Annotated in this window: 50 protein-coding genes, 1 tRNA gene and 6 pseudogenes (1 of these 57 only partly in view); 32 read left to right on the top strand and 25 right to left on the bottom strand. The window is 58.3% G+C overall.

Translation table 11 applies throughout. From position 1 onward, the window contains the following. Positions 1-884 (top strand): annotated as a pseudogene (locus tag MUN84_RS16225) (hypothetical protein); its annotated part reaches 139 nt to the left of the window's first position; the annotation flags it as partial. A gap of 24 nt (positions 885-908) precedes the next feature. Here the strand turns inward: MUN84_RS16225 and MUN84_RS16220 are convergent. After that, positions 909-1,169, bottom strand: a complete 261-nt coding sequence (locus tag MUN84_RS16220) for a hypothetical protein (RefSeq protein WP_244695069.1) — start codon at positions 1,167-1,169, stop codon at positions 909-911. A gap of 198 nt (positions 1,170-1,367) precedes the next feature. Between MUN84_RS16220 and MUN84_RS16215 the strand changes: the two genes are divergently transcribed. Continuing rightward, on the top strand, positions 1,368-2,918 hold the full coding sequence (locus MUN84_RS16215) for a hypothetical protein (protein WP_244695068.1): 1,551 nt from the start codon (positions 1,368-1,370) through the stop codon (positions 2,916-2,918). 190 nt (positions 2,919-3,108) lie between these two features. Here MUN84_RS16215 and MUN84_RS16210 read toward each other — a convergent pair. Continuing rightward, positions 3,109-4,781: pseudogene (locus MUN84_RS16210) on the bottom strand (catalase). A gap of 263 nt (positions 4,782-5,044) precedes the next feature. On the opposite strand from MUN84_RS16210, the gene MUN84_RS16205 reads away from it, so the two are divergent. From MUN84_RS16205 to MUN84_RS16150, 12 genes are all read left to right on the top strand, one after another. Then, the gene (locus MUN84_RS16205) at positions 5,045-6,190 is read left to right on the top strand and encodes an MFS transporter (RefSeq protein WP_244695066.1); all 1,146 of its coding nucleotides are present in this window, start codon (positions 5,045-5,047) and stop codon (positions 6,188-6,190) included. A gap of 95 nt (positions 6,191-6,285) precedes the next feature. Continuing rightward, positions 6,286-7,650 (top strand): transglutaminase domain-containing protein, encoded by a 1,365-nt coding sequence (locus MUN84_RS16200; RefSeq protein ID WP_244695065.1) that lies wholly within the window; start codon positions 6,286-6,288, stop codon positions 7,648-7,650. Positions 7,651-7,760: 110 nt separating this feature from the next. Further along, positions 7,761-8,321 (top strand): hypothetical protein, encoded by a 561-nt coding sequence (locus tag MUN84_RS16195; RefSeq protein ID WP_244695064.1) that lies wholly within the window; start codon positions 7,761-7,763, stop codon positions 8,319-8,321. A 175-nt stretch (positions 8,322-8,496) separates the two neighbouring features. Beyond that, positions 8,497-9,690, top strand: a complete 1,194-nt coding sequence (locus tag MUN84_RS16190) for a DUF3857 domain-containing protein (RefSeq protein WP_244695063.1) — start codon at positions 8,497-8,499, stop codon at positions 9,688-9,690. Next, positions 9,681-10,544 (top strand): hypothetical protein, encoded by an 864-nt coding sequence (locus tag MUN84_RS16185; RefSeq protein WP_244695062.1) that lies wholly within the window; start codon positions 9,681-9,683, stop codon positions 10,542-10,544. The genes MUN84_RS16190 and MUN84_RS16185 overlap by 10 nt, the downstream gene beginning before the upstream one ends. Beyond that, positions 10,544-12,112 (top strand): DUF3857 domain-containing protein, encoded by a 1,569-nt coding sequence (locus MUN84_RS16180; protein ID WP_244695061.1) that lies wholly within the window; start codon positions 10,544-10,546, stop codon positions 12,110-12,112. Before MUN84_RS16185 ends, MUN84_RS16180 begins: the two co-directional genes overlap by 1 nt. Beyond that, complete coding sequence (locus MUN84_RS16175; protein WP_244695060.1) at positions 12,082-12,315, top strand: hypothetical protein; 234 nt, start codon at positions 12,082-12,084, stop codon at positions 12,313-12,315. The genes MUN84_RS16180 and MUN84_RS16175 overlap by 31 nt, the downstream gene beginning before the upstream one ends. After that, positions 12,306-12,503: a hypothetical protein gene (locus MUN84_RS16170; RefSeq protein ID WP_244695059.1), complete on the top strand. Its 198-nt coding sequence runs from the start codon at positions 12,306-12,308 to the stop codon at positions 12,501-12,503. Before MUN84_RS16175 ends, MUN84_RS16170 begins: the two co-directional genes overlap by 10 nt. Before the next feature lie 251 nt (positions 12,504-12,754). Further along, complete coding sequence (locus tag MUN84_RS16165; protein ID WP_244695058.1) at positions 12,755-15,007, top strand: reprolysin-like metallopeptidase; 2,253 nt, start codon at positions 12,755-12,757, stop codon at positions 15,005-15,007. Next, positions 15,004-15,804, top strand: a complete 801-nt coding sequence (locus tag MUN84_RS16160; protein WP_244695057.1) for a proprotein convertase P-domain-containing protein — start codon at positions 15,004-15,006, stop codon at positions 15,802-15,804. Before MUN84_RS16165 ends, MUN84_RS16160 begins: the two co-directional genes overlap by 4 nt. Further along, on the top strand, positions 15,801-16,241 hold the full coding sequence (locus tag MUN84_RS16155; RefSeq protein WP_244695056.1) for a hypothetical protein: 441 nt from the start codon (positions 15,801-15,803) through the stop codon (positions 16,239-16,241). Before MUN84_RS16160 ends, MUN84_RS16155 begins: the two co-directional genes overlap by 4 nt. Next, positions 16,226-16,321 carry a T9SS type A sorting domain-containing protein gene (locus MUN84_RS16150; protein WP_244695054.1) on the top strand — a complete coding sequence of 32 codons (96 nt, stop codon included), beginning with the start codon at positions 16,226-16,228 and terminating at the stop codon, positions 16,319-16,321. Before MUN84_RS16155 ends, MUN84_RS16150 begins: the two co-directional genes overlap by 16 nt. Positions 16,322-16,443: 122 nt before the next feature. Here the strand turns inward: MUN84_RS16150 and MUN84_RS16145 are convergent, their stop codons facing one another. The 4 genes from MUN84_RS16145 to MUN84_RS16130 form a co-directional block, all read right to left on the bottom strand. After that, positions 16,444-18,555, bottom strand: coding sequence for a helix-hairpin-helix domain-containing protein (locus tag MUN84_RS16145; RefSeq protein ID WP_244695053.1), 2,112 nt, complete (start codon positions 18,553-18,555; stop codon positions 16,444-16,446). Beyond that, positions 18,552-19,109, bottom strand: coding sequence for a hypothetical protein (locus MUN84_RS16140; RefSeq protein ID WP_244695051.1), 558 nt, complete (start codon positions 19,107-19,109; stop codon positions 18,552-18,554). The genes MUN84_RS16145 and MUN84_RS16140 overlap by 4 nt, the downstream gene beginning before the upstream one ends. Beyond that, on the bottom strand, positions 19,109-19,447 hold the full coding sequence (locus tag MUN84_RS16135; protein WP_244695050.1) for a hypothetical protein: 339 nt from the start codon (positions 19,445-19,447) through the stop codon (positions 19,109-19,111). The genes MUN84_RS16140 and MUN84_RS16135 overlap by 1 nt, the downstream gene beginning before the upstream one ends. A 137-nt stretch (positions 19,448-19,584) precedes the next feature. Further along, positions 19,585-21,879 (bottom strand): S46 family peptidase, encoded by a 2,295-nt coding sequence (locus MUN84_RS16130; protein ID WP_244695048.1) that lies wholly within the window; start codon positions 21,877-21,879, stop codon positions 19,585-19,587. Between the two features lie 135 nt (positions 21,880-22,014). Here MUN84_RS16130 and yidD point away from each other — a divergent pair, with 135 nt between their 5' ends. The 3 genes from yidD to fbaA all read left to right on the top strand — a co-directional run bounded on the left by yidD (position 22,015) and on the right by fbaA (position 24,716). Then, positions 22,015-22,236 (top strand): membrane protein insertion efficiency factor YidD, encoded by a 222-nt coding sequence (gene yidD, locus MUN84_RS16125; protein WP_244695047.1) that lies wholly within the window; start codon positions 22,015-22,017, stop codon positions 22,234-22,236. Positions 22,237-22,574: 338 nt separating this feature from the next. Further along, entirely contained in the window at positions 22,575-23,459 is an 885-nt protein-coding gene (locus tag MUN84_RS16120) for an SdiA-regulated domain-containing protein (protein WP_244695046.1), read from the top strand. A gap of 168 nt (positions 23,460-23,627) precedes the next feature. Then, entirely contained in the window at positions 23,628-24,716 is a 1,089-nt protein-coding gene (gene fbaA, locus MUN84_RS16115) for a class II fructose-bisphosphate aldolase (protein ID WP_244695045.1), read from the top strand. Here the strand turns inward: fbaA and lgt are convergent. The 7 genes and pseudogenes from lgt to MUN84_RS16085 all read right to left on the bottom strand — a co-directional run bounded on the left by lgt (position 24,713) and on the right by MUN84_RS16085 (position 31,897). After that, positions 24,713-25,810, bottom strand: coding sequence for a prolipoprotein diacylglyceryl transferase (gene lgt, locus MUN84_RS16110; RefSeq protein WP_244695044.1), 1,098 nt, complete (start codon positions 25,808-25,810; stop codon positions 24,713-24,715). The two genes, fbaA and lgt, sit on opposite strands and share 4 nt — an antisense overlap. Before the next feature lie 65 nt (positions 25,811-25,875). Continuing rightward, positions 25,876-27,030 (bottom strand): hypothetical protein, encoded by a 1,155-nt coding sequence (locus tag MUN84_RS16105; RefSeq protein WP_244695043.1) that lies wholly within the window; start codon positions 27,028-27,030, stop codon positions 25,876-25,878. 320 nt (positions 27,031-27,350) lie between these two features. Then, positions 27,351-28,415 (bottom strand): NAD(+) synthase, encoded by a 1,065-nt coding sequence (nadE, locus tag MUN84_RS24040; protein ID WP_317238979.1) that lies wholly within the window; start codon positions 28,413-28,415, stop codon positions 27,351-27,353. 20 nt (positions 28,416-28,435) lie between these two features. Continuing rightward, positions 28,436-29,284 (bottom strand): nitrilase-related carbon-nitrogen hydrolase, encoded by an 849-nt coding sequence (locus tag MUN84_RS24035; RefSeq protein ID WP_317238978.1) that lies wholly within the window; start codon positions 29,282-29,284, stop codon positions 28,436-28,438. 189 nt (positions 29,285-29,473) lie between these two features. After that, positions 29,474-30,196, bottom strand: coding sequence for a ribonuclease III (gene rnc / locus MUN84_RS16095; protein WP_244698960.1), 723 nt, complete (start codon positions 30,194-30,196; stop codon positions 29,474-29,476). A 26-nt stretch (positions 30,197-30,222) separates the two neighbouring features. Beyond that, positions 30,223-31,475: pseudogene (gene fabF / locus MUN84_RS16090) on the bottom strand (beta-ketoacyl-ACP synthase II). Between the two features lie 185 nt (positions 31,476-31,660). After that, entirely contained in the window at positions 31,661-31,897 is a 237-nt protein-coding gene (locus MUN84_RS16085; RefSeq protein WP_019948606.1) for an acyl carrier protein, read from the bottom strand. A 162-nt stretch (positions 31,898-32,059) separates the two neighbouring features. Between MUN84_RS16085 and MUN84_RS16080 the strand changes: the two genes are divergently transcribed. Beyond that, positions 32,060-32,488: an IPExxxVDY family protein gene (locus MUN84_RS16080; protein WP_244695042.1), complete on the top strand. Its 429-nt coding sequence runs from the start codon at positions 32,060-32,062 to the stop codon at positions 32,486-32,488. 160 nt (positions 32,489-32,648) lie between these two features. Then, positions 32,649-34,086, top strand: a pseudogene (gene pyk / locus MUN84_RS16075) (pyruvate kinase). Between the two features lie 209 nt (positions 34,087-34,295). On the opposite strand, the gene rpsT reads toward pyk, so the two are convergent. Beyond that, complete coding sequence (gene rpsT / locus MUN84_RS16070) at positions 34,296-34,553, bottom strand: 30S ribosomal protein S20 (protein ID WP_073287339.1); 258 nt, start codon at positions 34,551-34,553, stop codon at positions 34,296-34,298. A gap of 212 nt (positions 34,554-34,765) precedes the next feature. After that, a complete protein-coding gene (locus MUN84_RS16065) occupies positions 34,766-35,521 on the bottom strand; it encodes a DUF4142 domain-containing protein (protein WP_244695041.1) in 756 nt (251 codons plus the stop codon). Positions 35,522-35,800: 279 nt separating this feature from the next. On the opposite strand from MUN84_RS16065, the gene MUN84_RS16060 reads away from it, so the two are divergent. Continuing rightward, the gene (locus MUN84_RS16060) at positions 35,801-36,787 is read left to right on the top strand and encodes a YheT family hydrolase (protein WP_244695039.1); all 987 of its coding nucleotides are present in this window, start codon (positions 35,801-35,803) and stop codon (positions 36,785-36,787) included. Between the two features lie 80 nt (positions 36,788-36,867). On the opposite strand, the gene rsmG is transcribed toward MUN84_RS16060, so the two are convergent. From rsmG to MUN84_RS16045, 3 genes are all read right to left on the bottom strand, one after another. After that, positions 36,868-37,503 carry a 16S rRNA (guanine(527)-N(7))-methyltransferase RsmG gene (rsmG, locus tag MUN84_RS16055; protein ID WP_244695038.1) on the bottom strand — a complete coding sequence of 212 codons (636 nt, stop codon included), beginning with the start codon at positions 37,501-37,503 and terminating at the stop codon, positions 36,868-36,870. A 490-nt stretch (positions 37,504-37,993) separates the two neighbouring features. Further along, on the bottom strand, positions 37,994-38,611 hold the full coding sequence (locus MUN84_RS16050) for an RNA polymerase sigma factor (RefSeq protein ID WP_188558823.1): 618 nt from the start codon (positions 38,609-38,611) through the stop codon (positions 37,994-37,996). Further along, on the bottom strand, positions 38,602-39,696 hold the full coding sequence (locus tag MUN84_RS16045; RefSeq protein ID WP_244695036.1) for a glycosyltransferase: 1,095 nt from the start codon (positions 39,694-39,696) through the stop codon (positions 38,602-38,604). The genes MUN84_RS16050 and MUN84_RS16045 overlap by 10 nt, the downstream gene beginning before the upstream one ends. Before the next feature lie 236 nt (positions 39,697-39,932). On the opposite strand from MUN84_RS16045, the gene tgt reads away from it, so the two are divergent. From tgt to MUN84_RS16030, 4 genes and pseudogenes are all read left to right on the top strand, one after another. Further along, entirely contained in the window at positions 39,933-41,063 is a 1,131-nt protein-coding gene (tgt, locus tag MUN84_RS16040) for a tRNA guanosine(34) transglycosylase Tgt (protein ID WP_244695035.1), read from the top strand. A 528-nt stretch (positions 41,064-41,591) separates the two neighbouring features. Continuing rightward, positions 41,592-42,667, top strand: a pseudogene (locus tag MUN84_RS16035) (LptF/LptG family permease). A 119-nt stretch (positions 42,668-42,786) separates the two neighbouring features. Beyond that, positions 42,787-43,143: a hypothetical protein gene (locus tag MUN84_RS24025; protein WP_317238975.1), complete on the top strand. Its 357-nt coding sequence runs from the start codon at positions 42,787-42,789 to the stop codon at positions 43,141-43,143. Continuing rightward, positions 43,056-43,721, top strand: a complete 666-nt coding sequence (locus tag MUN84_RS16030) for a DMT family transporter (RefSeq protein WP_317238974.1) — start codon at positions 43,056-43,058, stop codon at positions 43,719-43,721. The genes MUN84_RS24025 and MUN84_RS16030 overlap by 88 nt, the downstream gene beginning before the upstream one ends. Before the next feature lie 287 nt (positions 43,722-44,008). Here the strand turns inward: MUN84_RS16030 and MUN84_RS16025 are convergent, their stop codons facing one another. Together MUN84_RS16025 and MUN84_RS16020 are read right to left on the bottom strand one after the other, a co-directional pair. Beyond that, on the bottom strand, positions 44,009-44,374 hold the full coding sequence (locus MUN84_RS16025; RefSeq protein WP_244695033.1) for a hypothetical protein: 366 nt from the start codon (positions 44,372-44,374) through the stop codon (positions 44,009-44,011). Beyond that, positions 44,353-44,820, bottom strand: a complete 468-nt coding sequence (locus tag MUN84_RS16020) for a 4-(cytidine 5'-diphospho)-2-C-methyl-D-erythritol kinase (protein ID WP_244695031.1) — start codon at positions 44,818-44,820, stop codon at positions 44,353-44,355. The genes MUN84_RS16025 and MUN84_RS16020 overlap by 22 nt, the downstream gene beginning before the upstream one ends. A gap of 85 nt (positions 44,821-44,905) precedes the next feature. Here MUN84_RS16020 and MUN84_RS16015 point away from each other — a divergent pair, with 85 nt between their 5' ends. The 3 genes and pseudogenes from MUN84_RS16015 to MUN84_RS16005 all read left to right on the top strand — a co-directional run bounded on the left by MUN84_RS16015 (position 44,906) and on the right by MUN84_RS16005 (position 47,506). Next, on the top strand, positions 44,906-45,562 hold the full coding sequence (locus tag MUN84_RS16015; RefSeq protein WP_244695029.1) for a sugar transferase: 657 nt from the start codon (positions 44,906-44,908) through the stop codon (positions 45,560-45,562). Further along, positions 45,559-46,254, top strand: coding sequence for an acetyltransferase (locus MUN84_RS16010; RefSeq protein ID WP_244695028.1), 696 nt, complete (start codon positions 45,559-45,561; stop codon positions 46,252-46,254). The genes MUN84_RS16015 and MUN84_RS16010 overlap by 4 nt, the downstream gene beginning before the upstream one ends. Before the next feature lie 104 nt (positions 46,255-46,358). Further along, positions 46,359-47,506: pseudogene (locus MUN84_RS16005) on the top strand (DegT/DnrJ/EryC1/StrS family aminotransferase). 174 nt (positions 47,507-47,680) lie between these two features. On the opposite strand, the gene MUN84_RS16000 reads toward MUN84_RS16005, so the two are convergent. The 3 genes from MUN84_RS16000 to atpD form a co-directional block, all read right to left on the bottom strand. Next, complete coding sequence (locus MUN84_RS16000; protein ID WP_244695027.1) at positions 47,681-48,802, bottom strand: trans-sulfuration enzyme family protein; 1,122 nt, start codon at positions 48,800-48,802, stop codon at positions 47,681-47,683. Positions 48,803-48,915: 113 nt separating this feature from the next. Further along, complete coding sequence (gene atpC, locus MUN84_RS15995) at positions 48,916-49,155, bottom strand: ATP synthase F1 subunit epsilon (protein WP_188558813.1); 240 nt, start codon at positions 49,153-49,155, stop codon at positions 48,916-48,918. 104 nt (positions 49,156-49,259) lie between these two features. Further along, the gene (gene atpD / locus MUN84_RS15990) at positions 49,260-50,765 is read right to left on the bottom strand and encodes a F0F1 ATP synthase subunit beta (RefSeq protein WP_244695026.1); all 1,506 of its coding nucleotides are present in this window, start codon (positions 50,763-50,765) and stop codon (positions 49,260-49,262) included. A 266-nt stretch (positions 50,766-51,031) separates the two neighbouring features. On the opposite strand from atpD, the gene MUN84_RS15985 reads away from it, so the two are divergent. The 4 genes from MUN84_RS15985 (at position 51,032) to pth (ending at position 53,840) form a co-directional block, all read left to right on the top strand. Next, positions 51,032-51,104, top strand: a tRNA-Gln gene (locus tag MUN84_RS15985). Positions 51,105-51,198: 94 nt separating this feature from the next. Continuing rightward, the gene (locus MUN84_RS15980) at positions 51,199-52,128 is read left to right on the top strand and encodes a ribose-phosphate pyrophosphokinase (protein WP_188558811.1); all 930 of its coding nucleotides are present in this window, start codon (positions 51,199-51,201) and stop codon (positions 52,126-52,128) included. Between the two features lie 373 nt (positions 52,129-52,501). Further along, on the top strand, positions 52,502-53,074 hold the full coding sequence (locus tag MUN84_RS15975; RefSeq protein WP_188558810.1) for a 50S ribosomal protein L25/general stress protein Ctc: 573 nt from the start codon (positions 52,502-52,504) through the stop codon (positions 53,072-53,074). Between the two features lie 196 nt (positions 53,075-53,270). After that, positions 53,271-53,840 (top strand): aminoacyl-tRNA hydrolase, encoded by a 570-nt coding sequence (pth, locus tag MUN84_RS15970; protein WP_244695025.1) that lies wholly within the window; start codon positions 53,271-53,273, stop codon positions 53,838-53,840. A gap of 364 nt (positions 53,841-54,204) precedes the next feature. Here the strand turns inward: pth and metG are convergent, their stop codons facing one another. After that, positions 54,205-56,250, bottom strand: coding sequence for a methionine--tRNA ligase (gene metG, locus MUN84_RS15965; protein ID WP_244695024.1), 2,046 nt, complete (start codon positions 56,248-56,250; stop codon positions 54,205-54,207). 301 nt (positions 56,251-56,551) lie between these two features. Between metG and MUN84_RS15960 the strand changes: the two genes are divergently transcribed. Next, on the top strand, positions 56,552-57,196 hold the full coding sequence (locus MUN84_RS15960) for a hypothetical protein (RefSeq protein WP_244695023.1): 645 nt from the start codon (positions 56,552-56,554) through the stop codon (positions 57,194-57,196). Between the two features lie 91 nt (positions 57,197-57,287). Here MUN84_RS15960 and MUN84_RS15955 read toward each other — a convergent pair whose 3' ends face one another. Beyond that, entirely contained in the window at positions 57,288-57,638 is a 351-nt protein-coding gene (locus MUN84_RS15955; protein WP_244695022.1) for a hypothetical protein, read from the bottom strand. Positions 57,639-57,671: the final 33 nt, after the last annotated feature.

The raw sequence follows: 57,671 nt of genomic DNA, 5'->3' as shown, positions 1-57,671 counted from the left end.
CCTATCTGTACTTCGATGCTACGGGAAAGCCCTTGCACCGCAGCTTAGGCGCTAAGCCCGCGGCCGAGTTTATTGCTGATGGCCAGGCAGCCTTTCACCCGAAACAGGCTTTCTATGCCCTTCAGCGCCGATACAACGCCGGCAACCGCTCGGTCAGAACGCTGTATGCCTATAGCACGGCGCTTACTTCCTCCTCCCAGAAACAGAACCTGCAGGCCCAGGTGATAGACGAATACCTGGCTACCCAATCGGCAAAACAGCTCCGCTCCGAGCGAAACCTGCGCTACATCTATACGCACGCCAGCCCACGAACCGACTTGTTTCTGATCCAGCACCAGGACCTGTTCCAGCCGTGGTACAAGTCGCTTGAAATTCAGAAGAAGGCGGAACGCACACTTACCAACATGGCTTTTACGGCCGGGCGGGCCAATGATACCGCAACACTCCGCCGGGTAAGGCAACTAGTGTTGGCCAGCTTCCCTGACACTGTCCGCGCCAATAGCTTAGCAACCATTAACTTCCTGGAAGGCCAGCGCAATTGGGTGTCTTACGCGCGGGCTACGTTGCGTTTTGCCCAGAGTCCGCACGCCGATTTATACACGCTGCGCAAAACGGCTACCTACGTAAAGTACTTTGGCAAGGAACAGGGCCCAGCACGTGAGCAGGAGTCGTTACAGCTGGTAGCGGAACTACTGCCCTTGCTTCTGCAGCGGCAGAAAGACTACCAAAACACGCTGCTGTACGCCCAGGTTTTGCATTTGCTACACCAGGAAACGCAGGCCCTATCCGTGGCTCAAGAGGCCCTGCGGTTGGCCCAGGCCGAACAGGAGTCAGCGGAAGAAGCCAGTACGTTATTGGTCGAAATACAAGCCGCTCAGAAGTAGCCGGCTGCCGTTCAGGCTCGGGCCTCACGCATTCATGATCTTGCCCTGGTTGTCCCAGTGGCTGTGCTTTACTACCATGCTGCCCGGCTCCCGCTTGATGGTGCGCGTGAACCGCTCGCCTACAATCTTGCCATCGGGGCGGCGCTTGCCGAAGAATAGGGTGACTGGCTCCCCGTTTTCATTGGTTAGAAAGGTGATGTCGTAGCCTTTGAACACGTCGTTGATGGTAGCGGAGGGCTCGTAAATCTTGCTTAGCTTCTTGTCGAGTTGCTCGTGGAGGGGCATGGTCGTGCGTAGGTGGTTTCAGGAAAGTGTACGGGTGGTTTCAGCAAGCGGTATAGTGTTGAGGTAGCCGCCCAGCTCAGCAGGAGCAGCACAAAGCAGGCTAACAGAAGCGGCAGCACGTTACTTTACGGCACAAATCAGCTGCTTTGCGTACCTAGTGGTTCGGCTTGCGTTATCAGCAGCCTAGTTGCATTTCCCATGCTGCATAGCCTTCTACTCTCTTCTTTCGATGATTCAGCGCGCCGAGCGCAATACGAAGCCGTACAGGCTGCCTTGGAAGCGGAACCCACTACCTTCCCTACCATTCTGCTCGGCAACTTCGAGGTAGAAGGCGAGGTAGTGGACGCGCTGGTGGTGCGCCCGCACAGCATTACGGTGCTGCTGTTTGTACCCCAAGGAGGCCTGTTAGATATTGCCCCCTCGCAGGAAGGCGCTTGGCAGCTGGGCCCCTACCTGCTTCAGGGCGACGAGCACGCGGCCAATCCCTTCGAGCAGTTTTTGCGCCAGCAAGAGGCCGTAGCTACCTGGCTGAGTGGGCAGCTTCCCACGCCGGCAGTGCCTGCGGAGCTAATTACTGGGCTGGTATTGTTTGCTGGTCCTGTGCAGTTTGGGCCCGGCGTGGAAACCTACCTGCGTCGCCAGCCCGGAGCCGAGAACTTTCAGCTGCTCAGCGCCCTGGCCCAGCTACCGCGCCGCCTGCGCCAGCTGCACAACCCGGAAATCAGTTTTGCAGCCGACGACCTGCTGGCTTGGATTCAGACGCTGACCATTTCCCCGGCTTCAGCGGAAGCTCCGGAAAACGAGCCGCCCGTGGGCGAGGGCAACTACTGGGAGCAGAAAGCCCGGCAACTGTGGCGCTGGCTTGGGGCCGAGGACATTCCGCACGATGCCCCTTACGGCTCGGCGGCCGAGGCGGTAGCGGCCAGCCAGCAGGAAATGCAGCGCCTGGAGCAACTCAGCCAGCAAGTGCGCACCGAGCTAACCCAGCAGCGCCAGGAAATGGAAGCCCGCGAAGCCGAGCGGGAGCACCGCATTGAGCAGCTCCGGGTCCAGTTGACCCAGCCTCCAAACGCGGCGGCTGAGGTAGCAGCCCTGCAGGCGCGCTTAGCCACCGAAACCCGGGAGAAAAACCTGCTGGAAGATGCCATCCGGGCAGCCCAACTGGAGTCGGCGGCGCGCAACCAGGAGATGGACGCCCGGATTCAGCAACTAAGCCACCTGATTCAGCAGCTGCAAGCGCAGCCCGCGCCAGCCGCGCCGGCAGTGGTGACTGCCACACCTGCGGCGGCACCCGTTACGCCAGCTCGCGCCGCGCCGCGCCCGGCCCCCACCCCAGCTACCCAGCCCCCTAGGCCTACGCCGCATACGGGGCGGAATCTACTGGACCGGCCTTCGTGGCGGGTGCAATGGCCCCGGGTGGCCGTCGTAGCGGCAGTTATTCTGGGCGGGGGCTTGGGCGTGTGGGGTCTGGTTCACGTAGTAAGCCGCCGCTCTGAACCTGAACCCACTACCCAAGCTCGGCCTAACCGCTCCTCCAACGCCGAAGAACCGTTCCAAGCCCAGGCTCCTACCCTTACCGACATTCAACCGGACACGGTGGTGCTGGAGGAAGACACGGAAGACCAGGAAACGCAGATGATGGCCGATTCTCTAGACCAGGTTGCTACCACACCTCCGGCCGAAGAAATCGATTCGACCGACGTCTCCGTACCTACCACTACCGACTCAACAGGGACGCAGACGCCTTAATGTCCTTCCTACTTCACTTAAGCCGCGCCGGCGCTGAACGCAACAAGACTATATTCTTCGCTACCATTCTGTTTATCAGATTTTTATCACATTGCCGCCCGTATATCTCAGGTGTAGCAAAAAGCACAAAAAAAAGGCTCCAACCACAATGGTTGGAGCCTTTCTTATAGCGTCACGGTACTTGTGTTAGTTAGTACGGTTTGGCTTCGTGGCCTACTGCTTCGGCTTGCGCCACGGCGTCGGCTGCTTTGCTTTGGTTGTACTGGTTGCCACCTTCAGGCGTCTTGCCGCTGCGGGCTTTCTGCAGGCCGTCGGCCAGGCGCTGGCCCCAGTCCGGGTCGCAGTTAGTGCACAGCTCCACCATCTTGTCGCTCACCTTGCGGTCAGCGTCGGCCAGGGCACCCACCATGTTGCTGATCAGGTCGTCACGCTCCCAATCCTCGTGCAGGCGGTACCGTTCGCCGGCCTGCTTGAAGTTGTTGGTACGGTCCAAGGTCTGGCGAACCAAGCGGCCAGTATAGAGCGGCGTGTGCTCGGGAGCCGTGCGTGGGGCTTCCTTCAGGCCGTTCAGGCTGCTGGGCTCGTAGTTGATGTGCGCGTTCTGGCCCGGAGCCGTATCAACGTGGTAGGCCATCTGGCCGTCGCGCTGGTTGGTGGCCACGTGCTTTTTGGGCGCGTTAATGGGCAGCTGCAAGTAGTTGGTTCCCACACGGTAACGCTGGGTATCCGAGTACGAGAAGGTGCGGCCCTGCAGCATCTTGTCGTCGGAGAAATCGAGGCCATCGACCAGCACCCCGGTACCAAACGCCGACTGCTCTACCTCGGCGAAGTAGTTTTCGGGGTTCTTGTTCAGGGTCATTTTGCCCACGGGCAGGAAGGGGAACTGATCCTGGGGCCAAATCTTGGTGTCATCCAAGGGGTCGAAGTCCAGCTCAGGGTGCTCATCATCCGACATAATCTGCACACACAGCTCCCACTCGGGGAAGTTGCCGGCCTTGATGTTGTCGAACAGGTCCTGGGTAGCGTGGTTGAAGTTCTTGGCCTGAATGGCTTCGGCTTCCTGCGCTGTCAGGTTTTTGATGCCCTGCAGCGGCTCCCAGTGATATTTCACCAGCACGGCCTGGCCCTGGGCATTAATCCACTTGTAGGTGTTCACCCCGAGCCCTGCATCTGGCGGTAGTTAGCCGGAATGCCCCAAGGCGAGAACAGGAAAGCCACCATGTGCATGGCCTCCGGCGTGTTCGAGATGAAGTCGAAGATCCGCTCGCCGGTCTGGCGGTTGTGCACCGGGTCAGGCTTCTGGGAGTGAATCAGATCCGGAAACTTCATGGCATCCCGGATGAAGAACACCTTCAGGTTGTTGCCTACCAGGTCCCAGTTGCCGTCTTCGGTGTAGAATTTCACCGCGAAGCCGCGCGGGTCGCGCAGGGTTTCGGGCGAGTGGCCGCCGTGGCCTACCGTGCTGAAGCGCACAAATACCGGGGTCTGCTTGCCGGCCATGTTAAACAGCTTGGCGCGGGTATACTTTTCAATGGGCTCGTCGCCTACCTTACCATAGGCTTCAAACACACCGTGGGCACCAGCGCCCCGGGCGTGTACCACCCGCTCCGGCACCCGCTCCCGGTCGAAGTGGCTGATTTTCTCCAGAAACTGGTAGTTCTCCAGCGTAGCCGGACCACGGTTGCCTACGGTGCGCAGGTTTTGGTTGTTGGTGAGTGGGTGACCCTGGCGGGTGGTAAGGGTCTGGGCATTTTCGCCTTCGGCCGTGCGCTGGTCATGCGACGTTCCGGCGCCGGTGACGGCCGTTCCGGTACCGTTGCCGGAGGTGCCGTTCTGGGCTTGATTCTGCTGGTCTTGTGCCATACCTGATAACGTGTAAGTGATGGGTGTACTACAACGAAGGTACACGGTTGGTTGGTGCTAGTGGAGAATTTTTCTCCGAAAGAATTTTGGCCTTTTTGCTTTCGTCCTCACGCGCAGTCCTTGCAAATGCTTGCAACGCGGCGAGTATCAGCATATTTACCCTCTGGTAGGGCCGGGCCGCACTCCTGGGGCTACCTTTGCCTTTCCATGCTTGTACCTTCCGCTACTGCTCCCGCCCGGGTGTACACTCCGGCTTCTGGCTGATGTGCCTTTCGTCGCTGCTCTTTTTCATGAGCTTCAACATGCTGCTGCCCGAGCTGCCCGACTACCTCACGCGCCTGGGCGGGGCCGAGTACAAGGGTTTCATTATTGCTTTGTTCACGCTCACGGCCGGCATTTCGCGCCCCTTTAGCGGCAAGCTGGCTGATACCGTGGGTCGGATTCCGGTAATGGTGTTTGGCTCGTTGGTGTGCTTTGTGTGCGGCTTCTTCTACCCTTTCACGGCCACCGTGGCGGCATTTTTGGGACTGCGCCTGCTGCACGGCTTCAGCACGGGCTTCAAGCCCACGGGCACCGCCGCCTTTATTGCCGACATCATTCCGTACGCTCGCCGTGGCGAGGCCATGGGGTTGCTGGGGGTAGCTGGCTCCCTGGGCATGGCCGCTGGCCCCATGTTAGGGTCCTTCCTGGCCGAGCAGTTTTCCCTAAACACGATGTTCTACTGCTCCTCGGGCCTGGCGTTGCTGAGCTTGGTGGTGCAGGGCACCATGACGGAAACCCTCCCTCCCGACCAGCGCCAGCCTTTCCGCTGGAGCCTACTGCGCCTTGATTGGAGCGAGGTGCTGGAGCCGCGAGTACTCAAACCGGCCCTCGTGACGCTGCTGTGCTTGTTTCCATTTGGGGCTGTGCTCACCGTCATTCCCGACCAAAGCCGCCTGCTAGGCCTCACGCACGGCAGCAAAGGCCTGTTCTATACCTGTTACACCGGCGCTTCCCTGGTGGTGCGGCTGCTGGCCGGCCGGGCCTCCGACCGTTACGGCCGCGTGCCGGTGCTCATTGGCTCCTCGGCCCTAATGGCGGTGTCGCTGGCCCTGATGGCGCTGGCGACCTCAACGCCGGTGTTCCTTGGTTCGGCCATCCTGTTCGGACTAGCCACGGGCCTGAATTCGCCTACCCTCTACGCCTGGACCGTAGACCTGAGCCACCCAGAGCGGCGGGGCCGGGCCGTGGCCACCATGTACATCGCCCTGGAAGCCGGTATTGGCTTGGGGGCCCTGCTGGCCGGTTGGCTGTACGCCAATGAGCCCGCCCATCTGCCCTTCGTGCACGCGCTGAGCGCCCTGGCTGTAACTGCTGCCTTGCTCTACCTGCTTGGGCAGCGGCATACTGCCGCGCCAGTGGAAGAATAGCCACAGTTGGTAGCTCGACGGCTTTTCAATAGTTTTACTACGCTGCCGGGCTACTCGGCCGGTTTATTACTTGGTAATTAGTTATTCATAGTCGAATGATTACTCGTGTTGTGCCTGCCCATTGGTGGGGTGCAGTGGCAAGCCTGCTGCTTTGCTCTCCGGCGCTGGCCTGGGCCCAGGAAGTTCCCGTTCGTTTTGGCAAGCTGGATGCGCAGGAAGCAGCCCAGCTTCTGGCCCGCCCGGCTCCCGATTCGGCTGCGGCCGAAGTGGTCTGCGACTTTGGACAATCAACCATTAAGGGTGGGCAAGATGGGTTTGAGCTACGGTTTGAGCGCACGGCCCGGCTACTGATCCGGCGGCGGCCGGGGTATGAGCACGCTACCGTGCGCGTGGTGCTTTACCACGACCCCAAAAACGGCAATCGGGAGCAGATTCAGCAGCTGAAAGGCATTACCTACAACCTCACGGGCAAGGAGCTGAGCAAGGATTTGCTGCGCACGGAGGCCGTGTTTAGCCGCAAGCTCAACGACCGTCTCGATGAGTATGCTTTTACCTTGCCTAACGTTCGGGAGGGCTCCATTCTGGAATTTACCTACGTCATCCGCTCCCCGTTTCTGTTCAATTTGCAGGACTGGCAGTTTCAGCAGGAAATTCCGGTGCGCTGGAGTGAGTATCGGGTCCAGATTCCGAGCTTCTACCGCTACAAGGAAATGACCCGCTCCTACTGGCCCTTCGCCGTGAATACGAGCGGCGCAGCGCCTTATACCACTACCTACCGCGAGAAAGTACAAGACTCATATGGCGCAATCAGTGCCGGTAGCGCCGACAAGTCTTATCAGATCAGCACCCAGGCCCTTACCCGGCGCTGGGTTCAGCAAGATATTCCGGCGTTCCGGCCCGAGCCTTTCCTGACCACGGAACACGATTATCTGAGCCGCGTTGACTTCGAGCTAGAACGCATTCAGTTCAACCCTGAACGGGACCCGCAATTTGTAGTAAGCTCGTGGGCCCAGATTGAAAAGGAGTTGCTCGAGAAAGAAGACTTCGGGCAGTATCTGCAGCAAAATTCTGCGCTGGCTACGGCGGCAGCCGCCCTGCGTTCCATCCCGGATCCAGGAGCCCGCGCGGCGGCGGCCCGGCAACTGGTGCTACAGGCGGTGGGTTATAGCGGTACGGCTTCGCTTTACGCCCGAGCTACCCCCAAACGGGTGCTGGAAACTCGCCAGGGCAACGCGGCCGAAATCAATTTACTGCTGGTGCGCCTGCTGCGCGAAGCCGGCCTGGAGGCCCAGCCTTTGCTGCTGAGCACCCGCAGCCACGGCCGCATTCAAACGGAGCTACCTGTGCTAAGCCAGTTTAACTACGTAGCCGCCCACGTGATTCTACCCGGCAACAAAGAGCTGGTGCTGGATGCCACCGACCCGACCCTACCCCGGAGCTGCTGCCGGAAAACTGCCTGAACGACCAAGGCCGACTGCTCGGGCCGGCGGGGCGCTGGGTTTCTCTAGCAACGGCGGTTCCGCACTTACGCTACACGCACGCTCGCCTCACGCTCGCTGCCACGGGCGCCTTGCAAGGAACTGTGCGCCAGGAATACGCGGGTTACGCTGCTTCTGAGCACCGCCAACCCGTGGCAGCTCTGCGTCAGCAGTGGCAGCAAGCCCACCCCGACTGGCAAATTGAAAAAGCGGAAGCCGTAGCCGATGACCTAACCCGCCCCGTGGCTCTCACGGTGGCAGCCCGCCTGCCCGGGGCCGAGGCCCCAGCCGCTACGCTCTACGTGCGCCCAGCTGCGCAGCTGGGGCTGCCAGCTAACCCCTTTCGCCACCCCGACCGCCTCTACCCGGTGGACATGGCCAGCACCCAGCGGCTGGAGTACATGGTGGAGCTTACCCTGCCCGAGGGCTACACCGCCGCTGAACTACCGGCTGCTACTAGCCTGGCGTTACCCAATGAAGGTGGCCGCTTTGTTTTTAGCGTAAGCCAGCCCACGGCCCAAACCCTGGCTATTACCAGCCGTCTGCATCTAGCTAAAACCCATTATTCGGCCGAAGAATACCACGCGCTTCGTGAGCTGTACGCCCGGGCACTGGCCAAAATGACCGAGCCTATTGTAGTGCAGCGCCAATAATCTGTACGGGGCCATTTGTTTGGGCAGCGCCGAATAGTGATATTTCGATTCCGTTTCTTTATCCTGTTGCAACTGTAGTATATCTCCCTTCTTGGCGCTGGCTTCGGCCAGGCAGTCCAAAGCTCGGGAATAGCTATTCTCCATTCGTCACGTTACTACACCTACCCCTGTTGGTATGATTCAACCTTTACTCCGCCGGCTGTTTCTGGCCGGTATTTGCTCTGGCGCGTCCGTATCACTGGCCCACGCCCAGGCTGACCCCATTAAATTCGGTAAGATTGACGAGCGGGACCTGACGGACCAAAACTTTGTGGCCGACAGCGCCGCGCCGGCCGTGGTACTCTGCGACTTCGGCCGCTCCCGCTTCGATTACAGTGAGGGCGGATTTCGTGTGATATTTGAACGGGTAGCGCGCATCAAAATCCTGAAGAAAGCCGGTTACGACTACGCCACGGTGAAAGTACCGCTCTATCACCGGGGCACCAACGAGGAAAAACTCACGGCCTTGCGCGGCTTCACTTACAACCTGGTAAATGGGCAGGTAGTCAAGGAAAAACTCAATTCCGAGTCGATATTCCGGGAGGAAAGTACGCCCAACATCACCATCCGCAAATTCACGATGCCCAACGTGCGGGAAGGCTCCATTGTGGAGTTTACTTACTCAGTGGCCTCGGAGTTCACCTTCAATTTTCAGGACTGGACTTTTCAGTCGGACATTCCAGTGCGCTGGAGCGAGTACCGCGCCGCCATTCCGGAGTATTTCGACTACAAGATGCTGATGCAGGGCTACGAGCCCTCAGAAGTGCAGGAGCGCACGGAAGGAACTACCCAGTACACCATTCGGTGGTCATCCACTATTGAGGCGGGTATGCAAGGTGGCCGGCAGCCGGGCGGCTCAGAGACGATTACGCCCCGCGTGACTAATTACCGCTGGGCCATGAAGAACCTGCCCGCCATGCGCGAGGAGCCCTACATGACCACCACCAACGACTACATTGCCAAGATTGACTTCGAACTGGCCGGCACCAAATGGCCCAATGAACCTTATAAAGCAGTAGCCAATTCCTGGGAGAAAATTGACCAGGAATTACTCAACGAGGACAGCTTCGGAGCCCAGCTCAGCCGCGGCAGCTTTCTGAAGGAGCAGCTCGCGCCCCTGGTAGCCCAGCACCCGGACCCCGCTACCCGCGCCGCCGCCGTGCACGATTTAATCCGGCGGGCCGTGAAGCATAACGGCAACAACGGCGTAACTTCCTCGGGGAACATCCGGCGGGTGTACGAGCAGAAATCTGGCTCGGCCGCCGACGTAAACCTGCTGCTGATTGCCGCCCTGCGCGAGGCCGGCCTGAATGCCAACCCGTGGTGCTGAGCACCCGCACCCACGGCCGCATGGAAACCAACGTGCCCCTAATGAGCCGTTTCAATTACGTGGTGGCCCACGTGGCCCTGCCTGAAGGCAAGGAACTGCTGGTAGATGCCACCGAGGAGCTGGCACCTTGCGGCATGCTGCCCTACCGTTGCCTGAATGGTGTAGGTCGCCTGGTGCTGCCCAAAGCTGGTGAGTCGCGGTGGGTGGAGCTCAAGCCCGCTGACCGGCTCGTGACCTACCGGCAGATTAACCTGACGGTGGATGAGAAAGGTAGCCTTAGCGGTAAGGTGCACCAGGAGCACGGCGGCTATCTGGCCCTGAACCAGCGCGAGAAGCTGCGCAAGCTGGGCGAGAAAAAGTACGTGGAGGAAATCGTCACTGACCACGAGGGCTGGAGCATTCCGAAGTATACCTTCAAGGAGCGCGACAATCTGCACAAGCCCCTGATGCTGGACTACGAGTTTGCCACTACGGGCGGAGAAACGCCGGTAGGCACCATTTACCTGAACCCCCTACGCTACTTCGGCACCGACAAAAACCCCTTCCTGCACGAGGATCGGCGCTTTCCCGTGGACTTCGGCACTGCCCTGGATGAGACCATTCTCCTGACCATTTCGCTGCCTGCCGGCTACGTGCTGGAAGAAACCCCCAAGGGTATGTCAGTGGAGCTGCCCGAGGGCGGGGGCCGTTTTCTCTACAACGTGCAGCCCGGCGAAGGCACCATTCAGATTATGAGCCGCATGAGCCTGGCCCGGCCAGTTTACTCGGCCGAAGAATACGCTTACCTGCGGGAGTTCTTCACCCACGTGATGACGAAACAGGGAGAGAAATTGGTGCTCAAGAAGAAGGCCTAATGCGTAGCTACCTCCTCCCCTTTGTAGCCGGTTGCGCGGCCTGGCTGAGCGTGGCGGCCGGTCCGGCCTGGGCCGCCTACGGCCCCGCGCCCAAATACGCGGTGGCTGCCCTGCCCGGCGCCCTGCGCGAAAACGCCCACGCCGTGGTCCGCCGCCACGAGGAAACCCTGCTGGTAAAGTCGGTGGGCCGCACGGTAGAAACAGTACGTCGGGCCGTTACGGTGCTCGATGAGGCTGGGGCCCGTTGGGCCACGGAACTAGTGTACTACAGCCAGCTCAACAGCATTAGCTACTTCCGGGGCAGCGTGTATGACGCCGAGGGCCGGCTGCTGCGCCAGCTCCGCCCGGCTGACATCCACGACATTAGCCTCTCCGACGGCTTTAGCCTGGCTTCCGATGCCCGCGGCCGGGTAGCCGATTTAAGCCAGCCCTCCTACCCCTACACGGTGGAGTTCGAGTACGAAGTCGTATCCGATAACCCACTGTTCTACTCTACCTGGCGGCCCCAGCCCGTGGAACAGCTTAGCGTGGAGCAGGCCTCGTTTCGGGTGCTGATGCCCACGGGCTTGGCCTTGCGCTACCAGGAGCTGCACCTGCCGGCCGGGGCCGCGCAGGCCCGCCGCGCCCAGGGCAGTCAGGAAGTGTACGAGTGGCAGGTGCACGATTTGGCCGCCCGCGAGGAAGAGCCCGACGGGCCCTCCATTGCCGACGTGACGCCAGCCGTGCTAACGGCGCCTACTGAGTTTGAGGTGGAAGGCCACGCCGGCAAACTTACTTCCTGGGCCGACCTGAGCCGCTGGACCTACGAGCTGAACGCCGGCCGCGACGCGCTGCCGCCGGCCTTGCAAGCGCGCATGGCTGCCCTGGTGCAAGGCGAAACCGATGAGCGGGCCCGCATCCGGAAGGTGTACGAGTTTCTGCAAGCCAACACCCGCTACGTTTCCATTCAATTGGGCCTGGGCGGCTGGCAGACGTTCCCGGCGGCCTCCGTGGCTGCCAACGGCTACGGCGACTGTAAAGCCCTGACCAACTACTGCAAAGCCCTGCTGGGCGCGGCCGGCATCACGGCCCACGCCGCCTTGGTGCGCGCCGGCTCCGATGAGCAGGATATTCGTACGGACTTTCCCAGCTCCCAATTTAACCACGTGGTGCTGTGCGTGCCCCTGGTGAAAAGCACCCGGCCCGATACCGTGTGGCTGGAGTGCACTAGCCAAAGCAACCCGTTTGGGTACATGGGTGGTTTCACGGGCAACCGCCACGCCCTGCTGCTACTGCCTCAGGGTGGGCGCCTGATTACTACCCCGCGCTACGGCGCCGCCGAAAACCGGCGCGAGCGGCTAGCCGACGTGTACCTGGACGCCCAGGGCAATGCCACGGCTACCTTGCGTACCCTGCGCACCGGCCTAGAATATGACGCTGTAGCTTCCTTACCGAGCCTGGACTTGGCCGAGCAGAAAAAGCACATCAGCAGCCGGCTACCCCTGCCCAACTTCACCCTGACCAAAGTGGCCCTGCGGCCTACGCCCCCGGCGCGGCGGTGCCCGGCCTCACGGAAAGCCTCGCCCTGACCCTGCCGGCCCTGGCCCCGCCCAGTGGCAAGCGTGTGTTCCTGACGCCCAATCTGCTCAGCCGGCTTTCGGCCCCGGCCGCCAGCGTGGGCGAGCGGCAAACCGACCTCTGGCTGGACCATGCCCTCACCCAAACCGACACGGTGCGCCTGCACGTATCGGCCAGCTTGCGGCCCGAGCAGCTGCCCGCCCCGTGCAACTGAGCACCCCGTTCGGCACCTACTCCAGCCAGCTGCAAACCCTGCCCGATGGCACCATCCAGTACATCCGCCGGCTGCAGCTGCCGCGCACCCGCTTTGCCCGCACCGATTACCCCGCCTACCTAGAGTTTCGGCGCAAGATTAGCGCGGCAGATAAAGCCCAGCTGGTGTTGCTGAAAACAGACGCATAAGGGTCCCTGGCTTATGCAGTAGCGCGCCTACCCCGGCTGGGGTAGGCGCGCTTTTTTAGTGCTGTGGCCCCTGGCCGGGCGCGGGTTGCAATTCCTGGCGAAAAAGTACTTAGGGTCACATTTCACGCTCATGTTCCGGGCTGGCGGAGTCCACAATTATATGCTCTTTGGTGAAGAGCTTCGGTAGGAAAACTGCCTACCTTAGGGCTTCGCCTTTTTGCATTTCCTCGACTTTACTTTGCCTGTCTGCTATGCCTGAACCCTCTACTACGCGCCGGCCGTGGCACTGCTTTCTGACCGGTGGCCTCTTGGCGGCGGCCTTGGGCGCTACCATTCCCACGGCTGAGGCGCAGCGGGTCCTGTGGGCCGATGCTCCCGCGCTGTCGGCAGCGGCCCGGCCCGCGGCGCAGCCCCTGGCCCACTTCCGGTCGGTGAGCTTTCAGCTGACTACCCTGCGGAGCGTGTTGCAGAGCGCACCGGTGGGGCGGGGCGGGGCCGCGGCCACGTCGGCTACCGTCATATCCTTGCCCCTGCCCGATGGCAGCTCCCAACGGTTTCGGGTGGTGCAGGCGCCCGTCATGGCCCCGGAACTGGCCGCCAAATACCCGGCTATTCAGACCTACGCCGCCCAGGGCATCGATGACCCCACGGCCACGGCCCGCCTGGATATTAGCCCCGATGGCTTTCACGCCCTGATTCTGGCTGCTGATAAGACGGTGTACATTGATCCGGCCGTGCGTGGTACGGAGGCGCATTTGGTATTTGAGCGCCGGGCCATGAACCGGGCGGCGTTTCCCTTCGTGTGCGCTACCCCTTCGGCCGAGGCAATAACAACGCTGGCCCGCGCAAGCCTCGTCGCCCGGCCGGCAGTAGCCAATGGCACCACCCTGCGCACCTACCGGCTGGCCCTGGCCTGCACCGGCGAGTACGCAGCCTTCCACGGCGGAACCAGGGCGGGCGCGCTGGCTGGTATGGTGGCTTCCATCAACCGGGTTAATGCCATTTGTGAGCGGGAACTGGCCGTGCGGCTCGTGCTGGTGCCCAACAACGACCGGCTGATTTTCCTCAACCCAACCACCGACCCGTACTCCAATACCGATGGGGAGGCCATGCTCGAAGAAAACCAGACGGTGGCTGACTCCCTGATCGGGCCCAGCAACTACGACATCGGGCACGTGTTTAGCACGGGCGGCGGCGGCATTGCCCAGCGGCCCTCCGTGTGCATCGACGGCAAAGCCCGCGGCGTTACCGGCTCCCCTTCCCCAATTAACGATGCTTTTGATGTGGATTACGTGGCTCACGAAATGGGCCACCAGTTTGGGGCTGACCACACCTTCAACAGCACGGCGGATTTCTGCAGCGGCAACCGGGAGGCTTCCTCGGCTTACGAGCCGGGCTCGGGCTCTACCATCATGGCCTACGCGGGCATCTGTGGGGCCGATAACCTGCAGCCGAACTCCGACCCCTACTTTCACTCCCACAGCTTCGACCAGATTGTGGACCACATTACGGGTCAGGGCAACTGCTCCGTGAACACCGCCACCGGTAACACCCCGCCCGTAGTGAATGCCGGCCCGAGCTACGCCATTCCTGTTCGCACGCCTTTCGTGCTGACTGGCTCGGCCACTGATGCCAATGCCGACGCGCTTACCTACGTGTGGGAAGAGTACAACCTGGGGCCCAACGGGGCCCTGAACGCGCCCACCGGTGATGCCCCCATCTTTCGGTCCTTTGCGCCTACCCCCAACTCCAGCCGCACGTTTCCGCGGCTGTCGGACCTGCTCAACAACACCCAGACGCCCGGCGAATTGCTGCCTACCTACGGGCGCCGCCTGATCTTCCGGCTGGTAGCCCGCGACAACCGCGCTGGGGGCGGGGGCGTCGATTACGACTCCATGCAGGTGGTGGTGGTGCCCACGGCCGGGCCCTTTGTGGTGCGCAGCCCTAACAGTGCTACCTCCTGGCTGGTAGGCGCTCCGCAGCAAGTTATTTGGGATGTGGCCAACACCACCCAGGCGCCCATCAACGCGGCCACGGTTAACATTCTGCTGTCCACCGATGGGGGCCTGACCTACCCTACGGTGCTGGCAGCCAACACTCCCAACGACGGGTTTGAGGCCGTGACGGTGCCTGCCAGTGTAGCGGCAACCTCCTCGGCCCGGGTACGGGTGCAGGCCAGCGCTGGCATCTTCTTCGATATTTCCAACCAAAACCTAACATTAACCGCCCCCTCCGGCCCCACTTTTTTCCTGCAAATGGCTGACGCGGCCACGCTGGCTTTTTGCCCGGGCAACTCAGCTACGATTCCCGTCAGCCTGGGCCAGCTGCAAGGGTTCAGCGGCAACGTAACGCTTTCCGCCACCAACCTTCCGGCCGGAGTTACTGTCACGTACGCGGCCAACCCCATAGCGGCGGGCGGGGCTACTACGGCTACCATTGCGGCCGATGCTAGCACAACGGCCGGCACCTACACCCTGCAACTGACGGGCACCAGCGGGGCGTGACGCGGGTACTGGATGTGTTACTGACCATTCGGCCCTCCGCTACGCAGGCCGCTACGGTTACTACCCCCGCCGCAGGCGGAATATCTACGCTGCGGCCCCGCATTACCTGGACTGCCGTGCCAAATGCCATTTCCTACGAGGTGCAGGTAGCCACGGATGCGACGTTCACCAACCTGGTCGTCAACCAGGCGGGCATTACGGGTACTACCTTTACTACCCTGCTGCTGCAGCCCACTACCACCTACTACGTGCGCGTGCGCGGAGTAAGCGCCTGTGCAACGGCGCCTTACTCGGCCACCCGGCAGTTACTGACGGGCACCCATACCTTGCGCACAGCCACGGCTACTCAAGTGCCCCGCCCCATTGGCAACACGGCCGGCGCTACCACTACGTCCACCATCGTTATTGGGAATACGGAGCGGGTATCTGACCTTCGCATCCGGGACCTCACCCTCACGCATCCGGATATAAGTGAGCTGGAAATCACGCTTACCAACCCTGTCCGTCGCCAAACGGTGCTGCTGGCCCAGGCTTGCCCCGGTACCAACGGCCTGAACCTGAGCTTCGCCGATGACGGCATAGCCCTTGCCTGTCCGCCCGCCGCGGCGGGCACAGTGCGCCCGGCGGGCTACCTGGGTGATTTGTTGAACGACCCGGCTTTTGGCAACTGGACGCTGAGCATTCGCGACACGAGGGCGGGTAACGGTGGAACCCTAACGGGCTGGAAACTGGAGCTTTATACCCTGAACGAACCACCAGCAGCCCCCACGGGCCTGAGTGTACTGGCCCCGTCGTGACCAACAATATGGCCAGCCTGGATTTGGTATGGCTAGACAATTCGGGCACTGAAACCGGCTTCGAGATTGAGCGCGCTCAGTTCGGAAGCCCTTTCACCCGCATTGCCACGGTAGGCGCCAACGTCACGGGGTATACGGATCAGGTTCGCCTTAACGGCACGTATTGCTACCGGGTGCGGGCCATCAACGCCTTTGGGGCTTCGGGCTACTCCAATGAAGGCTGCCAGACAGTTTCTACGGTTACTGGCCTGGCTAGCGCGGCGTTGCTGCAGGGCGTAGAAGTGTACCCCAACCCCAGCACCGGACTGTTCAACGTGAAAATCGACAACGCCCACCGTGGCCCCATCACGCTGCGGGTGACGGATGGGCTTGGCCGCAACCTGTCAACCCAAACGCTTAAGAAATCCGCCGCCCTGCTTCAGTGCCCCTCGACGTAAGCCTGCTGGCCCCCGGCGTCTACACGTTACACCTGGACATGCCCGATGGTTCGGCTGTGGTGCGCTTGTTGAAACAATAACCCCTGCCCAATTAGGTAGCCTCGAAAGGCGGCTCTCATAATAGAGAGCCGCCTTTCTTTTACCATAACTTATTATTTATCAGCCAACTATACTGAATAAGCCTTGAATAAGCGAGCCATGATTAGAACCGGTAGCGCAGTTGCGCTTTTACCTCGGAGCGGGTGGCGCCCTGAATTTCTTCGAGGCCGGAGCCGATGGTGCGCTGGTGGCGGTAGTGGGTGGTGGCGTAGCGCAGCCACAGGGTAAGGTGGCGGTTGATGTCGAATTGGGTTAAGAGGTAGGCCCGGGTGCCCTGGCCCGCCAAGGCCGGCACGGAAAAGGCGTACAGCACATCCTGCTCGAACACGTACTGGCGCGTGTCATAATCATCGGTGTCAAAGAGGGCGTAGCGGGCCGAAAGGCGCAGGCGACGCAGGGGCTGCACTGTCACGTCCTGGGCCAGCACATACCCGCGGCGGGTGGGGCGGCCGTCATCTTCCCGGTAGCTGGTACCCTGCACGCGGGTACGCAGGCTGAGCGCCGGAGTGGGGCTGGCATCGTAAAACAGTAAGATGCTCTGCCGCCGGGTGGGTACGGGCAAGGGCGCCGGGCGCACTGTGTCGGCGTCGTAGGCTTTGGTGCGCTGGCGCAGCTGGGCGTAGAGCAGGCTGGTTTTGGTGGGGCTGAAGGTGACGCGCACCAGCCAATCGTGGCCGGGGCTGGGGGCGCCGGCTTGGTAGCGCAGCCACGGAAACCGGAACCGATCGTAATACGCCGACACCTCCCAGCGGGCTACTGGCCGCACTTCCAACCCCAGGTACATCCCGTTTTCGTTGATGTTGCGGGTGTTTTCGCCCAGCGCATTGCCGTACAGCGTATGGAAATTCCGGTCGTAGTGGCGGTACAGCAGGGCCGCGTCTACCGTCGGGGCCAGGCTGGCCAGTAGGCCGTTGACGGTGCCCAGGCCCCCGCTGCTGCTGCGCGCCGTTTCGCCGAACAGCAATACGTTGTGCCATACGTAGCTGTAGTGCGCGCCCACGGCCAAGTTGCGCCGGCCCCGCAGTTCAAAGGCGTTGTAGGGCTCGTCGCGCCGCTGCAGGGGTTTGTCGAACTGAGTGTGCACGGCGGTAGCGCCTACCTGCAGGTCGCCGCCGGAACTATTGTAGCTGACGTTGCCGCCCAGCACGGTTTCGCCCAGGGCCTGGCGGTTGGCCAGTTCGGTGGGGGTGCGGTGAAAACCCGTCAGGAGCAGACCGGAGGAAAACTCGCTGAAATCCGCCAGTGAATCCGAGGCCTGCTGCACGGAGGCATCAATGCGTTTGCGTGACCCGAACGCCGTGGCCCGGACTGTTGTGGTAAGAGCCACAGTGGCGGCAACTCCGCGAAAAAACGTGTTTTCCAGCACCGAGGAGTAGGGCCGCACGCCCACCGAACTGCGGCGCAGGGTGGTAATCGTTTCGGCCCCCTTCCCCACGGCCAGCCCCGAGGATAGCAGCAAGCCTTGCCCGAACTGCAACTGGTAGTCGCCCAGAGCTAAGGTTTTCAGCCGGCCTCGCTCCTGCACTACCAGGTGGGCCGAGTAGAAGTCGGCGCCGTAGCGGCGGGTAGTGGGGTCCCAGCGGAACTGCTCGCCGGCATCTTTTTCGGCCGTAAAGCCCAGGCTAAAATCCTTGCTGTGGCTGACCCGGTAGCGCACCAGCAGCTTGTTAGGCGAGCCCAGGTAGCGCGTAGCGGGCCCACCGGTGCGGGTAGTATCGGGCGGGGCGTAGCCGGGTCGGTCCTGCAGTACCCGTTCGTAGCGCAGGAACAGGGCGTTGTTTTCCTCGTGAGTAATGCGTTGCCAGAGGTTGCCGCGGCCGGCGTTGGGGTTGGCGGTAGTCGCCGCCACGAAAGGCGCGGCGCGGTAAATTGTGCGTAGGTCGAAGCCCTCAACGCTTTGCAGCTCATACAAACTCAGCAGTGGGCCATTGCGCTGGCGGTGTTCCAGCAGGCTGGTTATCTGGGTTTCCGAAAGCAAGAGCAGGCCCCGCAGCTCCTCGCGGGAAGCGGTATTGAGGTTGAGCGGCGTTTGGTAATACTGCAGCAGCGTTTCGTAGAGGTCCTCGTAGGGCACCTGGTCGCTTTGAATCTCGGCGAACAACTCCTGGGTTAGCCGGTCGAGGTCGGGCACGGCGGGGCGCGGGTACTCCTGAGCCCGGGCCGACAGGGCTGCCGCCAGCCCAACCACTACCCCCAACAAATACTTCAGCTTCATGGCTGCTTGGCTTCCCAGTGCCAGGCCACGCTCAGCTGCTGGCTTAGCCCCAGCGCCTCGTGCCAGGCGGCGGCATAGTCCAGCTGAAACTGTCCGGCCCGAAACCCGGCTCCACCCGTGAGCTGGCTGGTCAGGGAGGACAGCCCAATTCGTAACGCTAGCACGGATATAGGCTGGTATTCCAAGCCCGCCTTGAAGTCGGCAGCCTGCTCCACATCCTTTTCGGTTTCGGCTAGTAGGAGCACTTTCTCGGCGGCCCGCCACGCCAGCCCGGCCCGTAACACAGTAGGAATTCGCTCATCCTGGTAACGGGCCAGGCGGGCTTGGTTGAGATTGTAAAGAGTAGCGCCGAAGGTGAGCTTGCGCGGAATAATATCGGCCTGCCCTCCCAGGGAAGCTGCTACCACCCGCCGGCTCCCCAAGCCTTCCAGGCTGGTTTGCAGCACTTCTACCCGGGCCCCTACTCGCACCGTGCCCAGCCGGTAGCCGTACCCCAGCCCCAGCCGCTGCTCTGAGTAAAGCCTCCCTCCAAAGCGTTGCGCCGTGAGGCCCACTACCCATAGCGCGGCGCATCGGGGGCGGCTACCGCGGCCGGCACATTCGGCACGGGAGCCACCGAAGCCCGGTACCCCAGCGGCACGGCAGCCGCTACCGATACCGTATTTAGGGTGGGCAGCAGGTAGCGGTTTTCGGCCCCGAACCCAACCGTAGGCTGTTGCAAGCTACCCAGAGCCGCGGCGTTGTTGGCCCCGGCCCATACGCCGTCTTCCAGCACGCTCCCAATTTGCCCCAGGCCGGCGCTACGGGCTCCCCATAAGCTCGGACCGTTGCCCTGGGCACACACGCTTTTACTACCCAATAAAACAGCCAACCAGAAGTATATTTTCATCATACGCAGGATATATCACATGTATACTATCGAAAGATAGGGCGCCCCTTGCAGCGCGCCAAATTTCCTGGTGTATGCTCACGAAAAAGCCCCGGCACCATATGGTACCGGGGCTTTCAATAGGCGCTACAGGTCAGTTCTTACAGCATGGCCGCGTCCTTCTTTTTCTTGATTTTGACTTTGCCGCTTTGCTCGGTTTTAACTTTCATCTTCTCCACGTCACTCATACCGGTGCCGGAGGAGGCGGCCGCGGCGGGGCCCACGCCGGGGTTCGGGCCGTTGTTGACGATGGTCATTTCATCGACGAGGTGCTTGGCGCCGCCCAGCTTCTCCACGCACCAGAGCACGTAGCGAATGTCGGCGTTGATGCAGCGCTTCAGCTCGGGGTCGTAGGCCAGGTCACCGGTCATAGCTTCCCAGTTGCCGTCGAAGGCCAGGCCAATCAGCTCCCCGCGGCCATTAATGACGGGCGAGCCGGAGTTGCCGCCGGTAATGTCGTTGTCAGTGATGAAGGCCACGGGCAGGTTGCCCTGCTTATCGGCGAAGCGTCCGTAGTCCTTCATCTTCAGCAAGTCTAGCTCTTTCTGGGGCACCACAAACTCGGGGTTGGTGGCGTCCTCTTTTTCCAGAATGCCCTGGGCCGTGGTTTTGTAGTCGTAAGCTACCGCGTCACGCCCCTTGTAAGGTCGTACTGTGCCGTAGCTCAGGCGGATGGTGGAGTTGGCGTCGGGCGAGTACACCTTCTGGGAGTTCTTCTCGCGCAGGGCGGCCACGTACAGGCGGTTAGCACGACCCAGGCCCGCCTGCAGGCCTTGCAGCTTGGGCACAATGTTCTGCACGTAGTTCTGGTACACCGACTGGTAGGTTTTGTAGCCGGGGTCAGCCTCCAGCTTGGCCAAGGTAGGCGCGGCTAGGAAGGCGTTCAGTTTGGCTTCGGAGGCCAGAAAGGAGTTGCTGAACACGTAGTCGGCGTACTTTGGCATGGAGCCGCCGTACTGTTTCCGCACCGTCTGGAACACGTCGGGCTGCTGGTCTTTGGGCACATCCTGCATGTAGAGCGCCATCAGGGCCGCGAATACCTTCTTGTCGGTGGGGGCGCTGTAGTCCTTGAAGTGGTCAGCCAGCGGGCCTTTTAAGTCAGCTACTGCTTTATCAACGGCGGCTTTGTCATTGGCTTTCAGAGCCGTAGCCAGGGGCATCAGGCGGGCAGCCAACGGAACGATTTCGGTGCCGAAAGCGGCCTCGTTCACGTACTGGGTGCTCAGGTTGTACTGTCGGATGCCGGCGTACGACTGGTTGATGACGTTGAGCGCGTCGCCGTACTGCTGGGCGCGGGCGGGGTCTTGGGCAATCCACTGCAGCAGGGCGTTTTCCTCGGCCTTCTTGGCGTCCACAGTTTTCAGGCGCTTCATGCCTTCGTTCTGCCCGATGTAGTACTTCCAATAGTTGGCAATGCCGGCGTACTTGGAGGCGTACTTCAGCCGTAGGGCCGCGTCCTGGTCCATGTCCTCTTTCCAGAGTTTCAGGCGGGTGTCGCGCAGCTTAATGCGGGCGGGGTTGGTTTGGTCGAGGGTGAGCTGGAGGCCAGCGGCGGGCAGGAAGCGTTGGGTGCGGCCGGGAAAGCCGAACACCATGGCAAAGTCGCCCTCACTCACGCCCTGCAAGCTCACGGGCAAGTGCTTTTTGGGTACGTAGGGTACGTTGCCGGGCTGCGGGGTAGCGGTGGGCTGGTTGTTTTTGTCGGCGTAGACGCGGAACATGCTAAAGTCGCCGGTGTGGCGGGGCCACATCCAGTTGTCGGTGTCGCCGCCAAACTTGCCCACAGCTTCCGGCGGCGCGCCTACTAGGCGCACGTCGCCAAAGCGCTGGTAGATAAAGAGGTAGTACTCGTTGCCCCCGAACATGTCGCGCACGTAGGCCACGTACTTGCCGTTTTCCTTGGCGTTATCGGCTAGCTCGCGCTGGCGCTTTTGCACGGTAGCGGTACGCTCCTGCTCGGGCGTGGTGGGCGTAATGCCCTCCAGCACTTTGCCGGTTACGTCCTCCATGCGCACCAGAATATCCACGAACAGGCCCGGATTCTGCTTTTCTTCCTGGCGGGTAGCGGCAAAGAAGCCGTTCTGCAGAATGTTGTTCTGGGGCGTGCTGTGGCTCTGAATGGCGTCGTAGCCGCAGTGGTGGTTGGTTAGCAGCAGGCCCTGGCTGCTCACGAACTCGCCGGTGCAAAAGCCGCCGAGCTGCACCACGGCATCCTTCAGGGAGGCATTATTGACGTCGTAAATTTCTTCGGCCGTGAGCTTGAGGCCTTTCTTCTGCATGTCGGCCTGGTTGAGGCGCTTCACGAAGAGGGGCAGCCACATGCCTTCGTCGGCGCGGGCTGCCAGGGGTAGGAGCAGCGTCAGCAGCAGGGCCTTGGCCCAGTGGGTAGTACGCATAAGGAGGGTGGAATTAAGGAAAGAAAACACGCCGATGGAATCGGTTGGCGAATTTACTAAATGCCGTGCAGGGTAGCGCTGTCAGGCTTTTTCCCGGCGCAACCATTCCGCCGGCTTTTGCGGTTCTTTGCAGGTATGTCGTACCTGTTTCGCCAGTTGCTGCTGGGTTTGCTCTGGGTGTACCGCCACCTGATTTCGCCGCTTACGCCGGCCAGCTGCCGCTACACCCCTACCTGCTCCGCCTACGCCGTAGAAGCCGTCACGAAATACGGCCCCTGGCGCGGCGGCCAGCTGGCCCTGCGCCGCATCAGCCGCTGCCACCCCTGGGGCGGCCATGGCCACGACCCCGTACCGTGACGGTGACTCAGCGAGTTCGTGGAATGTGTCGATGTGTCATTGCGAGGAGGCACGACGAAGCCATCCTTCCTGGCCAACGTGCTACCTATAGAAATGTGACAAGCCCTTACCTCCGTGCTGGAAGTAAAGGCTTGTCAGCATTAATAGACTTGTCACGGATGAGAGGAAGGATGGCTTCGTCCTGCGTCCTCGCCATGACAGAACGGCCAACTCACTGAATCACTCAATCACTCATTCACCATTTCACCACCTCACCATCTCACCTTCCGTATAAGCCCAGGTATTGCTGCGGTGGCCCTTGGCTGCGGCAGTTTTTTTTTCAGCTAGTTACTGCCTGTATGCGCACGTTATCCTTTGCCGCCGCCGTGGTTGGCTTGCTGCTTAGCAGCTGTTCGGAAGCCCAAACCAAGGAATCGGCGGGTGAGCCCAAACAAGAGAAATCGGGGAAGAAAAAAGGAAAGAAGGGCAAAGGGGCCGCCGATATTGCCAACCTCACTCGCCTGGGTTCTATGAACGATGTGCCGGAAAGCTCCGGCTTGGCCCTGGCTGAACAAGCCGGCACCTTTTACACCCACGGCGACGAGGGCGCGCGCCCTACCCTATATAAGGTTGACGCTACCGGCCGCACCCTCGCGGAACTGGAAGTACCCGTGCAAGGCGACGACTGGGAAAGCATTACCCGCGACACCCAAGGCAACCTCTACATCGGCGACGTTGGTAACAACAACAACAACCGCCGCGACCTGGTCATCTACCGCCTCAACCCACGCAACGTGCAGCAAGTGCAGGAAATCAAGTTGAAGTACTCCGACCAGCAGGATTTTCCGCCCGCCAAACAAGACCAGAACTTCGACTGCGAGGCTACCCTCTGGCACGCCGGCAAAGTGTACCTTTTCACCAAAGACCGGGGCCAGGGCCAGACCAGCAAAGTGTACACCGTGCCCGACCAGCCCGGCACTTATACTGCGCAGCTCCTCACCAAACTGGCCATTCCGGGCGAAGTAACCGACGCCGCCCTCAGCCCCGACGGGCGCCGGCTGGTGCTGCTGGCCCGGCAGGAAATGTTTGTGTTGGAAGGCGGCAGCCTAGCCGAAGCCCTAAAAGCAACGCCCCGGCAAATTTCCTTAAAAGGAGCCGGCCAGACGGAAGGAGCTACCTTCACCGATAACGGCACGCTCTATATCAGCAGCGAGCAGGGCGCCCTGTACAAATACACTTTCTGATCTAGCTACAAAAAGACGTCTGTGAGGTGCGGTGCCGAGCCGTATGCAGCGAATTTTCGCCAGGATAAAACTTACCTGTGGGTAGGCCCTGTTCTTTTCCTTAAGTTTGGCCTACGATTCCGAAACCCGGCGCGGCCTTTCCCTAACCACGTCATTACTACCCAGCAAATGGCTGAACAAACCACTCTCACCGGCCTGCGCGCCGGCGTGCTGCACGGCGACGAAGTGCAGCAGCTCTTCGACCACGCCAAAGCCAATGGCTACGCCCTACCTGCCGTGAACGTAACGGGCACCGACACGGTAAACGCCGTACTGGAAGCCGCCCGCGACCTGAACTCGCCGGTTATTATTCAATTCTCGAACGGTGGTGCTCAGTTTTTTGCTGGCAAGGGCCTGCCTAACGATAAGCAGCAGGCCAGCATTGCCGGTGGTATTTCGGGGGCTCAGCACGTGCACCTGATGGCCGAGGCTTACGGCGTACCCGTCATTCTGCACACCGACCACGCCGCCAAAAAGCTGTTGCCCTGGATTGATGGTTTGCTGGAAGCCGGCGAGAAGCACTTCGCCCAGTACGGCCAGCCCCTGTACTCTTCTCACATGCTGGACCTCTCGGAGGAGCCGATTGAGGAGAACATTGAAATCTGCAAGCAGTACCTGGAGCGCATGGCCAAAATGGGCATGACCCTGGAAATTGAGCTAGGCGTAACGGGCGGCGAGGAAGACGGCGTAGATAACTCCGACGTGGATTCTAGTAAGCTCTACACTCAGCCTTCGGAAGTGGCCTACGCCTACGAGGAACTGAGCAAGGTAAGCCCGCGCTTCACGGTGGCCGCTGCATTCGGCAACGTGCACGGCGTGTACAAGCCCGGCAACGTGAAGCTGCAGCCCGTTATTCTGAAAAACTCCCAGGATTTCGTGAAGCAAAAGTACGCGCTGCAGGCCGAGCGGCCCATCAACTTCGTGTTCCACGGGGGCTCGGGCTCCTCGCAGGAGGAAATCCGTGAGGCCATCAGCTACGGCGCCATCAAGATGAACATCGACACGGACTTGCAGTGGGCGTTTTGGGACGGTATCCGCGGGTACTACCAGAAAAACGAAGGCTTCCTGCAAAGCCAGATCGGTAACCCCACCGGCGAGGATTCACCCAACAAAAAGTACTACGACCCGCGCGTGTGGTTGCGCAAGGGCGAGGAAAGCTTTATCACCCGTTTGAAGTCCGCTTTCGAGGATTTGAACGCCGTAAACCGCCGCTACTAGCCGCCCGGGTTACTTAAGCTTAAAAAAAGCCCCGCTCTCGGCTGAGAGCGGGGCTTTTTCATGTCATTCCTCGCTCGGCTCGGAATGATGCAGCATCTACTTGCGGGGGCTAAGGGTAGCAGCGGCTGCGGCCGGAGTTTCTTCCAAGTCGCGGGGGCATAGCCGTAGGGATTCTGGGGGTCCTTGCCGGCGCGCCACACTACCCACAGGCCCACAAAAATCAGCGGGACGCTAAGCCACTGGCCCATGTTCAGGCTCATGTTCTGCTCAAAGGCTACCTGATCTTCCTTCAGAAACTCCACCAGAAAGCGGAACGAGAACAGCAGCACTACAAACAAGCCGAATAGCTGCCCGCGCGGGGTGCGCTCTTTGGTGCGGTTCCACATGCCATAGAGCAGCACAAACAGCACCACACAAAACAACGACTCGTAAATCTGGGTGGGGTGGCGGGGCACGGCTATTTCGGTGCCGGGCACGATGGTAGCGCCAACGGGCTGGCTATCAAACCGAACCTGGCCATCAGACTCCCGGGTGCGCTGCACGGCTACGGACCCGGCCGGCACCAGGCTAGTGGTGGCTTCCTGCAGGTGCTCTACGTCGCGCGGGAACACGAAGGCCCAGGGCACGTCGGTGGGGCGACCCACAATTTCGGAGTTCATCAGGTTACCGATGCGGATCAGGGCTCCGCCCACGGCCACTACCAGCACAATCCGGTCGAGGGTCCAAAGCCAGTCGAACTTATTATTGCGGCTGAACAGCCACACGGCGAAGATGATACCAATGGTGGCACCGTGCGAGGCCAAACCACCATGCCAGATTTTCAGGATTTCCCAAGGCTGGTCCTTGTAAGAAGCCCAGTCGTAGAAGAACACGTGCCCCAGGCGCGCGCCCAACACCGTGCCTAGCAGCACATAAATCGTAATAACGTCGACCCAGCGCGGCGACACCTTCTCGGATTTATAAACGTGGCCCAGGATAAAAGTACCCACCACGAAGCCCGACATAAACAACAGCCCGTACCAGCGCAGGGTAAGCGGCCCAATTTCCGCCAGGATGGGATTGGCAGTCCACAGTATAGCGCTCAGCAAACTCATAAGCAGAAGAAAAAAATGAGAGCCCGAAAGTACGGAAAGCCGCGGGACTACACCGCTATACTGAGTTAGTCCACCAGCAGGGCATAATACGCCGGCCAATCCCAGGCGTGCGTACCATAGAAGCACCGGTCAAACCGCAACGACAAGCGCATATTATAGACCAAGCACACCAGCACACATGCAGCGGCAGCCCCTTGCATCCACCGGGGGCGCTTGAGCAGATACGCCAGCAGGGCGGCCATGGGCCAGGCCAGAGGTGCGTACAGCTCCACAAAGCCCCGACCAGCATAGCCGCAGCCCAAGGCATAATCCCACCAGGCAGCATACAGGTATGAAGCCACTGCCCACATTCCAAAAACTAACACGGCCTGACGAGGGGCTGTCCGGAATAGCACCAGCGTACCAGGCAGCAGCAACAGCAGCACCGGATTATATAAGAAACTACCGTTTTTTGGTGCCGCCCACAACTCAGCCAGCTTAGGCGTGAGCAGGTTAGGGAAGCCCTCTTGCCCGTAACTATACGCAAGCCAGCTACCATGCAGGTAGTGATAATAAGCCAACTGCGGCAGCCAGAGCACTATCCCCGCCACCACCAACAGCCCTACTACCCGCACCTGGAACAGGCCTTTCAGCTGCGCTGGCCACTGCTGGTCGTTAGTGGGCCAAAGTAGCAGAGGCAAAGCCAGCACTGCATTTAGGGGCCGCAATACCGAAATAAGGGCAATGGTAGCGGCTATAGCAGCTATGCTGCCCAGTGAAGCACTCGGCTTGTACCATGCAAGCGCTTGCCGGCGAGTGAGCAAGTAAAGTAGCAGGGCAAAAGCGAAAAAAGAATACACGTGCGACATCCCGGTTTCAATGATGCCATAGTACCAGAGGTTGGTACCCAGCACCAGGATAGCAACCGTTAGCCAGGTAGCAGTACCGGTAAATTGTCGTCGAAGGGCGGTGCTCAGCAGCCAAAGTCCGAGCACAAAGTATGTAGCCGATGCCACATTAATGGCTTTGTGCTCTGCTTTCGAGAAGCCGGTTGTGTCCGTTGTTAGACTGCGCGCAACAACCCAAAAGGGAAATTCCAGCAGGGCAACCCCGTAGGAATATTTGGTTTCTACCTTGCCTGTGGCCCGGTTTAGCCGAAACCCGTTGCCAGTGGCTTTGTCCACGGAGTCGGGAAAGGCACGGGCGTTGAAGTGGTACACAAAGGCGGCGGGCAGATACACGTAGTACCCAGCTTTGTCGCCTGAAATTTCGCTGTGGTATGTAAATCGAGCGGATCGGGAATGTCGATTCAGACTTAAAAAGATTACTAAGCCGTAGAATAATACCCAGAGTAATTGCTTCATGAATAACTAGTGTACCTGCGACAAAGGTACACCACGACTGCGGCACGGCTTTCCTTAGCGCTTAAAAGCGACGACTTATTACACTTTCGCGGACCTACGCCTTGTACACTGCGCATACAAGTACAAGTGGTCCATTTCGTTCTTACCTCGAGGCAAGAACGAAATGGGCCACTTGTACTTGTGTTGTAAAGTGCTTTTTACAGGCTATTGAGCTCTTCCGTAAAACCGCCGCTCAGAATGGGAAAGCGCAGCCAGGAGCGAGGATCTACGTTGTAATCATCGAGGTGAAAGGCCGGAGCAAACCGTTCCCGCTTCCACTGGTTGCGGCTCCAGAGGCTGTAGAAACGCTTCACGTAGGTTTTCAACTGTTCGGCATCAATGGTAGTTTCTTCTTGTGTTAGAGCGGCTAGCACTGCCTTCGGGCTGAGGCGGTTGTAGAAGGCCAGGCGCTCAATGCGGTTCAGCAAGGGGTAGGGCATCAGGTCCCGCTCGTCGGTTTGCTTGTCTTCCAGGGGGCGCAGTTCGGCGGTGGGCTGCAGGTTGTTCACGTGGCGCAGCGCAGGGTAGTTCAGTTCTGTTTCGGCCCAGCGCAACCACTCTTTCACAAACGCCTTATCCACGCCGGCAATAGGCGAGATAGAGCCGGCCGTGTCGCCATCCATGGTACAGTAACCCACGCTGGCTTCCGAGCGGTTAGAGGTCGTTAGTAGCAGGCAGTTCTGCACGTTGGCCAGCATCCAGATGGCCGGGGCGCGCACCCGCGCCTGAATGTTCTGCAAGGTCAAATCGTCCGTTTTCCAGGTTAGCTCCCGGCCCAGCGCGTGTTCGATCTTACCCACGTAGCCGGTCACCTCGTCGTCAATAGTCCAGCTGTAAAATACGGCGCCAATGGAATCGGCTAGCTCCTTGGCCGAGTTGAATGTGTCGTCGGAGGAGTTGACGGTACCCTGGTAGGCGCAAGTTAACAGGCGCCCCGTCAACTCTTTATTGATGGCCACTTGCTCGGGGCTGGGTTCCGTGTTCGACGCATCTTTCGGGCCGGGTGTAGCTTGGTCGGGGGTTGGCACTGCCGGACCGGCGAGGCGTTCAATGTCGTCCGTAGTGAAGCAGCCGGCCCGCCGCATAAACTCGGCCGTACCAATTTCGGTGGTACCCAGGCGCACTAATTCTGCCACGGCCACGGCACACATCACCGAGTCGGCCCCGCCGCTGAGGCTGAGCACGAAGCCCCGGCTGCGGGCCTTGCGCAAGTAGTCAAACAAGGCCAGGCTTAAGGCTTGGTTTAGTTCCCGGTACTCGTCGGGGTAGGCAGGGGCTGAATTTCTTCGGCGCGGACCTGCTCCGTAGTGAAATCCACATCCACACATTCCATGTCTACTTCCTTGAAGCTCATGAGCTGGTTGCGCAGCAGCAGGTGGCCGTTGCGCGCCACCAGAATCTCGCCGTCGTACACAATGCGGCCGGCTTCATTGCCCAGCAGATTGGCGTAGAGGTAAGTGCAGTTGAAGTTGCGCGAGGCGTTAAGCACCAGCTTGTAACGTAAGTCCGTTTTGCTCATGGCAAAGTGGCTGGCCGAAGGATTTACAATTAAATCTACCCGACCGGCCAGCCGGGCCGCGGGCCGCAGGTCATCGGGTCGCCAAGCATCCTCACAGATTTCAAAGCCGAACTTTACACCGTTGTGCTCAAAAATCATGTCGCCCAGAGGCCACTCCTCCCCTTCCCACTGCACGGTAGTAGTTTTGCCGGCAGGCCAAGGCGTAAAGAAGCGCGGCTCGTAGTGCACACCGTCGTTGGCCAGAAACTGCTTGGCCGCGAAACCCAGAATCTGTCCGTCGCGGAGCACAGCGGCGGTGTTGTAAGTGCTGTGATTCAGCCGTACTGGCAGGCCCACGGCCACGCAGATTCCCTCGGTCCAGGGCCGAATTTGCTGCAGGTGGGTCAGCGCCGACTCGGGCATCCAGTCACTTAAAAACAAATCTTCGCAGCCGTAGCCCGTGAGGCAGAGCTCGGGCAGGCAGAGCAGCTCCACGCCGGCTGCTTTGGCCTGTTCAATGGCCTCGCGGATGGTGCGCAGATTATGGGTCCAGTCAATGGGTATTTGGTTGAGGGCGGCGCCGGCTATTCGCATGAGTCAGGAAGGAAGTTTGTTTCGCAAATCAACTCCATTTCTCTGGTTCAGGTTGCCCTTTTGTTGTAGCTATTACTGAAGTCCCATCCCCTTCACGGGGGTAGCCTGTGCCCTAGAATGCCGCAAGCTCCTAACACCACAATGGGCATCAGAAGCTTGACAACTACATTAACTTAGGTAAGCGGCGGCCTATACTCCCAGCACTTCTAGTGCCCGCTCAGCAGCGAGCTGCTCCGCTTGTTTTTTGGAGAGGCCCATACCCGTAGCCACCGGACTTTCATCGACGATGACCGTGGCCGAAAACTCCATGACGCCGCCCGGCCGAGGCTCCCCGGTCAGGTCGTAGCGCATGATTTTGCCGTTACGTTGGGCCCATTCGATCAACTTGCTCTTGAAGTTGGTAGTCGTTTGGGTCATGGCCTTCACATCCACGTAGGGTTTGATCAGGCGGTGCAGCACAAACTTGCGGGCCGTTTTGTAGCCTTGGTCCAGGTACACGGCGCCCACCAGGGCCTCCAGGGCGTTGCCGTTCACGGAGCGGGAACGGGCGGCACGGCCCTGGCCGGCATCCAGCTGCACCAGCTTATCGAGGCCGATTTTCAGGGCAATGGCGTTGAGGCTTTCCCGGTTCACGATGCGGCTGCGCATCTCAGTAAGAAAACCTTCCTGCTCGTACGGAAACTTACGGAATAGGTATTCCGCTACCACCGTGCCCAGCACGGCGTCGCCGAGAAACTCCAACCGCTCATTACTTTGGTGACGGGCCTGCTCACCCTGCTGGCGCACCACGGAGGAGTGGGTAAACGCTAGCTGGTAGAGCCGCACGTTATCGGGCGTGTGGCCGGTAAGCGTGGCAATGGCTTGCCGGAAGGCCCGGTCACGACCCAGCAGTCGGCGGAAAAAGCCGAACAACGGCAGGGGCTGACCGGGCCTGGGCATTAGTCGCGAAGTTTACGGAAGATGACCGACGTGTTGTGACCCCAAACCCGAAGGTGTTGCTCATGGCTACGTTCACCTCGCGGGCCTGGGCCTTGTTGAAGGTGAAGTTTAGCTTGGGGTCCAGCTCAGGGTCGTCGGTGAAGTGGTTGATGGTAGGCGGCACGATGTTGTGCTGCATAGCCAGGATGCAGGCCACTGCTTCAATAGCGCCGGCCCCACCCAGCAAGTGCCCCGTCATGCTCTTGGTAGAGCTGATGTTGAGGTTGTAGGCATCTTCGCCAAACACTTTCTGGATGGCTTTCACCTCCGCTCCGTCGCCCAGCGGGGTGCTGGTGCCGTGGGTATTGATGTAATCCACGTCGGCGGGCGAAATACCGGCGTCGCGCAGGGCGTTTTGCATCACCAGCACTACCCCATTGCCTTCCGGGTCAGGAGCCGTGATATGGTAGGCATCCGCTGACATGCCGCCGCCAATCAGCTCGGCGTAGATTTTGGCACCACGGGCTTTAGCGTGCTCGTACTCTTCCAGAATCAGCGAGGCCGCGCCTTCACCCAGCACAAAACCGTCGCGCTCCTTGTCGTAGGGGCGGGAAGCCAGTTCGGGCGCGTCGTTCCGCTCGCTCATGGCCTTGAGGGCGTTGAAGCCGCCTACCCCCGATTCGGTGATAGCTGCTTCCGAGCCCCCGGTCACGACTACATCGGCCATGTTCAGGCGGATGTAGTTGAAGGCCGAGATAATAGAGTCAGAAGATGAGGCGCAGGCTGAGGTAGTAACGAAGTTGGGCCCGCGGAACTTGTGACGAATGGAGATGTTGCCCGACGCGCTGTCGGCAATCATCTTCGGAATAAAGAAGGGGTTGAAGCGGGGCGTACCATCGCCGTTGGCGAAGGCAATGCACTCGGCTTGCAGCGAAGTCAGGCCCCCGATACCGGAGCCCCAGATTACGCCTACCCGGTCTTTATCAATGCCTTCCTCATCCAGTTTGGCATCCTTGATGGCCTCATCGGCCGCAATCAGAGCGAACTGGGTAAAGATGTCCATTTTCCGGCCTTCCTTGGTGGGGAAGTACGTGTCCGGGTTGTAGTTCTTTACTTCGCAGGCGAAGCGGGTCTTGAACTTGCTGGCATCGAATCGGGTGATGGGGGCGGCCCCACTCACGCCGGCTTGCAGGCCTTCCCAATAGGTAGGGGCGGTGTTGCCCAGCGGGGTAATGGCACCCAGGCCGGTCACGACAACTCTCCGAAGAGACATAGGCTGGCTCAGAGAAGCGAAAGAAAGGAATCAGTAAAAAAGCAAAACGGCCGGCGGCAGGCCGGCCGGTAAGCAAAAAGTAAGGCGCTCAGTAGCGAGTACAGAGTAGATAGTATTGAGTAATGAGGTAGCGGGTATTTCCTGCGGCGGCTAACTACTCAATACTAAATACTCGATACCTACTACTACTTAGCGTGCTCTTCGAGGTAGCTGATGGCCTGGCCCACGGTACCGATATTCTCGGCCTGGTCGTCGGGGATAGACACGTTGAATTCTTTTTCGAACTCCATGATGAGCTCAACGGTATCCAGCGAGTCAGCGCCCAGGTCGTTGGTGAAGCTAGCCTCCGGAGTAACTTCCGAAGCTTCTACGCCGAGTTTATCAATGATGATGGCCTTTACTTTTTCTGCAATTTCAGACATTTCCGTGGGGGTTTAAGGAAAACTCGGCACAAATAACACCATCTTCGCTAACATTGTCAAACTTCCTCCCCCGATTCTTCCCAGTGTAAGATTATGGCCCCGGAAGTTCCGTGGGGGTACTGCGGTGCCTATTTTTGCGTTTCCTTTCCTTTGCCGCCGCCCATGAAAACCCTTACGCTCGATGTGGAATACGACTGCGAGTTCGACCTGTTCGGTCTTGTTTCGTCGACGCGGGAGCACACGCTGGCCTGGATTCTGAACCGCACGCTTAACCTGCGGCTAGTGAAACAGCAGGACCTGATTTACGACCTGTTCAACAAAGGCCGGCTCGTCATTAGCAACTACCTCTACGCTACCGAGCACTTCACGCTTCGTTTGCTGCGCAACCGGTCCGTGGACCCCTCGCCCCTGAAAAAGCCCTTCCTGGCCCCTGATATCAAGGAGTACGATTATTTGCTACAGGTCAGCAACGGCACGGGAGCCCTCACGCCGGAGGAGCTGCTAGTGCAGCTAACGGCCCTGCCGGAAGTTCAGTTGGTTAGTCAATTCGACCCCAATGACCTTAAATTCAAAGAAAATCTGCTCTTTTGAGGCTACGAACTCGCTTTCATCCTGAGTAGCGCGAAGAATCTTCCCAAAGCCAAGGCACGTGGTAACACGTTTGCTGTTCGCTCGCCGGAGGCTCATGCGCCCGCTCAGGATGACTGCTGTTTACGCTTGTAACTAAGAACTTCCGAACCAAAATCGTCCTATGGAATCTCGACCGCACTTTAATAGAACCAAGATCATTGCCACCGTGGGGCCCGCCTCCAACACCTACGAAAAGCTGGGCATGCTCATGCGAGAAGGTGTCGACGTGTTCCGGCTTAACTTCTCCCACGGCAGCCACGAGGACCACCTATCCGTAATCAACACCGTGCGCCGCCTCAACAAGGACATGCGCATGAACGTGGGGCTGCTGCAAGATTTGCAGGGCCCTAAAATTCGGTTGGGTGAGGTAGAAGGCGGCGGAGTAGAAATTAAGGCTGGCGATAAAATCAAGCTGGTTTGCGGTGAGAAGGAGATTACCACTGCTACCCGCCTGAGCACGATTTACCTGGGCTTAGCCCGCGACGTGAAAGCCGGCGACATGATCCTCATCGATGACGGCAAGATTGAGCTGCGCGTGCTGGCTACGGACCGCGACAAGGAAGTAGATGTAGAAGTAATTTATGGCGGCTTGGTAAAGCCCCGTAAAGGCATCAATCTTCCTGACTCCGAGGTGTCGGCCCCGTCCATGACGGAGAAGGACATTGAGGATTTAAAGTTTGGGTTGGAAAACGAGGTAGACTGGATTGCTCTGTCGTTTGCCCGCCGGGCCGAGGATATCCGTTTCATCAAGAGCCTGATTGCGGAAAGCGGCAAGTCGGCCCGCGTGATTGCTAAGATTGAAACCCCGGAAGGCCTCCGCAACCTCGATGAAATCATTGCCCTCACCGACGCCGTAATGGTTGCCCGCGGCGACCTAGGGGTGGAAGTGAAGATGGAAGAGGTGCCAATGGCCCAGAAAATGATTGTGGAGAAGTGCAACAAGGCCGGCAAGCCCGTAATTGTCGCTACCCAGATGATGGAGAGCATGATTACGGCCCCCGCCCCACCCGCGCCGAAACCAGCGACGTGGCCAACGCAGTAATCGACGGCGCAGATGCCGTCATGCTTTCCGCCGAAACGGCCGTGGGCGCCTACCCCGCCGAAGTAATTCGCTCCATGGTAGGCACTATCACGAGCGTGGAGAGCCGCATGCCTAGCCTGTACCACCACTGGTACCCCATTACGCCTGACTCGCCTACCTTCATGGTTGACAGCGTACTGTCGGCGGCCTGCCACTTGGCCAAGAACACGGGAGCTAAAGCCATTACCGGCATGACGCACCGGGGCTACACGGCTTTCCAGATTGCGAAGTATCGGCCCAAAGCCAACATCTTCATCTTCACCGATAACCGTGCCCTGCTCACTACCCTGAGCCTGATCTGGGGGTGCGTGGCTTCTACTACGACCGGATGGTCAGCACTGATAGCACCGTATCGGATATTAAATACGCCTTGACCACCACAGGCCATTTGCAAAAAGGCGACGTGTTCATCAACACGGCCTCCATGCCCATCAATGAGAAAGGCAAAACCAACATGGTGAAAGTAAGCGTGGCATAACTGCTACCTAACTCCTTGCTCTACCACTAAAAAGGCCCGTGCAGTTGCTGCACGGGCCTTTTTATGCATTATCGGGTTAAACTAAAACCTTACGGCTAAGCAAGAATTGCGCACAGCCATAAGTAAAGTACCCATTTATTCAACGAACTAAAGCCCCAAGCGTGAGCTCAGGGCCTTAGTTACTATAGAGCAGAGTGCCGGTTGACTACTTAAGCAGCCAGCGACTTCACGAACTTAGCCAGCTTCGACTTATTGTTAGCGGCTTTGTTCTTGTGAATGATGTTCTTCTTGGCCAGACGGTCCAGCATCGACGATACTTTCTTCAGCAGCTCCTGAGCAGCCGTAGCGTCGGTGGTGCCACGCAGCTTCTTGATAGCCGTGCGGGTAGATTTAGCCTGGTAACGGTTCAGCACGCGCTTGGCTTCGTTGGAACGGATGCGTTTGAGGGCCGACTTATGATTTGCCATGGGGTATGAAAATGGTCTTCTGCTCGAATTCAGTTCAATTGGGGAGTGCAAAGGTAAAGCTTTGCTTTGAAATAGCAAATAGTGTGTAAAAGGTAGCAGCGCATTAACAGCCTGGCAGCGCCCTTCTCGCCTGTACCCAGCAAAAAGGCCCCTCGTAATTACGAGGGGCCTTGTTTTGAATTGCAGCGCTATTTCGTTGCCAAGCCAGGAGGTTAATCTACCTTCTTCTCCACTTCGCTAGCCATTTTCTCGTGGGAGCGAAGCATGGGTAGCGTTTTCGTAGCAAAGGCTTTTACCGTGGGGGTTTCGGCAGCGTTGCTTTTTACTTCGAACATGGCAATGTCCATCTTATGCGCCGTTTCCATGGCATCCATATAGTCCTCGTCGAAGGCTTTGCCGGATTTCGCCATCAATCGGTCGGCCATAGCCTGATGGACCGGCATCATGGTTTGAGGTAGCGTTACGCCCAGCGGAGTGGCCACTGTTTTCAGTTCCTGCGTGGCGCGGGTGTGGTGGTCTACCATCATTTGACCAAACTTTTTCACGTCGGCGTTCGATGCTTTTTGGGTTGCCATTTGCCCCATTTGTATCTCTAGCAGATTGCTGCTGGCCGCCGTCATCAGGAATACGGGGTCTTGCATGGTAGAGAAGGTGGCCATAAAGGCAGTCATATCAGCAGCTCCACCGGTACCGGCCGTGGCAGTGCTACCGCCCGTACCGCTAATGGTGGCCGTGCTGCTAGTACCAGCCGAGCCAGTAGCTCCAGCGCTACCAGACGACATTCCGGCGCTAGAGCTAGTACCCATGCTGCCACTGCTCCCGGTAGCATCCATGCCTGAATTGCTACCCATACTGCTACCGGAGGTAGTACCGCCGGCGGAGGTACCTGTGTTGGTGCTGCTACAAGCGGTAGCGGCCAGCAAAGAGCCAGCGGCAAAAAGGCTAAAAAGTGCTTTTGTCGTTTTCATAGTAGTAAATGTGGGATGGAGTCACTTTTATACGCAGCTCAGGCAAATCGTTTTACTTTTTTTGTCTTTTGGCGGATGTTTAATTACAAGCTCAACTATTGACAGCCAATCAATTAGCACAGCATCCAACCTCGTTCACACACCAATTACGCCCAATAGTGCTAGGCATATGGGCTCGTGTTTCTAGAGAAGGAGAATGAGACGAACGTATGCATGCCTACTTGTTTTGGCGTATATTTAGTTACCAAAACAAGCGTCCTCCTTTTTGCTTGTTGCCCTATGCCTCTTGTTTCGCACTCCTCTTATCAGCCGCCGTTCTACCTCTTTAATGGCCACCTGCAGACAATCGTCCCTAGTTTATGGCGCTCCGTGCCGGAGGTGCGCTACCAACGGGAGCGAGTTGAAACGGAAGACGGTGATTTCCTAGACCTAGACTGGTCCCGCCCGCCTGCCGAGTTACCGACTGACACCTTAGCCATCGTTTCGCACGGTCTGGAAGGAGATGCCAGCCGGCCCTACATGCGCGGTATGGTGCGCGCACTAAACCAGGCCGGCATGGATGCCCTGGCCTGGAACTACCGCAGCTGCAGCGGCGAAATGAACCGCCTGCTTCGCTCCTACCACCTCGGCGACACCGACGACCTGGACTTTGTGGTGCGCTACGCCTTGGGCACTACCCGCTACCGTCGAGTCTTCCTCACGGGCTTTTCAGCCGGAGGGAATGTTACCTTGAAGTACCTGGGCGAAAATCCAGACCGAGTACCGCGGCAGGTGCAGCGGGCCGCGGTTTTCTCGGTACCCACTGACTTAAAGTCCAGCTCCTACCACATTGCCCGCCCAGAAAACCGCATCTACCTCAAACGGTTCATGAAAACCCTGCGGGCTAAGATGCGCCAGAAAGCAGACCTCCTCCCCGGGCAGGTTGATCTCACAAACATCGACGCCTTGCAAGATTTCCCGCAGTTCGATGACCGATTCACGGCCCCCATGCACGGGTTCACGTCGGCGGATGAGTATTATGAGCATGCCAGCTCCGGCCGCTACCTGGCTGGCATTGGAATCCCTACACTGCTGGTTAACGCTCTAAACGACCCCTTTCTGCCTCCCTCCTGCTTCCCGCGGGAAGTAGCAACCCGTAGTGCCTTCGTGTACTTAGAAACGCCGGCCGATGGTGGTCACGTGGGTTTTGGAGAGGGCAGCCCCGATGGCGCCTACTACTCGGAGCGCCGAGCCGTGGAGTTCCTGACGGCAGAGGTGCCCGCCTAACCCTAACCATTACTAAAACGAGTGCCCTGCTTACCGAACAGTAGGCAGGGCACTCGTTTTTAAAGCAACTACCTGTTTGTTCAGCGGCCGCTATAAGTAGCCGGCACTACCACTACTTTTTTCGTTTCGAAAAACTCTTCTGTGTAGAAATCATGTAAATCAAGCACGGTTGCCTGCAGGCCCGATTCTTCTATCTCTTCGGCTAAGTCGCCTCCTTTGAGGTAGTAAAGGCCGCTGTTGGGAGCGGCTTCATTGCGGGGCTTAAACCGGTGGGCAATCCAGGTGTGGAAGGTAGCCAGGCGGGCCACGGCGCGACTTACTACGTAGTCGTATTTCGGGCGAAGTTGTTCGGCCCGGGTTTGTTCGGCGGTTACGTTGGGTAAGTGCAGGGCGTGGGCCATTTCCTGCACGGCCCTGATTTTCTTGCCGATGCTGTCAACCAAGTGAAACTTCACCTCCGGAAACAGAATGGCCAGTGGTAGCCCCGGCAAGCCACCTCCCGTGCCCACATCCAACACCGACGAGCCGGGCGCAAACTCCACTACCTTGGCAATACCCAGCGAATGCAGAAAATGCCGCTCCGCAAGGTTGTCGACATCCGTACGGGCCACTAGGTTGAGGCGCTCATTCCAGCTCCGGAACTCGGTTTCGAGCTGCTGAAACTGCTGGCGCTGGTGGTCGGTAAGATTAGGGAAGTAGTGGGTGATAATATCCATGGTAGCGCAAAGATAGTAGCAGGAGGTAGCGGCTTACTACTGAACATTACCGTAAGCACGTTACTTACTCAGCACGGCAATAAGAATCAATACCCCAATAAGAGGTAGGTAAGCTACGCTAGCTCTAAAAATCCAGCGGTGGTATAGTGAAAGCTGCTGGCGTGCGATGCTCATTGCCGTGAATAGCATAAGAATGGGGGCGGCAAATAATAGATAAAACATTCCTAACGATGCCATACCCGACCATTTCCAAAACAAACTAGTCAGCAAAACCATTAACCAGCCACCATAGGAGGTTATTACCCACAGCAATGACAAAAATGGCGGATTAATCAACTGTTTTCGCATACGCTGGCATACATACCAATATATACCAAGGCCAACTATAGGTAGTATAAGATAGATGATTATAGGTGCAAGCATAGCTTAATTTGAGCTGCTTTTTCACTACTAGCTACAAAAAAGCCCCGCCTGGCGGCGGGGCTTTTCACTAGATGATTTCCTTTTTGTTCTTCACCATGTCATAGAGCAGCTCCCGGGCGCGGTGCAGTTGAGCTTTCACGGTACCGAGTGGGGCTTTTAGCTCCTGGGCAATTTCCTCGTAGCTCAGTTCATCGAAGTAGCGCAGGGTAACGAGGCGCTGGTATTTCTCGGGCAGCCGCGACACCACGTGCTGCATAATCTCGATTTTCTGGTTCTTGATGGCTGACTCCTGCGGGTTCAGGTTCTGGTCGCGGAAGTCGATGGTGATTTCGTCGCCGTTGTCAATCTTGATGGCCGAATCAATGGACATCGTCTTGATTTTATTCTTGCGAATAAAGTCAATGCAGTTATTGGTGGCAATGCGGAACAGCCAGGTGCTGAAAGCAAACTCCGGGTTGAACTTGTGCAGGTTGCGGAAGGCTTTGGCAAAAGCCTCAATGGTGAGGTCCTCCGCATCGTCGGGGTTGCGCACCATCTTCAGCACGACGTGGTACACCGGCTTCTTGTAGATCTGCATCAGCTCGGCGTAGGCTTTTTCGTCGCTCTGCTCAACGGCGGCCCGAATCAGCTTGAAGTCGTGCTTGGCTTTGGCGGAGAACTGTTTTTCCTGATTGTTTACTTCCATCGGAGGGTACGGTAGAGGAACAGCGACATTCCCAGAGCGAGATAATAAAAAAAATACACAGCGTCGAGGACGGGTAGCCACGCCAGCGGCAGCCGATCCTCGAGCCGACGACCGAGTTGGTAATACACGGCCATCATCGCCACGGTGCGCACGAGCCACACTGCGGCCAAAGGTACCCAGTCGGGGCGGGAAAACAGCAGGCCGATTGCCGTGCTGTAGAATAGCAAATTTACGCCAATAAATGTTCCAATCCGAAGACGATCTGCGAACCAGTATTGCCGGCCCGCGGAAAGGTGCCGGCGCTTTTGGCGCCACCACTCGCCCCATGTCTGGGCTGGTTCACTAAGAGTATGGGCTCCCGGGTCGGCTATTACGGCTACCCGGGCCCCGCGGGCCACGGCGTCCTGCACCAGCAGGTCGTCGTCGCCGGAAAGGCTGCGGATGTGGGAAGCGAAACCTTTGGTCAGTTGAAAGACCTGCCGGGTATACCCAAGGTTGCGCCCCACCCCCATGTAGGGTTGGCCGCGCCACGCGAACGACAAATACTGTGCCCCCGTCAGGAAGGTTTCAAACCGAATCAACTTATTCAAAAAGCCGTTTTCCTCCGCGTAGGCCGAATACCCCAGCACCACATCGGCCGGTTTATCGAAGCCGCGTTGCATGTACCTGAGCCACTGGTTAGTGGCCGGAATGCAATCTGCATCGGTAAACACCATGCGCTCGTAACGGGCTACTTTAATACCGAGCGTAAGAGCGTATTTTTTGGGTGCCAATCCGTCAGGTGTCTTATTGACGGTAACCAGCCGCACGTGGGGGTAGTACTGGGTGAGTTGCTGCACGAACAGGTACGTATCGTCCTCGGAGCGGTCATCAATGAGCAGTAGCTCGAAGCCAGCGGGGTAGTCTTGCTGCAGCAACAGGGGCAGCAAACGACGCAGATTTTCCAGCTCGTTGTGGGCGCACACCAGCACGGACACGGGCTCCGCGTCGGGGCCGGTGGATGACTCCGGGGACGGCGGGCGAAGGGCAGAAAGTAGTAGGCCGCATAGAAAAGCTGTATCAGCCCGCAGGCCAGCAGCAGCCACAGGGCCGGAGAAAGATGGAAAGGCAAGGCGCAGGTCGTGAATCGAGTTGCAAAAGTAGGCATTCGGGGTGGGGCGAGTACCTTTGTAAAGAGAAGCCAGGAGGTAGGAGCCAGAAGCCAGGAGGTAGAAGTATAGAGTTGTTAGCTCAGACGCAGTTCTGACTACCTATTTTACTCCTAGCTTCTAGATTCCAACTCCTATTTCCTGGCTTCCAGCTCCTAGCTTCTTCCCGCAGAATGACCTTCGACCTCGTAGCCAACGACCCCCATAGTAAAGCCCGCGCCGGCGTCGTACACACCGACCACGGCGCCATTGAAACGCCTATTTTCATGCCTGTGGGCACGGCCGGCACCGTAAAAGCCGTGCAGCAGCGCGACCTGAAAGACGATATTCAGGCCCAAATTATCCTTGGCAACACCTACCACCTCTACCTGCGCCCGGGCCTGGAGGTACTTAGCAAAGCCGGCGGCCTGCACAAATTCAACGGCTGGGACCGGCCCATCCTGACCGACTCAGGTGGGTACCAGGTGTACTCGCTGTCGGGTACGCGCAAAATCAAGGAGGAGGGCGTGAAATTCCGCTCCCACATTGATGGTAGCCAGCACCTGTTTTCCCCGGAGGGTGTCATGGACATTCAACGCACCATTGGGGCCGACATCACCATGGCCTTCGACGAGTGCACGCCCTGGCCCTGCGAGTACGACTACGCCGCCCGCTCCCTCGACATGACTCATCGTTGGCTGAAGCGCTGTATTGCGCGCTTCGACAGCACCGAGGGCCACTACGGTTACTCCCAAACCCTTTTTCCGATTGTGCAGGGCAGCACTTTCAAGGACCTGCGCGTGAAATCAGCGGAGTTTATTGCCGAGCAGGGCCGCGAGGGCAATGCCATTGGCGGCCTGAGCGTAGGCGAACCGGCCGAGCTCATGTACGAAATGACCGAGCTAGTCTGCGACATCCTACCCCAGGACAAGCCGCGCTACCTCATGGGGGTCGGCACGCCGGCCAACATTCTGGAAAACATTGCCTTGGGCGTGGATATGTTCGACTGCGTGATGCCCACCCGCAACGCCCGCAACGGTATGTTGTTCACTACCCAGGGCATTATGAACATTGCCAACAAGAAGTGGGCTGACGACTTCACGCCGATTGACGAGGAGCTGGGCGGCTACGTCAGCACGTTTTACTCTCGCTCCTACGTGCGCCACCTCTTTCACAGTAAGGAAATGCTGGGCCCGCAGATTGCCTCCATTCATAACCTGACCTTTTACCTCTGGCTAGTAAAGCAGGCCCGCCAGCAAATCCTGGCCGGCACCTTCCGGGAGTGGAAGGACCGGATGGTAAAGCAGGTGATGACGCGGTTGTAACAGCATGTTTCAATCACACAGAGTTCTCGCACGCTTCCTGCTGATCCTAAGTATTATTTGCTATGTAGGTGAAGCCATGTTTTCTGTGCTTTACCTGCACTACACATTTGATACTTGGTCCTGGTCTTTACTGCTGACTCTTTATCGTTATTTGCCAGTAGTATTATTGACGTTTGCTACCGTGATGCTACTAGGTTACGTGACAAGGCTAGGCAAACAGTCTATATCCAGTCTTCACCCAGCACATTACTTTACCGCTCCTGCACGACGCACAGTTGTTGCGGCAACACTTGGCTTCGTAATAGGTGTTACGTATGCTGCCTTTGTTCCAACCAGCTCTTTTCGTACTTACTATGCGTTTCCGGCGCTAGGCCAGTTCAGTAGCGTTTGGATTAACTCAAGCATGCCTAAGCTTCCTACACCATACGCTCTCGGCTCTGGTAGCATGTTGGGTATACTATGGGCACTACGCCTTTTAGATAAACGTTGGCAGCGAAAACTATCTTCGTTAAATCCGGAGACTGATAAATGAAGCTGCTCGATAAATACATTCTGAAGAAGTTTCTCACCGCGTTTTTCTTCACGGTGGTGCTGCTGGTGTCGGTTATCTGCGTGATTGACTTCACGGAGAAGAATGATGATTTCCTGAAGCACGACCTGGGTGCCTGGCAGATTCTGACGGAGTACTACGTGAACCTGTTCCCGTACTTCGCCAACCTGCTCTCCCCATTACGGTGTTTATTGCGGTGGTATTCGTGACGGCCCAACTGGCCTCGCGCACGGAGGTGGTGGCCATGCTGGCTTCGGGCATCAGCTTCAAGCGGTTTTTGCTACCCTACATTATGGGCAGCGCCATTTTGGGTGCCCTCACGATGGCCATGACGGGCTGGTTGATTCCGATTGCCAACAAAACCCGGGTACGGTTCGAGAAGGCCTACATCAAGAATCCCTACCGCTTTGATGCGCGCAATGTGCACATCAAAATCGGGCCGAAGAGCTACGCCTTCATGGAGAGCTACGACAACGTGAACAACGTGGGCTACAAGTTTGCGCTGGAAACCATTGAAGGCACGCTGCTCAAGCGCCGCATGACGGCCGAAGCCATCACCTGGGACTCCACCAAACGGGCCTGGAAGCTCACGCCCCAGGTAATCCGCACCTTCAACGGCGACAAAGAAACCCTGCAGAGTCTGCCCGCCCGCGACACCACGCTTAACCTCTACCCCAAGGACTTTGCTAGCACCTACCGCCTGGCCGAAACCTTGACCCTACCCGAACTCAACCGCTACATCAACCAGAAAATAGCCCGCGGCGCCGACGACACGCAGGTGTACCTCAGCGAAAAATACGAGCGGTACGCCTACCCCTATGCCATGTTCATCCTGACAGTGATTGGGGTGATTATGAGTGCGCGCAAGAGCCGGGCCGGCGTGGGCGGGCAAATTGCGTTGGGTTTCGTGTTGGCCTTCGTGTTCATCATTTTTGTAATTCTGAGCCGCAACCTGGCCGCCGTAGGTACCCTCTCGCCGTTGCTGGCGGCCTGGGTGCCTAGTTTAGTTTTCACCCTGATCGGGCTGTTCCTCTACCGGGTAGTTCCGCGCTAACGGTGAGATAGTGAGATAGTGAACTGGTGAGTTGTTTTGTCGGCGCTATCGGCGCAGGTAGCGCCAACCGCACGTCAAACTCACCCTTTCACTATCTCACCAGTTCACCACTTCACGATATGCTCAAAGACTACCTCCGCCTGCATTTTATAGTGTTGCTCTGGGGCTTCACGGCCATTCTGGGCAAGCTTATTTCCTTGCCGCCGGTGGAGCTAGTGTTCTGGCGCACGTTGCTAGCGGCCGCGGGGCTGGCCGGATTGGTTGTGGCCCGGCGGCAGTCCCTGTGGATGCCGGCCGGCGAAGCCCTGCGCCTGCTGGGTATAGGGGCGCTGGTGGCCACGCACTGGATTACTTTTTTCCTCGCGGCCCGCATGTCGTCGGTGAGCGTGTGCCTGGCGGGTCTGGCCACGCTGGCCCTCTGGACTTCCCTGCTGGAACCCTGCTGCTGTGGCGGCGGGTGCGGTTTTATGAGGTAGGGCTGGGGCTGCTAACCATGGTGGGGCTCTACCTCGTGTCGCAGGCCGAGCTGGACCAGTTGGCGGGCCTACTGGTGGCCATTGTTTCCGCGGGACTGTCGGCGTTGTTCAGCGTGTTCAATTCCAAGCTGGTAAAGCGCCACACGCCGCTTCGCCTGACCTTGTACGAAATGACCGGAGCCTGCCTGAGCATTGCCCTGTTTATGCCCCTGTACGGGCGTTATTTCACGGAGGGCCGCGGCGTACAGTTGGCACTTTCGGGCTTCGACTGGCTGTGGCTGCTGGTGCTGGCCGGCGTGTGCACGGTGTACGCCTTTTCTACTTCCGTGGAGCTGATGAAGCGCATTTCGGCCTTCGTAGTGAACCTGACCATTAACCTGGAGCCGGTGTACGGCATCATCCTGGCCGTGCTCATGTACACGCTGCGCATTCCCGGCTTCGGCCAGGAAAAGCTCTCCACCAAATTCTACCTGGGCACTGTCATTATTCTACTGAGCGTGCTTATTCACCCCATCATCGAGCAGTGGAACCGCCGCCGCATTCGCCCCAAAGAAGCCGCCGACGTGCTGGTAGGGTAGGCGGTGAGTTGGTGAATGAGTGCAGCGGTGCAATGTTCTGGCGAGGAAGCCCGACGCCGCCATCCGTCCTGGCAAGTGTACTACCCCTACTAACGTAATAAGTCCTTACCCCCAGCACGGACGTAAGGGCTTGTCATGTTGGTAGGTTGGCTAGAAAGGAAAAAAGGATGGCTTCGTTCCCCTCGCCATGACACTTCACTCACTCACCGCTTCACTATTTCCAGAGGGTAAGGCGACTAGCGGAACGCAGCACGAGAGCAAATTTCTTCACGCAGACGCTGTGCCTGTTACAACTGCCCGTCCCAGACCTGGTACCCGGCTGGCAGCTGCATAGTGGGTGGCACCTGTAGGCCCGGAAACAGCCCGTACACCGCCGATCCAGAGCCCGACAGGCTGGCGTAGGCTGCGCCAGCCGCGTACAGCGCCGACTTAAGTTCACCGAGCACTGGGTAGTGTGGCGTCAGGGCCTCTTCAAAATCATTACTGACGGTAGCGCGCCAGGTTTCCAGGGGCTGAGCCAGGGTCGCGCGTAGGTCGTGGCGTGGGGTGCGGGCTTGTACGCGGGCGTAGGCTTCGGCAGTGCTGATGTGCAGGCCGGGGTAGATGACTTTACAGGCCGTACCGCTCAGGTTCAGGCTGATTTCCTCGAACACGTCGCCCTTTTCGTAGGCAAAAACCGGCTTATTGCGAACGAAAAAAGCACAGTCGGAGCCCAGGCGGCGGGCGTAGCTTTCCAGTGCCTCGGGGGTAGGCCCAACTGAAACAGGTCACTTAACGCCCGCAGCGCAAACGCGGCATCAGCAGAGCCGCCGCCCAATCCGGCCCCGATGGGCACTACTTTATGCAAATGCAGGTGTACCGGCGCCAGGTTGAAATCGGCGCGGAGCAGCTCGTAGGCCCGCAAACACAAATTGGTTGCCGGCTCACCGGGAATAGAAATTCCGGTGAGCGTCAGGGTAGTTTCGGGGGCGGGCAGCACTTCCAGCGCGTCGGTCCAGGGTAGGGGCACAAACACCGATTCGAGGTTGCGAAACCCGTCGGGGCGCTGGCTGGTGATGTAGAGGCCCAGGTTGAGCTTGGCGTTGGGGAAAACGAGCATACGGGAAGGCGGAATATAGCGCAAGCTAAAGCCCTGGCCGGCGAGAAGTCAAACGCCCACTACAATTCCCCGTATTTTCGTCCTTATGTCTGCCGCCGCAACTTCCTCCTGGTACGCCCGCCGCGGTAAGCGCCTGCTCGACGTGCTGCTGGCCGCGCCGCTGTTGCTGCTGGCCGTGCCCGTGCTCTTGCCGCTGGCCGCCGCCCTGGCCGTACAGAACCGGGGAGCCTGGCTGTTTCGGCAGCGCCGACCGGGGCTGCACGGCCGCGTGTTTCTGTTCTACAAGCTCCAGACCATGACTGGGCAGCGCGATGCTCAAGGCCAGCTGCTGCCCGATGAGGCGCGCCTACCCCGCCTGGGCCGCTGGGTGCGGGCCACCTCTCTGGATGAGCTGCCCCAGCTCTGGAACGTGCTTCGCGGCGACCTAAGTCTGGTGGGCCCGCGGCCGCTGCTGGAACAGTACCTGCCGCTGTACTCGCCAGAGCAGGCGCGCCGCCACGCCGTGCGGCCGGGCATTACGGGATGGGCTCAGGTGAATGGCCGGAATGCCATCAGCTGGGAGCAGAAGTTTGCCTATGATGTCTGGTACGTCGACCATTTGTCGTTTCGCCTTGACATGCGCATCCTGTGGCGTACTTTTCGGCGGGTGCTGAGTGCCCACGGCGTTACCGCGGCCGGCCAGGCCACTACCACCGCTTTTACGGGTACTGCCGTTTCTCCTGATCATCCGCCTGCCGCATGAGTACTGCTTCCGCTGCTTCCGCTCCTACTTCGTTGCCTACCCAGTTGCCGCGCTTAGCTATTGTGGGCGCGGGCGGCCTGGGCCGGGAGGTAGTGGTGCTGGCCCGGCAGATTAACGCCGTGCGCCCCCACTGGCAGCTAACTGGTTTCTATGATGACCGCGCCCCCGCTACCCCTGCGGTGCACGGGCTACCCTACCTCGGAACCATTGCGGCCCTGAATGCGGAGTTCGAGCCCCTACACGTAGTCGTGGCCGTGGGTAATAGCCGCAGCCGGGCCGCTGTGGTAGCCCGGCTCACCTCGCCAACACTCACGTTTCCGATCCTCGTCCATCCTGGTGTGGCGCTGCAGCCGGAGCAACGGGTGCAGATCGGGGCCGGCAGCATCATCAGCCAGGGCTGCATCCTGACCTGCGACATTGTGCTGGGCCGGCACGTGCTGCTCAACCTGGGCTGCACCGTGGGGCACGATGCCGTGCTGGAAGACTTCTGCTCCTTGATGCCCCACGCCAATGTGGGCGGAGAAGCGTACCTGGAAACGGGCGTGTACTTGGGCACCAATGCTACAGTCATTAACCAAGTGCGAGTGGGAGCTAACGCCATTATAGGAGCCGGAGCAGTGGCCGTGCGCGATGTTCCCGAGAATTGCACGGCCGTAGGGGTGCCGGCCCAGGTAATCAAGCGGCATGAATAGTTGCCGTTCATGCTAGGCATCATGTCTGGTCCGGTTTTTTAACCGTTCTTTTGCGCTAGCGAGTTTTGGCTGCTTTGCCAGCGGCCGCTTTTCCTTCTTTCCTTATGCGCAGTCAGGATTACGACCGATTATTCCTCTCTCCTCCCCACCTCGGCCGTCATGAGCTTAACTACCTGCATAAGGCAATAGAGGATAATTGGGTGGCTCCCGCGGGCCCCAACCTAGATGGGTTTGAGCGCGACATCTGCGAGTTTACCGGGGCCCAGCACTGCGTAGCCCTAACCTCCGGCACGGCCGCTATCCACCTGGGCTTGCGGCTGCTGGGCGTAGGCCCTGGCGACGAGGTGCTCTGCCCGTCCTTTACGTTCGTGGCCACGGCCAACCCTATTCTGTACCTGGGTGCCACGCCCGTTTTCATCGACAGCGAAGCCGAAACCTGGAATATCTGCCCCCAGCGGCTGCGGGAAGCATTAGAAGAACTACGTCGCCAGAACCGTCGGCCCAAGGCCCTTATCCTGGTGCACCTCTACGGTATGCCGGCCCGGCTGCGCGAGGTGCTGGCCATAGCCGCTGAATTTGAAGTGCCCGTTCTGGAGGATGCTGCCGAAGCCCTGGGCTCCCGCTACGAGGGGCAGCCTTTGGGTACTTTCGGGCAGGTAGGCGTTTTCTCCTTCAATGGCAATAAGATTCTGACGACCAGTGGTGGCGGTGCCTTAGTCACCAATAACTCAGATTGGGCCCGCAAAACCCGCTTTTGGGCCACGCAAGCCAAAGATGTGGCCCCCTATTACCAGCACTCGGAGCTCGGGTATAACTACCGCCTTAGCAACTTGCTCGCGGGCATCGGCCGGGGCAAATGGAGTTGCTGGAAGACCGAGTAAAAAAGCGCCGCGAGATTTTCGCCTGGTATCAAAAGCACTTAGCCAATATCCCAGGCCTACGTTTCGGGCCGACTGAACCCGCTGGCGGCCGCTCCAACCGCTGGCTTACTACCCTGCTATTCGACCCCGAGGAAACCAGCGTCACGCCCGAACAACTGCGCCTGCACCTGGAAATGCACAACATCGAAAGCCGCCCGCTTTGGAAGCCCCTGCACCAGCAGCCGCTTTTTGTGGCTACCCCAGTTTTCGGCGGAAGTATCAGCGCTGACCTGTTCGCGCGGGGGCTGTGCCTGCCTTCCGGCTCCGCCATGACAGATACTGATTTACAACGGGTAAATTCTGCCATTCGGACCCTCTTCGAAGCTAGTTAGACCAGCCCAAATGGTATATAAAGTTCAATAACCAGTATTTAACGCACAAAAGCTGAGTGGAGTAGTATAAAACAAAATCTCAGGAAAAGGCCCGCATTAGCCTTGCGCGGGCCTTTTCCTGAGATTTTGATTCTAGCAGCTCGCTAGGCTACCTCCTTTTTAACTATTTATACCCTACCGAAGGGCTTGTGCCAAATCAGCCAGCAATTCCTCTACCGGCTCTATACCTACTGACAGCCGTATCAGCCCCGTGCTGATGCGTAGTTGCTGCTGCTGTTCCGGCGTCAGGTAGCGGTGCGAGGTACCCAGGGGGTAGGACATGGACGAGTCGACTCCCGCCAAGGAAGGCGCAAAGGGGAAGCGCTGGCTCCGGTGCATGAAGCGGTTTACTACCTCAGTCTCATCGGCTAGCAGGATGGAGAGCATGCCCCCAAACAATCCGCTACCCTGAGCCTGGGCCAGGCCATGCTGTGGGTGGTCAGGCAACCCGGGGTAGTACACGGCCCGCACAGCTGGCTGCTCTTGTAAGAACTGAGCAAGGGCGAGGGCATTGTGACTGTGCTCACGCATACGCAGGCGTAGGGTTTTCAGTCCCCGTACGGCCAGCCAGCTTTCCATTGGGCTTAGGGTCAAGCCGTAAAGTATGCTGATCTGCTTTAGCCGCGCGGCCAGCTCGGGGTCAGTGGCTACCACTACCCCAGCGGTTACGTCGGAGTGGCCGGCTATGTATTTAGTCACACTGTGCATCACTAAGTCGGCGCCCAGGGCCAAGGGGCGAGTCAGCACCGGAGAGGCAAAGGTGTTGTCAACTACCAGCTTCAGCCCGTGCTGATGACACTCAGTAGCAAGCCGCTGCAAGTCTGCTACCCGCAGTAGCGGGTTGCTGATGGTTTCGGCCAACACCACCCGCGTAGTAGGCTGCACGAATTGCTCCAACTCATACAGCTGCTCAAACGGCACATACGTCACAGTAATGCCCATGCGGCTCAGTTCCTGATTCAGCAGCGACGAGGAGCCCCCGTAAATGTCGGCGGCACACAGCACATGGTCGCCCGTCTGGCAGCACGCGGCTAAGGCGGCGAAAATGGCGGCCATTCCGGAACCAGTAGCAATGGCCCCGGCTCCACCCTCCCACTGGTTTACTGCCTCCGCTAGCTCATCGGAGTTGGGGTTGCCGTTGCGCGAGTACATGTACCGGCTGCCTGGCTCCCCAAAGTACTGTTCCAGCTCGTTTAGGTCTTCGAACTTGAACACGGAAGTTTGGTAAATCGGGGTGATTTTGGGGTGGATGTGCATGAACGGAACAGGCTGGGTGGGCCGTAGAGAAAAGGAGGTGGGAAGGGATGTACTTGAAAAAGAAAAAGCCTTTCCGGCAAAGGAAAGGCTTTTTCTAGAGGAGTTTGCCAGCGTTATGCCGAAGCACCTTCAGCCAGCACAATTACGTTGTTGCGCAGCACTTCGACTACCCCGCCTTCAATGCGAAAAGTAGTAGCGCCACCATTCAGCACGATGTCGCCAGGCTGCAAGGCTGAAATAAGCGGGGCGTGGTTGTTAAGAACCTCAAACAGGCCATCGGCACCCGGAAACCGGGCCGACGTAACCTCGCCTTCAAACACTTTCCGGTCCGGCGTGATGATTTCCAGATGCATCTTTTTGGAATTATAAATTAAAAATGAAGAATGAAGAATTGACAGTTAAAGCTCGTTCGACCATCCGTTCTTCATTCTTCATTTTTAATTCTTAATTGATAATTCTACTTGGCTTCCGACATCAGCTTCTCGCCTTTCACCACGGCATCCTCAATGGTGCCAACTAGGTTGAAAGCCGCCTCGGGCAAGTGGTCGTACTTGCCGTCGATGATTTCGTTGAAGCCTTTGATGGTGTCTTTGATGTCAACCAGCACACCTTTCAGGCCGGTGAACTGCTCAGCTACGTGGAAGGGCTGCGACAGGAAGCGCTGCACGCGGCGGGCGCGGGTTACCGTCAGCTTGTCTTCTTCGGAGAGTTCGTCCATACCCAGGATGGCGATGATGTCCTGCAGTTCTTTGTAGCGCTGCAAAATCTCCTTTACGCGCTGGGCGGTACCGTAATGCTCCTGGCCTAGTACCTCTACCGACAGAATGCGCGAGGTCGAGTCCAGCGGGTCTACTGCGGGGTAGATGCCCAGCTCGGCAATCTTACGCGACAGTACGGTGGTAGCGTCCAAGTGAGCAAACGTAGTTGCCGGAGCCGGGTCAGTCAAGTCATCGGCTGGCACATATACTGCCTGCACCGACGTGATGGAACCGCGCTTGGTAGAGGTAATGCGCTCCTGCATGGCACCCATTTCGGTAGCCAGCGTGGGCTGGTACCCTACGGCCGAAGGCATCCGGCCCAGCAGAGCCGATACTTCCGAACCCGCCTGGGTAAAGCGGAAAATGTTGTCGATGAAGAACAGGATGTCGCGGCCAGCACCGGTGCCATCACCGTCGCGGAAGCTTTCAGCTACCGTCAGGCCCGAGAGGGCTACGCGGGCCCGGGCTCCGGGGGGTTCATTCATCTGGCCGAACACGAGGGTAGCCTTCGAGTCTTTCAGGGCTTCGGCGTCCACTTTCGTGAGGTCCCAGCCACCTTCTTCCATCGAGTGCTTGAAGCCTTCGCCGTACTTAATTACGTCCGACTCCAAGAATTCGCGCAGTAGGTCATTGCCTTCGCGGGTACGCTCACCCACGCCAGCAAACACCGACAGACCACCGTAGGCCTTGGCAATGTTGTTTACCAACTCCATGATGAGTACGGTTTTGCCTACGCCGGCACCCCCGAACAAACCAATTTTGCCGCCCTTTACATACGGCTCGAGCAAGTCAATTACTTTGATACCCGTGAACAGTACTTCCGAGGAAGTAGCCAGGTCTTCGAAAGCCGGGGCATTGCGGTGGATGGACAGGCCACCCTCGCTCTGGGGCTGCTCGATGCCGTCGATGGCATGACCAATCACGTTAAACAGACGGCCGCGCACACCTTCGCCGGTGGGCATGGTGATGGGCGAGCCGAGGTCACGAACTACTGCGCCGCGGGTCAGGCCCTCGGTCGAGTCCATGGCGATGGTGCGCACACGGTCTTCGCCCAGGTGTTGCTGACACTCCAGGATAACTACCTGGCCATTGTCTTTTGTCACTTCGAGGGCGTCGAGGATGTTGGGAAGCTTGGAGCTTTCACCCGCGAAGCTTACGTCCACGACGGGACCGATAACCTGGGTGATTTTGCCGGTATTCGCCATTGCGTTTTGTATATGGGGATGGGTGCAACGTTTCAGGACGCAAAAGTACAGCTTAATCCCGGCATTGCCAAAGCGGGTTAAAACCCAGCTTCGCCAACTTTTTTTTCCGGCTCTGAATACCTGAAAATCAGCCAAAAAACTCTGCCCTTGCCGAATCAGAGGGCTACTTGAAAGAAAAATTTTCTCCCAGAAATTTGCCTTGAATAAAAGCTGCTGTACATTTGCACAACCAAACGGCACACCCACACCGGTTACTGCTTGGAAATTGTCCGATGGTGTAACTGGCAACACGCTTGATTTTGATTCAAGAAAGTCCAGGTTCGAGCCCTGGTCGGACAACCGACAACCCCAACGCGAAAGGCGCTGATTCTTCCTGCATCGGAAGAGTCAGCGCCTTTCGCTTTTTCTATTTTCCCCCTCTTCCCTTTCCGTCATGTCACAGCAGGTAAAGATTTTTGCGGGTAATGCTTCCCGAGAACTGGGCGAACAGATTGCAGCCGCTTACGGCACTCCCCTCGGCGACCTGAGCATTCAGCGCTTCGCCGATACGGAGCTGGGCCCCAGCTTCAACGAAAGCATCCGGGGCTGTGCCGTATTCCTGATTCAGAGCACTAACCCGCCCGCCGAAAACCTGATGGAGTTGGCCTTAATGGTGGATGCGGCCAAGCGAGCTTCGGCCTATAAAGTCAACATCGTGATGCCCTATATGGGCTACGCCCGCCAGGACCGCAAAGACAAGCCGCGCGTGAGCATTGGCGCGAAAGTGGTAGCTAACATGATTCAGAGCGTGGGCGCTGACCGCATGATGACCTGCGACTTGCACGCCGGCCAAATTCAGGGCTTCTTCGATATTCCCGTGGATCATCTGGATGGGGCTACCGTCACGGCACCTTATATCCAGTCTTTGAACCTCGACAACCTCATTTTTGCCTCGCCCGATGTAGGCGGGGTAGTACGCACGCGGGCTTTTGCCAAGAAGTTTGGGGCCGAAATTGTCGTCTGTGACAAGATGCGCCTGCGAGCCAATGAAATAGCTTCCATGCAGGTTATCGGCGACGTGGCCGGCATGAACGTAGTGCTCGTGGATGACATTGTGGACACGGCGGGTACCATCTGCAAAGCGGCCGAGTTGCTCATGGAGCGGGGCGCCAAGTCAGTACGCGCCGTTATTACCCACGGCGTACTCAGTGGCCCAGCCCACGAGCGAATTCGCAATTCCGTTTTGGAAGAGCTCGTGATTACCGACACAATGCCTCTAAAGGAAGAGAATCCTAAAATTAAGGTGATTTCCGTGGCGGGTCTGTTTGCGCAAGCCATTCGTAATGTCGTAACTCACGAATCCATCAGCTCGCTGTTTGTGTAAAAGCCAAAGTCTGTTTCGTTATTCCTGATTATATGGTATTACTATATGGTGTGTCGCCTCTTATCCTCTTCTACCCCTTTATCCTGGCTATTCTGGCAGTAGCCGGGTTCCTGGCCTTGCGTTGGCTGAGTGCAGTCACTTCTCTGCGGGAACTGGCCCGACGGCTACTTATTCTTGCCGCGATTTGTGGCGCCTTCTACTGGTCAATAATCGGCTTGGTGATATGGTCTAACTGGTAAGTTAACAACAGTTGCCGGTCCGCTCTTTCACTTTTATTGGTGTAAGGCAAGTAGAAAATCTATGATAACATCTTATCTTTGCGGCCCGTTTACCTGCTGTGGGTAAGCGTTTTTTCTTCAAAAGAACACGTTTTATGAAAAGCCTCGAGATTGTAGGGTTTAAAAGAGCGAATCTCGGTAAGAAGGATGCCAAGGCCCTGCGCCTGGAGTCCTACGTACCGTGCGTACTGTACGGCGCTGGTGACCAAGTGCATTTTTCGGCCCCGGCCATCCTGTTCCGCGAACTGCTGTACACCCCCGAAGTGCACATCGTAGAGCTGAACATCGAAGGTGACATCCGTCGCGCCATCGTGCAGGACTCGCAGTTCCACCCCGTGAACGAGATGCTGCTGCACGTTGACTTCCTGGAGCTGCAGGAAGGCAAAGAAGTGAAAATGGACGTTCCCGTGAAGTACGTTGGCGTATCGCCGGGCGTACTAGCTGGTGGTAAGCTGGTAAGCAAGCTGCGCAAAATCCGCGTGAAGGCTTCGCCCGAAAACCTGCCCGACTACGTGGAGGTTGACATTTCAGACCTGGGCTTGGGCAAATCCATCAAGGTGAACAAGGTTGAGCCCAAGGGCTATTCCATCCTGACCAACCCGCTGGCTCCCATTGCTACTGTAACCATCCCGCGTGCTCTGAAAGGCACCCTGCAGGCTGACAAATAAATCACGGATTCAGACGGATTTCTCGGATTACACGGATTTCGTGCTGAGTAATACCGTCCACCGAAAAGCCGTCCTGCTGGCAGGACGGCTTTTTTTGTGAGCCGACCTACCGTGTTTAGTGCGGCTCGAACAGCGGGGCTGAATATATTTCGGCCCCAGAATTTGTGTGAATTCGACTTTTAATCCGCGACAATCCGTGAGCAAGTTTCTTGTGCTGTGCCTGGGCAACATCGGGCCGGAATACGCCGACACCCGCCACAATGTAGGGTTTATGGTGGGCGACTACCTGGCCCGCAAGCACGAGGCCGCGCCGTGGGCGTTGGGGCGTCATGCCTTTACCACCGAAATCAAGCACAAGGGCCACACCTTCGTGCTGGTAAAGCCCACTACCTACATGAACCTCAGCGGGAAAGCGGCCGCGCACTGGCTTAGTGTCCTCAAGCTGACCAAGGAGCAGATGGTGGTAGTAACCGACGACTTGGCCTTACCCTTCGGCAAGCTCCGGTTGAAAGGCAAAGGCTCCGCGGGCGGGCAGAACGGCCTCAAGCACATTCAGGAAACACTAGGCACCGACGAGTACGCCCGCCTGCGCTTCGGTATTGACTCCAGTTTCAGCAAGGGCCGGCAGGTAGACTACGTGCTCAGCCCCTTCTCCGCGGATGAGCAAATTGACATCGAAGGCCGTCTGGAAAAAGCCGCCGAAGCAGTGCTGCTGTTCGGTACGGTAGGCCTGGAGCGGGCCATGAATGTGGTGAATGTTAAATGAGTAGGGTTAAGACAGAAAATTAATCACTTTCACTCCCCCTACCACCACGTAGAATAACAGCAGTAATAACAGCACAACACCAAGGAATCTGGTTATCAATTGGTGCCTTTGTTCGTTGTTAGAACGCAATAGTTTGACACCACCCCATATTATCGCTATTGGTAAAATCAAGTATAAAAGGATTGCTAAGATCATAGCAATCAAAAACGACCCTGCTTCCATTGTAGCCAATAACAATAAGATGGTGTTTGATCTGTTTTAATAGAACATAGTCAAGTATCGTAACCCAATCCGTTTATAAAAAAGCCGGTCGCCAAGTTGAATACCTTGGCGACCGGCTTTTTTATAAGCTTAAACAGTAGAACTATGCCACGCCGGAGCCGGGGCGTACGTGACTGCTCGGCTGCATCAGGCTTAAAGAACCGTCGGCGTTTTCGGCCATTAGGAGCATGCCTTGGCTTTGGATGCCCTTGATTTCGCGGGGAGCCAAGTTGAGCAGCACTTGTACCTGCTGGCCTACCAGGGCTTCGGGCAGGAAGTGTTCGGCAATGCCCGACACGATGGTGCGGGGCTCTTCAAAGCCTAGATCAACGCTGAGCTTGAGCAGCTTCTTGGTTTTAGCGACTTTCTCCGCGGTTACGATGGTGCCCACGCGCAGGTCCATGGTCTGGAACTGCTCGAAGCTGATGTCCTCCTTGGCCGGGGCCGAAACGGCAGCGGCTAGCTCGTTGGCTTTCTTGGTATCTAGCAGCTTTTGCACCTGGGCTTCTACGGTAGCGTCTTCGATTTTGGTGAACAGCAAAGTAGCCTCCGCTAGCTGATGACCAGCAGTTAGGTTATCGGGGCGGCCAGCTTGCTGCCAAGTACCTTTTTCGATGTTGAGCATGATGCCCAGGCGACTAGCGGCTGTGGGTAGGAAGGGCTCTAGCAATGTTACGAGGCTAGCGGCCAATTGCAGAGCGACATGCAGCACCGTACCCGTGCGCGCCTCATCCGACTTGATGAGCTTCCAGGGCTCCATATCGGCGAGGTACTTATTGCCCAGGCGCGTCAGGTTCATCAGCTCGTTCAGGGCGTCGCGGAAACGGTAGTTGTCGATCAGCTCCCCGATGCGTTGCGGAAACTCCTGGAGCTGGCGCAGCACTTCCTCGTCTTCGGTAGTAAAGCCCACGGCGGCGGGCACTTTGCCCTCAAAGAACTTGTGCGTCAGCACCACGGCCCGGTTCACGAAGTTGCCCAGGTTAGCCACCAGTTCGTTGTTGTTGCGGGCCTGAAAGTCCTTCCAGGTGAAGTCGTTGTCCTTGTTTTCGGGGGCGTTGGCGCAGAGCACGTAGCGTAGCACATCGGCCTGGCCGGGGAAATCCTGCAAGTACTCATGCAGCCACACGGCCCAGTTGCGGCTCGTGCTGATTTTGTCGCCTTCCAGGTTCAGAAACTCATTGGCGGGCACGTTGGTGGGTAGAATATAGTCGCCGTGGGCCTTGAGCATCGCCGGGAAGATGATGCAGTGGAATACGATGTTATCCTTACCGATAAAGTGCACTAGCTGCGTGCCTTGGTCCTTCCAATAGGTTTCCCAGGTGTCGGGTAGTAGGTCTTTGGTGGCGGAAATGTAGCCGATGGGCGCATCAAACCACACGTAAAGCACCTTGCCTTCCGCCCCTTCTACTGGCACGGGTACGCCCCAGTCCAGGTCACGGGTAACGGCGCGGGGCTGCAAGCCCTGGTCAATCCAGGATTTACACTGGCCGTACACATTGGTTTTCCAGTCCTGCTTGTGACCTTCCACTATCCACTCGCGCAGCCAGGGCTCGTACTGGTCCAGGGGCAGGTACCAGTGCTTGGTTTCGCGCAGCACGGGCTGGTTGCCCGAGAGCATGGAGCGTGGGTTGATCAGTTCGGTGGGGCTGAGCGAAGTGCCGCACTTCTCGCACTGGTCACCGTAGGCGTTGTCGTTACCGCAGTTCGGGCAGGTGCCCACGATGTAGCGGTCAGCCAGGAACTGGTCGGCCTTTTCATCATAGTACTGCTGCGAGGTCTGCTCAATGAACTTGCCTTCCTCGTAGAGCTTCTTAAAAAAACCGCTGGCTACCTCGGCGTGCGTTTGGGAGGAAGTGCGGGAGTAAATATCGAAGGAAATACCAAAGTCCCGGAACGAGTCGCGGATGATGGCGTGGTACTTATCCACTACCTGCTGGGGTGTGACGCCTTCCTTCTGAGCCCGAATAGTAATCGGTACGCCGTGCTCATCAGAGCCGCAAATGAATTTTACGTCGCGCTGCTGAGCGCGTAGGTAGCGGGCATAAATGTCGGCCGGAATGTACACGCCAGCCAGGTGGCCGATGTGTACCGGACCATTGGCGTAGGGCAGCGCGGCCGTAACGGTGTAGCGTTGGGGAGCAGAGGGCATATCGAGCAAAAACTATTTTTCAGGAAGCGCCCGGTAGTACCTACCGGACAAGGGGAGTGCAAAGGAACAAGTAAAATGAGGAAAGATGCTGCGGCAGCGTGATTCCGTGGGCGTCAGAATGCGGCCGTTTACATCAGGTGAGCGGCTTATGCAGCCGCAAAATTCGGGGTCATCTATGGAAATAGCTACGAGCTTCTCTTTTCAACAAACAAGTCAGGCTATAAATCCTTCTATATTTAGGCTACCTACTGTAGCGTTCCACCGTATTTGAGCTAGCACTTCTCTCCTCATTTCTGCAGTCATGAAAAACTCCGATCAGGAACAGCCCGCCAAAAAGGCTAAAAAGGAAAAAGACCCCACCGAAAAAGCACAACGCAAGGCGGCCAAAGCTGCTAAGTCGGCTACTTCGGTTATTACTGATGCGCGCCCCAGTAAAAAGGCGACTCAGAAGAAAGCACTCAAAATTGCCGCCAAGCAACTTCAGAAGCAGCTTGACAGCCGCATTGACGAGGTAGTAAAACGGATTCGCAAGGAAACGAAAGCCAAGCTTAAGGAGGTAGTTCAGGATGCTACCCGCCGGCTGGATGTAGACATGGAGCAGCTATTTGAGCAAGCCTTGCACACCATCGTTCGTCATCATGAGGGCGGTACGCTCGCCGCTTCCGACAGCGTTTCCACTTTCTCGGATTCACTCACGTCGGAGTCCACCCCTGCTGCTACCCCTTCATCAGGGGCTGGGGCCCGCCCCGCCGCACCACGCGCACGGCCTAACGGAGCGGTAGCAGCTAACGGCTCAACTACCCAAGCCGCTACGGCCCGACCCAACACCAAAATAGCGGCCGTACGACCAGCGCCGACCCGCTCGCGCCCTGCCGTGAAAAAAAACGCGCCTAATGCTACCCCCGCCCCAGACTCCGACACGAATTCTGATGGAGTAAGCCTGTAAAAATCTGATTTCTACACCGAAAAGGCCCTGCAACTAAACTGAAGTTGCAGGGCCTTTTTGGTGTACTGGCGTGTAGTAGCCTCTTTCCGGCTCACTGCCGGGGCAGGCGCAGAGTGTCGGCTGGGGCGCCGTTGAGGCGGCGCAGACGGGTTTCCGGCGGGGTTGTGTTGTTGTCGTTGGTGTTCAGGCTTTCGGGGCGCTTGCGCGAATTGATGCCACTGGCCTGCTCCCGAATGGCTACGCGGCCGGGAGTAGCATCGGGGACGGAGCCACCGTAACCGGCATTGCTGTTGTAGGCAGCTTGGCGGTCGGCATCGGTTACAATGCGGGTAGGTGGCCGTTGCACGGCGCTTTCCTCACCGGTAGTTTCCTGGGAGGCAGTGCAAGCCATCAGCAGGGTTAGCAGGGGTAGTAAATAGCGGCTGGAGGCAGACAGGTTCATAACAAAAAGCAAAGAAGCCCGCCTGGCATAGGT

Source organism: Hymenobacter sp. 5516J-16 (assembly GCF_022919335.1).
In the GTDB taxonomy this organism is placed as follows: domain Bacteria; phylum Bacteroidota; class Bacteroidia; order Cytophagales; family Hymenobacteraceae; genus Hymenobacter; species Hymenobacter sublimis.
Note: the sequence above shows the minus strand (reverse complement) of the source record. Positions and strands in the feature narration are given on the sequence as shown.

Bases quoted from the DNA above. Each gene is read 5' to 3' on its own strand.
- MUN84_RS16135 (WP_244695050.1), bottom strand. From the start codon at position 19,447: ATGATGAAAATATACTTCTGGTTGGCTGTTTTATTGGGTAGTAAAAGC.
- MUN84_RS24035 (WP_317238978.1), bottom strand. From the start codon at position 29,284: ATGCGAATAGCCGGCGCCGCCCTCAACCAAATACCCATTGACTGGACC.
- MUN84_RS16080 (WP_244695042.1), top strand. From the start codon at position 32,060: ATGAAAACCCTTACGCTCGATGTGGAATACGACTGCGAGTTCGACCTG.
- lgt (WP_244695044.1), bottom strand. From the start codon at position 25,810: ATGAGTTTGCTGAGCGCTATACTGTGGACTGCCAATCCCATCCTGGCG.
- MUN84_RS16015 (WP_244695029.1), top strand. From the start codon at position 44,906: ATGTCTGCCGCCGCAACTTCCTCCTGGTACGCCCGCCGCGGTAAGCGC.
- MUN84_RS16220 (WP_244695069.1), bottom strand. From the start codon at position 1,169: ATGCCCCTCCACGAGCAACTCGACAAGAAGCTAAGCAAGATTTACGAG.
- MUN84_RS16000 (WP_244695027.1), bottom strand. From the start codon at position 48,802: ATGCACATCCACCCCAAAATCACCCCGATTTACCAAACTTCCGTGTTC.
- tgt (WP_244695035.1), top strand. From the start codon at position 39,933: ATGACCTTCGACCTCGTAGCCAACGACCCCCATAGTAAAGCCCGCGCC.
- MUN84_RS16050 (WP_188558823.1), bottom strand. From the start codon at position 38,611: ATGGAAGTAAACAATCAGGAAAAACAGTTCTCCGCCAAAGCCAAGCAC.
- atpD (WP_244695026.1), bottom strand. From the start codon at position 50,765: ATGGCGAATACCGGCAAAATCACCCAGGTTATCGGTCCCGTCGTGGAC.
- MUN84_RS16215 (WP_244695068.1), top strand. From the start codon at position 1,368: ATGCTGCATAGCCTTCTACTCTCTTCTTTCGATGATTCAGCGCGCCGA.
- fbaA (WP_244695045.1), top strand. From the start codon at position 23,628: ATGGCTGAACAAACCACTCTCACCGGCCTGCGCGCCGGCGTGCTGCAC.
- MUN84_RS16065 (WP_244695041.1), bottom strand. From the start codon at position 35,521: ATGAAAACGACAAAAGCACTTTTTAGCCTTTTTGCCGCTGGCTCTTTG.
- yidD (WP_244695047.1), top strand. From the start codon at position 22,015: ATGTCGTACCTGTTTCGCCAGTTGCTGCTGGGTTTGCTCTGGGTGTAC.
- MUN84_RS16205 (WP_244695066.1), top strand. From the start codon at position 5,045: ATGTGCCTTTCGTCGCTGCTCTTTTTCATGAGCTTCAACATGCTGCTG.
- MUN84_RS16180 (WP_244695061.1), top strand. From the start codon at position 10,544: ATGCGTAGCTACCTCCTCCCCTTTGTAGCCGGTTGCGCGGCCTGGCTG.
- MUN84_RS16165 (WP_244695058.1), top strand. From the start codon at position 12,755: ATGCCTGAACCCTCTACTACGCGCCGGCCGTGGCACTGCTTTCTGACC.
- MUN84_RS15955 (WP_244695022.1), bottom strand. From the start codon at position 57,638: ATGAACCTGTCTGCCTCCAGCCGCTATTTACTACCCCTGCTAACCCTG.
- MUN84_RS15960 (WP_244695023.1), top strand. From the start codon at position 56,552: ATGAAAAACTCCGATCAGGAACAGCCCGCCAAAAAGGCTAAAAAGGAA.
- MUN84_RS16085 (WP_019948606.1), bottom strand. From the start codon at position 31,897: ATGTCTGAAATTGCAGAAAAAGTAAAGGCCATCATCATTGATAAACTC.
- rsmG (WP_244695038.1), bottom strand. From the start codon at position 37,503: ATGGATATTATCACCCACTACTTCCCTAATCTTACCGACCACCAGCGC.
- MUN84_RS15980 (WP_188558811.1), top strand. From the start codon at position 51,199: ATGTCACAGCAGGTAAAGATTTTTGCGGGTAATGCTTCCCGAGAACTG.
- MUN84_RS24025 (WP_317238975.1), top strand. From the start codon at position 42,787: ATGCTCAAAGACTACCTCCGCCTGCATTTTATAGTGTTGCTCTGGGGC.
- MUN84_RS16200 (WP_244695065.1), top strand. From the start codon at position 6,286: ATGATTACTCGTGTTGTGCCTGCCCATTGGTGGGGTGCAGTGGCAAGC.
- MUN84_RS16010 (WP_244695028.1), top strand. From the start codon at position 45,559: ATGAGTACTGCTTCCGCTGCTTCCGCTCCTACTTCGTTGCCTACCCAG.
- MUN84_RS16145 (WP_244695053.1), bottom strand. From the start codon at position 18,555: ATGAAGCTGAAGTATTTGTTGGGGGTAGTGGTTGGGCTGGCGGCAGCC.
- MUN84_RS15975 (WP_188558810.1), top strand. From the start codon at position 52,502: ATGAAAAGCCTCGAGATTGTAGGGTTTAAAAGAGCGAATCTCGGTAAG.
- rpsT (WP_073287339.1), bottom strand. From the start codon at position 34,553: ATGGCAAATCATAAGTCGGCCCTCAAACGCATCCGTTCCAACGAAGCC.
- MUN84_RS16130 (WP_244695048.1), bottom strand. From the start codon at position 21,879: ATGCGTACTACCCACTGGGCCAAGGCCCTGCTGCTGACGCTGCTCCTA.
- MUN84_RS16120 (WP_244695046.1), top strand. From the start codon at position 22,575: ATGCGCACGTTATCCTTTGCCGCCGCCGTGGTTGGCTTGCTGCTTAGC.
- metG (WP_244695024.1), bottom strand. From the start codon at position 56,250: ATGCCCTCTGCTCCCCAACGCTACACCGTTACGGCCGCGCTGCCCTAC.
- MUN84_RS16190 (WP_244695063.1), top strand. From the start codon at position 8,497: ATGATTCAACCTTTACTCCGCCGGCTGTTTCTGGCCGGTATTTGCTCT.
- MUN84_RS16060 (WP_244695039.1), top strand. From the start codon at position 35,801: ATGCCTCTTGTTTCGCACTCCTCTTATCAGCCGCCGTTCTACCTCTTT.
- MUN84_RS16020 (WP_244695031.1), bottom strand. From the start codon at position 44,820: ATGCTCGTTTTCCCCAACGCCAAGCTCAACCTGGGCCTCTACATCACC.
- atpC (WP_188558813.1), bottom strand. From the start codon at position 49,155: ATGCATCTGGAAATCATCACGCCGGACCGGAAAGTGTTTGAAGGCGAG.